Origin of the sequence: Catenulispora yoronensis, from assembly GCF_039531695.1 — a bacterium.
Lineage (GTDB): Bacteria > Actinomycetota > Actinomycetes > Streptomycetales > Catenulisporaceae > Catenulispora > Catenulispora yoronensis.
In genome coordinates this window covers 115,525-173,195 of sequence record NZ_BAAAQN010000003.1, presented here as the reverse complement: position 1 = coordinate 173,195, position 57,671 = coordinate 115,525, and the positions used below count along the sequence as shown (strand labels likewise).

At 70.6% G+C, this 57,671-nt stretch carries 40 protein-coding genes (1 of these 40 running past the window's edge); 20 read left to right on the top strand and 20 right to left on the bottom strand.

The genetic code is table 11. The features are described from left to right. A protein-coding gene (locus tag ABD481_RS03575; protein WP_344664037.1) for a DUF2264 domain-containing protein crosses the window boundary here: on the top strand, nt 1-548 show its final stretch. The gene continues 1,339 nt to the left of window position 1, outside the view; 548 of the gene's 1,887 nt are visible here — the last part of the coding sequence; its start codon lies beyond the left edge, outside the window; the stop codon is at nt 546-548. On the opposite strand, the gene ABD481_RS03570 is transcribed toward ABD481_RS03575, so the two are convergent. Further along, a complete protein-coding gene (locus ABD481_RS03570; protein ID WP_344664036.1) occupies nt 535-1,614 on the bottom strand; it encodes a LacI family DNA-binding transcriptional regulator in 1,080 nt (359 codons plus the stop codon). The two genes, ABD481_RS03575 and ABD481_RS03570, sit on opposite strands and share 14 nt — an antisense overlap. Nucleotides 1,615-1,887: 273 nt before the next feature. Here ABD481_RS03570 and ABD481_RS03565 point away from each other — a divergent pair, with 273 nt between their 5' ends. Beyond that, nucleotides 1,888-2,838 (top strand): AfsR/SARP family transcriptional regulator, encoded by a 951-nt coding sequence (locus ABD481_RS03565; RefSeq protein WP_344664035.1) that lies wholly within the window; start codon nt 1,888-1,890, stop codon nt 2,836-2,838. A 23-nt stretch (nt 2,839-2,861) separates the two neighbouring features. Here ABD481_RS03565 and ABD481_RS03560 read toward each other — a convergent pair whose 3' ends face one another. Beyond that, on the bottom strand, nt 2,862-3,062 hold the full coding sequence (locus ABD481_RS03560; protein WP_344664034.1) for a hypothetical protein: 201 nt from the start codon (nt 3,060-3,062) through the stop codon (nt 2,862-2,864). Nucleotides 3,063-3,351: 289 nt separating this feature from the next. Between ABD481_RS03560 and ABD481_RS03555 the strand changes: the two genes are divergently transcribed. Genes ABD481_RS03555 through ABD481_RS03535 form a run of 5 tightly spaced genes read left to right on the top strand, consistent with a single transcriptional unit; the run spans nt 3,352 to nt 9,841 of the window. Beyond that, nucleotides 3,352-3,906: a TlpA disulfide reductase family protein gene (locus ABD481_RS03555; protein WP_344664033.1), complete on the top strand. Its 555-nt coding sequence runs from the start codon at nt 3,352-3,354 to the stop codon at nt 3,904-3,906. Continuing rightward, the gene (locus tag ABD481_RS03550; protein ID WP_344664032.1) at nt 3,906-4,409 is read left to right on the top strand and encodes a S26 family signal peptidase; all 504 of its coding nucleotides are present in this window, start codon (nt 3,906-3,908) and stop codon (nt 4,407-4,409) included. The genes ABD481_RS03555 and ABD481_RS03550 overlap by 1 nt, the downstream gene beginning before the upstream one ends. Beyond that, entirely contained in the window at nt 4,406-6,247 is a 1,842-nt protein-coding gene (locus ABD481_RS03545) for an ABC transporter ATP-binding protein (RefSeq protein WP_344664031.1), read from the top strand. Before ABD481_RS03550 ends, ABD481_RS03545 begins: the two co-directional genes overlap by 4 nt. After that, nucleotides 6,244-9,111: an FtsX-like permease family protein gene (locus ABD481_RS03540; RefSeq protein WP_344664030.1), complete on the top strand. Its 2,868-nt coding sequence runs from the start codon at nt 6,244-6,246 to the stop codon at nt 9,109-9,111. The genes ABD481_RS03545 and ABD481_RS03540 overlap by 4 nt, the downstream gene beginning before the upstream one ends. 10 nt (nt 9,112-9,121) lie before the next feature. Continuing rightward, on the top strand, nt 9,122-9,841 hold the full coding sequence (locus ABD481_RS03535) for an ABC transporter ATP-binding protein (protein WP_344664029.1): 720 nt from the start codon (nt 9,122-9,124) through the stop codon (nt 9,839-9,841). 48 nt (nt 9,842-9,889) lie between these two features. On the opposite strand, the gene ABD481_RS03530 is transcribed toward ABD481_RS03535, so the two are convergent. After that, on the bottom strand, nt 9,890-11,251 hold the full coding sequence (locus tag ABD481_RS03530; RefSeq protein WP_344664028.1) for a hypothetical protein: 1,362 nt from the start codon (nt 11,249-11,251) through the stop codon (nt 9,890-9,892). A 226-nt stretch (nt 11,252-11,477) separates the two neighbouring features. On the opposite strand from ABD481_RS03530, the gene ABD481_RS03525 reads away from it, so the two are divergent. From ABD481_RS03525 to ABD481_RS03495, 7 genes are all read left to right on the top strand, one after another. Then, the gene (locus ABD481_RS03525; RefSeq protein ID WP_344664027.1) at nt 11,478-12,692 is read left to right on the top strand and encodes an ROK family protein; all 1,215 of its coding nucleotides are present in this window, start codon (nt 11,478-11,480) and stop codon (nt 12,690-12,692) included. A gap of 180 nt (nt 12,693-12,872) precedes the next feature. After that, nucleotides 12,873-13,571 carry a ThuA domain-containing protein gene (locus ABD481_RS03520; protein WP_344664026.1) on the top strand — a complete coding sequence of 233 codons (699 nt, stop codon included), beginning with the start codon at nt 12,873-12,875 and terminating at the stop codon, nt 13,569-13,571. A 311-nt stretch (nt 13,572-13,882) separates the two neighbouring features. Further along, nucleotides 13,883-15,316: an aldehyde dehydrogenase family protein gene (locus ABD481_RS03515; protein WP_344664025.1), complete on the top strand. Its 1,434-nt coding sequence runs from the start codon at nt 13,883-13,885 to the stop codon at nt 15,314-15,316. A 30-nt stretch (nt 15,317-15,346) separates the two neighbouring features. Next, a complete protein-coding gene (locus ABD481_RS03510) occupies nt 15,347-16,708 on the top strand; it encodes an ABC transporter substrate-binding protein (RefSeq protein WP_344664024.1) in 1,362 nt (453 codons plus the stop codon). Nucleotides 16,709-16,719: 11 nt separating this feature from the next. Further along, entirely contained in the window at nt 16,720-17,712 is a 993-nt protein-coding gene (locus ABD481_RS03505; protein ID WP_344664023.1) for a carbohydrate ABC transporter permease, read from the top strand. Further along, the gene (locus ABD481_RS03500) at nt 17,709-18,599 is read left to right on the top strand and encodes a carbohydrate ABC transporter permease (protein ID WP_344664022.1); all 891 of its coding nucleotides are present in this window, start codon (nt 17,709-17,711) and stop codon (nt 18,597-18,599) included. The genes ABD481_RS03505 and ABD481_RS03500 overlap by 4 nt, the downstream gene beginning before the upstream one ends. Continuing rightward, entirely contained in the window at nt 18,596-19,534 is a 939-nt protein-coding gene (locus ABD481_RS03495) for an aldo/keto reductase (protein ID WP_344664021.1), read from the top strand. The genes ABD481_RS03500 and ABD481_RS03495 overlap by 4 nt, the downstream gene beginning before the upstream one ends. Nucleotides 19,535-19,536: 2 nt before the next feature. On the opposite strand, the gene ABD481_RS03490 is transcribed toward ABD481_RS03495, so the two are convergent. Continuing rightward, nucleotides 19,537-20,286, bottom strand: a complete 750-nt coding sequence (locus tag ABD481_RS03490) for an SDR family NAD(P)-dependent oxidoreductase (RefSeq protein ID WP_344664020.1) — start codon at nt 20,284-20,286, stop codon at nt 19,537-19,539. A 113-nt stretch (nt 20,287-20,399) separates the two neighbouring features. Between ABD481_RS03490 and ABD481_RS03485 the strand changes: the two genes are divergently transcribed. After that, nucleotides 20,400-21,212 (top strand): DUF1684 domain-containing protein, encoded by an 813-nt coding sequence (locus ABD481_RS03485; RefSeq protein ID WP_344664019.1) that lies wholly within the window; start codon nt 20,400-20,402, stop codon nt 21,210-21,212. 927 nt (nt 21,213-22,139) lie between these two features. Here the strand turns inward: ABD481_RS03485 and ABD481_RS03480 are convergent. From ABD481_RS03480 to ABD481_RS03465, 4 genes are all read right to left on the bottom strand, one after another. Further along, nucleotides 22,140-23,006: a GH25 family lysozyme gene (locus tag ABD481_RS03480; protein ID WP_344664147.1), complete on the bottom strand. Its 867-nt coding sequence runs from the start codon at nt 23,004-23,006 to the stop codon at nt 22,140-22,142. Nucleotides 23,007-23,288: 282 nt separating this feature from the next. Beyond that, nucleotides 23,289-24,017: an SDR family NAD(P)-dependent oxidoreductase gene (locus ABD481_RS03475; RefSeq protein ID WP_344664018.1), complete on the bottom strand. Its 729-nt coding sequence runs from the start codon at nt 24,015-24,017 to the stop codon at nt 23,289-23,291. 3 nt (nt 24,018-24,020) lie between these two features. After that, a complete protein-coding gene (locus tag ABD481_RS03470; RefSeq protein ID WP_344664017.1) occupies nt 24,021-24,818 on the bottom strand; it encodes a MoaF C-terminal domain-containing protein in 798 nt (265 codons plus the stop codon). Nucleotides 24,819-24,966: 148 nt separating this feature from the next. Continuing rightward, nucleotides 24,967-25,563 carry a hypothetical protein gene (locus ABD481_RS03465; RefSeq protein ID WP_344664016.1) on the bottom strand — a complete coding sequence of 199 codons (597 nt, stop codon included), beginning with the start codon at nt 25,561-25,563 and terminating at the stop codon, nt 24,967-24,969. A gap of 110 nt (nt 25,564-25,673) precedes the next feature. On the opposite strand from ABD481_RS03465, the gene ABD481_RS03460 reads away from it, so the two are divergent. From ABD481_RS03460 to ABD481_RS03450, 3 genes are read left to right on the top strand one after another with little or no spacing between them, the layout of a single operon-like run. After that, nucleotides 25,674-26,282, top strand: a complete 609-nt coding sequence (locus tag ABD481_RS03460; protein ID WP_344664015.1) for a hypothetical protein — start codon at nt 25,674-25,676, stop codon at nt 26,280-26,282. 8 nt (nt 26,283-26,290) lie between these two features. Further along, entirely contained in the window at nt 26,291-27,115 is an 825-nt protein-coding gene (locus ABD481_RS03455) for a hypothetical protein (RefSeq protein ID WP_344664014.1), read from the top strand. Nucleotides 27,116-27,145: 30 nt separating this feature from the next. Then, nucleotides 27,146-27,448, top strand: a complete 303-nt coding sequence (locus ABD481_RS03450) for a hypothetical protein (RefSeq protein WP_344664013.1) — start codon at nt 27,146-27,148, stop codon at nt 27,446-27,448. A gap of 88 nt (nt 27,449-27,536) precedes the next feature. On the opposite strand, the gene ABD481_RS03445 is transcribed toward ABD481_RS03450, so the two are convergent. Then, nucleotides 27,537-28,256 (bottom strand): TetR/AcrR family transcriptional regulator, encoded by a 720-nt coding sequence (locus ABD481_RS03445; RefSeq protein ID WP_344664012.1) that lies wholly within the window; start codon nt 28,254-28,256, stop codon nt 27,537-27,539. Nucleotides 28,257-28,416: 160 nt separating this feature from the next. On the opposite strand from ABD481_RS03445, the gene ABD481_RS03440 reads away from it, so the two are divergent. Continuing rightward, nucleotides 28,417-29,223: an SDR family NAD(P)-dependent oxidoreductase gene (locus ABD481_RS03440; protein WP_344664011.1), complete on the top strand. Its 807-nt coding sequence runs from the start codon at nt 28,417-28,419 to the stop codon at nt 29,221-29,223. A 131-nt stretch (nt 29,224-29,354) separates the two neighbouring features. Further along, a complete protein-coding gene (locus tag ABD481_RS03435; RefSeq protein ID WP_344664010.1) occupies nt 29,355-30,740 on the top strand; it encodes an MFS transporter in 1,386 nt (461 codons plus the stop codon). 83 nt (nt 30,741-30,823) lie between these two features. Here ABD481_RS03435 and ABD481_RS03430 read toward each other — a convergent pair whose 3' ends face one another. From ABD481_RS03430 to ABD481_RS03380, 11 genes are all read right to left on the bottom strand, one after another. Then, nucleotides 30,824-36,802, bottom strand: a complete 5,979-nt coding sequence (locus tag ABD481_RS03430; RefSeq protein ID WP_344664009.1) for a LamG-like jellyroll fold domain-containing protein — start codon at nt 36,800-36,802, stop codon at nt 30,824-30,826. Between the two features lie 102 nt (nt 36,803-36,904). Further along, a complete protein-coding gene (locus ABD481_RS03425) occupies nt 36,905-43,363 on the bottom strand; it encodes an RHS repeat domain-containing protein (RefSeq protein WP_344664008.1) in 6,459 nt (2,152 codons plus the stop codon). A gap of 205 nt (nt 43,364-43,568) precedes the next feature. Beyond that, nucleotides 43,569-45,044, bottom strand: coding sequence for a nitronate monooxygenase (locus tag ABD481_RS03420; RefSeq protein WP_344664007.1), 1,476 nt, complete (start codon nt 45,042-45,044; stop codon nt 43,569-43,571). Between the two features lie 139 nt (nt 45,045-45,183). Then, complete coding sequence (locus ABD481_RS03415) at nt 45,184-45,843, bottom strand: polysaccharide deacetylase family protein (RefSeq protein ID WP_344664006.1); 660 nt, start codon at nt 45,841-45,843, stop codon at nt 45,184-45,186. Nucleotides 45,844-45,919: 76 nt separating this feature from the next. After that, nucleotides 45,920-48,220, bottom strand: coding sequence for an Hsp70 family protein (locus ABD481_RS03410; protein ID WP_344664005.1), 2,301 nt, complete (start codon nt 48,218-48,220; stop codon nt 45,920-45,922). Beyond that, nucleotides 48,217-49,827: a dynamin family protein gene (locus ABD481_RS03405; protein WP_344664004.1), complete on the bottom strand. Its 1,611-nt coding sequence runs from the start codon at nt 49,825-49,827 to the stop codon at nt 48,217-48,219. Before ABD481_RS03405 ends, ABD481_RS03410 begins: the two co-directional genes overlap by 4 nt. Then, on the bottom strand, nt 49,824-51,869 hold the full coding sequence (locus tag ABD481_RS03400; protein ID WP_344664003.1) for a dynamin family protein: 2,046 nt from the start codon (nt 51,867-51,869) through the stop codon (nt 49,824-49,826). Before ABD481_RS03400 ends, ABD481_RS03405 begins: the two co-directional genes overlap by 4 nt. Then, nucleotides 51,853-53,001 (bottom strand): patatin-like phospholipase family protein, encoded by a 1,149-nt coding sequence (locus tag ABD481_RS03395; RefSeq protein WP_344664002.1) that lies wholly within the window; start codon nt 52,999-53,001, stop codon nt 51,853-51,855. The genes ABD481_RS03400 and ABD481_RS03395 overlap by 17 nt, the downstream gene beginning before the upstream one ends. A gap of 99 nt (nt 53,002-53,100) precedes the next feature. Beyond that, entirely contained in the window at nt 53,101-54,456 is a 1,356-nt protein-coding gene (locus ABD481_RS03390; RefSeq protein WP_344664001.1) for a hypothetical protein, read from the bottom strand. Further along, nucleotides 54,453-56,048: an Hsp70 family protein gene (locus ABD481_RS03385; protein ID WP_344664000.1), complete on the bottom strand. Its 1,596-nt coding sequence runs from the start codon at nt 56,046-56,048 to the stop codon at nt 54,453-54,455. Before ABD481_RS03385 ends, ABD481_RS03390 begins: the two co-directional genes overlap by 4 nt. A gap of 212 nt (nt 56,049-56,260) precedes the next feature. Then, nucleotides 56,261-57,556, bottom strand: a complete 1,296-nt coding sequence (locus ABD481_RS03380) for a cytochrome P450 family protein (protein WP_344663999.1) — start codon at nt 57,554-57,556, stop codon at nt 56,261-56,263. Nucleotides 57,557-57,671: the final 115 nt, after the last annotated feature.

Below are 57,671 nucleotides of genomic sequence, written 5' to 3'. Positions count from 1 at the left end.
GGGTGGGGAACCATGTCGCGCTGATCAGTCCGGACGGGGCAGTGACCTCGCGCGGGGCGATCCGGCCGCTCGGCGCCGGGGACGGCTGGGCCGGGTCGACGCACCGGCCGGGATTCCCGACCGGCTCCGGGGGAACGCTGGAGCACCTGCCCGAGACCTCCATCGAGACACAGTCCTTCATCACGAGCCGCGGCGTGGAGATCCGGGTCCACCGGGTGACCGCGCCCGCCGGATGGACCGTCCGCGAGGGCGGATATCCGGTGGCCGACGACGAGCCCCTGACCTGTGGGAAGTCGCTGCTGGACGATGCACCCCGGGCATTCGCCGTCCGCCGCGACAACCTGACGTCACGCATCGATGGCCTCAACGGCTGGACCGGCGCCGGCACCTGCGACGAGACCGAGGCCAACGCTCTGGGGACCTTCTCCTCCACGCCCTACCTCACCGCCGAACATCCCGGAGGCACGGTCCACTACCGTTCGCGGGTCACATTGCACCGCGCTGCCGGGGCTGGGGCCGACCCCTCGGAACCCGCTACCGAGGGATGAGCGGCCGCACCGAATCGCGCAGCACGATGTGCGTGCCCAGCGTTATGTGCTGGTTGCGGGCCGACGCCGGGTCGGCGCGGTGCAGCGCCAGCCGCACGGCTTCGCGCCCCAGCTCGTTGTAGGGAATGGAGACGGTCGTCAGCGCCGGGGTCACGTCCTCGGCGATGGCGTCGTCGTTGAACCCGACGACGGAGACGTCCTCGGGCACCGCGACGCCGGCCTTGCGCAGCGCGACCAGCGCCTTGGCGGCGGTCAGGTCGTCCCACGCCACGATGGCGGTGAAGTCCGGCGGCCCGGCTGCGAGGCGCTCGCGCAGCTTGTCGGAGGCGTAGTACACCTCGCTGCTGCCGGTGAGGCAGAGGCGCTCGTCCACGTCCAGGCCGTAGGCGGCCAGCGCCTTGCTGTAGCCGGCGTACCGGTCGACGGTCGTGGTGCTGGCGGCCTCGCCGCCGAGGAACAGGATCCTGCGATGCCCCAGGGACAGCAGGTGGCTGGTCGCCGCGAAGGCGCCGCCGACGTTGTCGTACTCGACCACCGTCACCGGCAGGTTCTCCCCCGGCGAGGGCCGCCCGCACAGCACCAGCCGCGAGCCGGCGCTGTCCAGCAGCTGCGCCAGGCGTGCCATCCGCTGCCGGTACTCCGGGGCGTCGACCACCCCGCCGACCAGCACCACCGCGTCCACGTTCTGCTCGCGCAGCACCTCGACCAGCCGGACCTCCCGCTCCGGGTCGCCCTGCGTGGTCCCGATCATGACCAGCAGGTCCTCGGCGGCCGCCTGCTGCTCCACGCCGGAGACGACGCGGTTGAAGAACGGCGAGTTGATCGAGGACAGCAGCACCGAGATGATCTTCGCGCGGGTGCCGGACAGCGCCCGGGCGTGCGCGTTGACGACGTAGTCCAGCTCCTCCACCGTCCGCAGGACCTTCTCCCGCGTCGCGGCGGCCACCGGGTAGTTGCCGGTCAACACCCGCGAGACGGTCGCCATCGAGACCCCGGCCTGCGCGGCGACGTCCCGGATCGTCGCGGCGCGAGGGGTCTGCTGGGGTTCCGGAAGTCGTCTCGCCACCGTTACAGAATACGTTTGCTAGATCTTTTCCACTAGTCCGGGGGCACCGGTATCGCCATGATGCTCCCTATAACCCGGGAATGACCTCATCGTCGAACTTCGCCCGGCAATGCACACGGCGCTACGAATCTTGCGAACCAGTGTTCAACTGTTGCAATAGATAATCAGAGAGTTGCGAAACGCACGTCCGAACGTTACGTTCCCTTCAACATCGCGGCACCTCCTGGTTCGGTCGGCGAGGTCCGTGAGGAGTCGGTTCGCCATGGGGGTGTCGTGGAATTCCAGCTTCTCGGTCCGTTGCGAGTGCTCTGTGACGGCGAGCCGGTGGCGCTCGGCGCCGCCACCCAGCGCAGCGTGCTGACCGCGCTCCTGCTCGACGCCAACAGCGTCGTGTCGGTCGAGCGCCTGATCTCGGCGGTGTGGGACGGCAGTCCCCCGGCCTCGGTCGTCGCCAACATCCGGACGTACGCCTCGCAGCTGCGGGGGCTGCTGGTCGACTCCCGGGGCACCCGGCGGCTGGCCTGGCACCAGCAGGGATACCTGCTCTCGACGCGGGAGCACGAGATCGACCTCGCCGAGTTCCGCGCGAAGGCCCGGGCCGGCCGCCAGGAGCTGGCCGCCGGCCGGGCCGGCCAGGCGGTGCGGACGCTCGGCGCGGCGCTGCGGCTGTGGCGGGGCGCCCCGGCCGGGGACGTCCGGCCCTCGCTGAGCCTGGAGCGGCGGCTGTCGGCGATCGAGGACGAGCGCCTGAGCTGCGTGGAGGACTGGGTCGAGGCGCGGCAGCGGGTGGGCGACGACGCGGGCCTGGTGGTGGAGCTGCGGGAGCTGACGGCCGCGCACCCGCTGCGCGAGCGGCTCTGGTGCCGGCTGGTGCTCGCGCTCTACCGGTCCGGCGACGTCTCCGGGGCGCTGACGGCGTTCCGGCAGGCCCGGGACACGCTGGTCCGGGAGCTGGGAGTGGATCCGGGGCCGGAGCTGACCGGGCTGCACCGGGCGGTGCTGGCCCGGGACCGGGACCTGGACCTGCCCGCGCCGCACTTGGACAGCCCGGAGGCGGCGGCCCGGCCGATCGTGGTGGCGGTGCTCGGCGACCTGTCGTCGGCCGAGGTCTCGCAGCTGATGGAGTGCCTGCAGGGGTTCGGCGCCGAGGCGGGCCGGCCGCCGAGCCCGGCGGCCGGGCTCGGCGCGGCCCCGTGGCGGGCGATCAGAACCTCAGGGTCCTGATGGCCCGCCAGGGGTTCAGGCGACTAGCTGCACCAGCTGCACCCGACGTTGTTCTGCGGGAAGCAGACGGGCGAGCCGGGCGGGTTGTAGCCGACGCAGTTCTGGGTGCCCCAGTAGGAGCCGGTCCAGCAGGACTGCGAGTAGGTGCAGTAGTTGGCGGCGGCCGTGACCTTCGGCGCGATGACGCCGAGCATCCGATCCGAGATTTTCGCGACGAGTCGCATACCGCTTTCTCCTTAGATCGACGACGATATTGCGATGCCATCGTAAGGACGCCCGATACAGATCCCACATATGCAGAGCATATGCGCCACAACATCGCAGGATACTGCGTCACCACAGCTCAGAGTCCTGTATCGGGACTGTATGGCCGACCCGTACCGTGAGCCGTCAAACGAAGAGGAGGGACCGGATGCCATATCCCACAAAGGGCTGTCGGATATCTACAGCCATTGTCTTCCCGGTCGCCCCCGGAACGGAAATCGGCCGAATCCGCAAAATCTGGGAGCTGATATGAGCCTGCTCGGTGTCGCCGTCGTGGTGGTCGGTGCGATCGGCTGCCTGAACCTGCTGTTGACCTTCGGGGTGGTCCGCCGCCTGCGGGAGCACACGACCCTCCTCGCGGAAGGGCAGGGCGGGGGGTATCCGCGCGCCCGGCCCGACGCCGGCGCCGTGATCGACGCCTTCGAAGCGACCACGACGACCGGGGAGCCGGTCTCCCCCGCCGCCCTCAAGCCGGACACGCTGGTCGGCTTCTTCTCCTCGACCTGTGAGCCGTGCGCGAAGCTGCTGCCGGAGTTCGTCAAGACGGCAGCCGGCCTTCCGGGCGGCCGCGACCAGGTCCTGGCGATCGTCGCCGGGGACGCCGTCGCCGCCGCACCGCTGGTCGAAGCGCTGAGTCCGGTCGCGCGCCTGGTCGCCGCCGACGACGCGCGCACCGTCGGCGCGGCGTTCGGGGTCGAGGCGTTCCCCTCACTGTTCGTGGTCGGACCGGACGCGAGGACCGCCGCGAGCGCCGGGGACCTGACGGCGCTGCGCCGCCAAGCGCCCAGCGGCATGTTCCGGTGATGAGGGCGCCGGGGACCGCGGGAATGTCGTTGGCCGCGACCGCCGTCTGCGCGGCGCTGGCCGCCGCGGCGGTCCGGCACGTCCGCCGCCGCACACTGGTGGTGACCGTGACCGGCCCGAGCATGGAGCCCACCCTCCACGAAGGCGACCGCCTGCTGGCGCGCCGGGTCCCGCTCGCCCGGATCCGGATCGGCGACGTGGTCGTGATCGGCTCCCCGGACCTGGCGACCGGTCCCGACTACCGCAGTGCCGGCGGGGGCCGATTCCTGGTGACCCATCCCTGGGTGGTCAAGCGGGCCGCCGCCGTCCCCGGCGACCCGGTGCCCAAGGACCGCGTCCCGGCCCTGTCCGCCGTGCCCGAGCAGCATGTGCCGCCCGGCAAACTGGTACTGCTCGGCGACGGTGCGCTGAGCATGGATTCGCGACAGCTGGGCTACTACTCCGGCGACGGGCAGCTGCTGGCGGTCATGGTGAGAAAACTGTCGAACCCGAGGTCGGCGTGAAGCGCCTGGCGGGGGCGATGGCCCTGGCGGTGCGCGCGGCGCCGGCGTCGATGGCGCTGCGGGTCGGCACCACGCTGCTGTCCGGTGCGGCGCCGGTGGGTGTGGCGTGGCTGACCAGGAATCTGATCGACGATCTGGCGCGGCCGCAGCGGTCGGGGTTCTGGCTCCCGGCGTGCGCCCTGGCCGTCGCCGGGGCGTTGCTGGCGGTGAACCAGCATGTGGCGCGGTTCGCCGATCGGGAGGTCGCGCGGCAGGTGGCTTTGTCGGCGCAGACCGAGTTGTTCGCGGCGGTGACGCGGCCGGTCGGGATCGCGGAGCTGGAGGACCCGGCCGGGCAGAACCGGTTGCGGTTGGCCCAGCAGGCCGGGCAGGAGGCGCCGCAGCAGCTGACCGCCGCCGTGCTGGCGATCGGCCAGGCCGCGGTGACGCTCGCCGGGTTCCTGGTCGCGCTGGCGGCGCTGTCCCCGCTGATCGCGGTGCTGGTCGCGGTTTCGGGCCTGCCGGTGCTCGTCGCGCAGATCGGTCTCAGTCGGCGGCGTGCGGAGACGACCGTGCGCATCACACCGGGTCTGCGGCGGCAGGCTCACTACGCGATGCTGCTGATGGATGTGCGCGCGGCCAAGGAGATCCGGTTGTTCGGGCTCGGCCCCTACTTCCGGAGCCGGTTGGCGCGCGAGCTCGCGCAGGCGCAGGATGCCGAGCGCGCGGTGGACAAGGCGACGTTGCGCGTCGACGGCCTGCTGGCGGTGCTGACGGCCGCGGTGTCCGGCGGGGCCCTGGTCGCCGCGATCGCCCGGATCGGCGGCGGTGCCGGCACGGTCGGCGACCTCAGTGTCCTGATCGCGGCGCTGGCCGGGGTGCAGAGCGGCCTGGCGACGATGGTCTCGTCGATCGCGACGGCCGATCAGATGCTCATCCTCTACAGCCACTACGCGGCGGTCGTCGAGAGCGGCGCCACTGGCAGCGCCGAGAGCGGCGACCGCTCCTCCGAGACCGGATCGGCGACCCGGCCCGCCTCCCCCCTCCCCACCGCCGGCCCACTCCGCCAGAGTCTCGAATTCCACGACGTCTGGTTCCGCTACACCCCCGACAGCGACTGGATCCTGCGCGGGATCGACCTGATCATCGAACCCGGACAGTCCGTGGGCCTGGTCGGCCTCAACGGCGCCGGCAAATCCACGGTGGCGAAACTGATCTGCCGACTCTACGAGCCGACCCGGGGCTCCATCACCTGGAACGGGACCGACCTGCGGGACCTGGACGCCGCCTCCGTGCGGTCCCGGGTCAGCGCGGTCTTCCAGGACTTCATGAGCTACGAGATGTCGGCCGCCGACAACGTGGCCGTCGGCGACCTCGAGGCCGGCGGCGGCGAGGCCGGCCTGCGGGCCGCGGCCGCGCACGCCGGCATCGACGAGACCCTGGCCGCGCTGCCCGACGGCTACCGGACCATGCTCAGCCGGGTGTTCGACGCCGACGGCCCCGGGAGCGGGGCCACGCTGTCCGGCGGCCAGTGGCAGCGGGTCGCGATCGCGCGCGCCGCGCTGCGGGCCGGGGCCGACCTGCTCATCCTGGACGAGCCGTCCTCCGGGCTGGACGCGCTGGCCGAGGCGGCGGTGCACGAGAGCCTGCGCACGCTGCGGACCGGCCAGGCCAGCCTGCTGATATCGCACCGTCTCAGTTCCCTGCGCGACGCCGACCGGATCGTGGTCCTCGGCGGCGGCAGGGTCGCCGAGGCGGGCAGCCACGACCTGCTGATGGCCCGCGGCGGCCTCTACGCGCGGCTGTTCCAGCAGCAAGCTCGCGGCTACCAGCTCCCGGCCCTGGGGCGGCCCGCATGATCCGGATGGTGCTGGCGCAGCTGCGGTTCCGCCCCGGGCGGGCCGTCGCGCTGGTGGGCGCGCTGGTCGTCGCGGTCACCTCGTTCTCGGTGCTGACGGCGACGGCGAGCACCCAGCGCCTGGCGGTGGCGGGCACGGTGAACCGGAACGCCCGGGGCGCGTACGACGTGCTGGTCCGGCCGGCCGGGTCGACGTCGGCGACCGAGGCCGGCGACGGCCTGGTGTCCTCCACAGCCTCGACCGGCCTGTCCGGCGGGATCACCGAGGACCAGTGGCGGCGGATCCTCGCGATCCCGGGCGTCGACGTGGCGGCACCGGTCGCGGTGGTGGGCTACACGCTCCAGACGGTGCGGCTCCCGGTCGACCTGTCCTCGGCCCTCGACCCGGCGGCGCGCTCCCAGGTGCTGCGAGTGCGGACGACCCAGGTCTCCGAACGCGGACTGACCCGCGTCCCGACGCTCAACCCGTACCAGAACAGCGATTACTACGCCTACATCACCGGCAACCCGCTGCACACCCTGACCAATCCGCAGGGGAGCTACTCGAACCAGACCCCGCTGGAGATCGGTCCGAACGGCGCCGCGCGGCCGGTGTGCGTGCTGGCCAACCCGGGGATCTCGTCCGCGACGAACTCCTCGCAGGCTCCTGATGTGGCGCTGACCTGCGGGTCGACCAACGCCGACGACGACTGGAACGCCTCGGGGAGCACCGACGCCCCGGCCGCCGGGACCACCGTCGTGGTGTCGTTCCCCTCGTTGATCGAGGCCGTGGACCCGGTGCAGGAGGCCAAGCTCGCCGGGCTGGACGGCGCGGTCGGCAAGGGCTCCTACTTCACTCCGGATCAGGGCCCTGTCGAGCGCAGCGGCACCCAGGGGCAGTTGTTCGGGACGACCGGGCTGCTGGCCGGCAATCCGGTGAGCGCGACCGAGATCCCGATGCTGATCGCCTCCGGCACGGCGGTGGACGAACAGCTCGAACTCGCGGTGTCCCGGCTGCCGGCCGACGCGGCCGCGCAGGTGGCCGGCGGCGCCACGAACCTGGCGCTGGCCAAGACCCTGCCGTCGATGCCGGAGACGCCGGTCACGACCTTCTCCGTCGACGCCCAGCAGGCCTACCGCAAGCTGGTGGACGTCCTGGAGCACCCGGCCGGGCCCTACGACGCCGGGCTGACCGAATACCTGACGGCTCACCCGCTGGCCTTGACGCCGACCGCCGACGGACTGGCCCCCTCGGTGCTCACGCCCGGATCGAACAAGCTGCTGCCGACCACGGATCTGAGCTACCAGGTCGGGACCGGCGACCTGTCCCGGTCCGGCGACCTGGTCGAGCCGGCGCTGCGGGGGCTGGAGCAGCACACTGCCAAACGCGACCTCCAGAACCGCGGCAGCGTCGCGCCGCAGATCCAGATCGTCGGCGAGTTCGACCCGGCGAAGCTGCGGGCGAACCAGGCCGGGCTGGGCGCGGTCCCGATGGAGACCTACTTCCCCGCGCAGGCCACCGGCGCCGACGCGCTGTCGAAGACCGCGCTCGACGGCCGGACCCTGCTGCCGAACGGCAACATCAGGGGCCTGCTGTCGGTGCCGCCGACGATGATCACCACGCTCAGTGCGCTGGCCGTCCTCGACGATCCGACGCGGTTCGAGAACGCGAAGCCGGAGCTGGGCGTCGACCGGGCCGCGCCGATCAGCGCGGTCCGGGTCCGGCTGTCCGGGGCGCTGGGCGTCGATCCGCTCTCGCGCGAGCGGGTCCGCCTGGTCGCGCAGGAGATCAAGACCCGGACCGGGCTCGACGTCGACATCACGGTCGGCTCCTCCCCCGCGCCGGTGACCGTCCTGGACCCGGCCGGCGCGCACGGTCGGCCCGCGTTGCGGCTCGCCGAACTGTGGTCGCGCAAAGGCGTCGCCGCGGTGATCGTCGCCGCCATCGATCGCAAGTCCCTGATCCTGTTCGTACTCGTGCTCTGCGTCTGCGCACTGTTCACGGCCGGCGCCACCGGCGCCGCCGTCCGGTCCCGCCGCCCGGAGCTCGGGGTGCTGGCGTGCCTGGGCTGGCCGGCCCGGCGGCTGTTCGCCCTGCTGCTGGGCGAGGTCGCGGCCGAGGGGCTGGTGGCCGGGCTGGCCGGGGCGGCGCTGGCGATACCGGCCGGGTCGGTTGCCGGCGTCCATGTCAGTGTGCTGCGAGCGGTGACGGCGGTCCCGGCGGCCGTCATGCTGGCCCTGGCGGCGGCCTCGTGGCCGGCGTTCCGGGCGGCGCGCGCCGATCCCGGCGCCGCCGTCGCCGTCGCGGTGTCCGGGCCGCGGCGGGCGGTGCGGCTGGCCGGGATCACCCGCCTGGCGCTGGCGAACCTGCGGCGCACGCCGGGCCGCACGGTGCTCGGGGCCTCGGCACTGGCGCTGGGGGTCGGGGCGCTGGTGGCGCTGGCCGGGATCGCGACGGCGTTCAGCGGCACGGTCACCGGAACGCTGATGGGGGACGCGGTCAGCGTGCAGGTCCGGGGCACCGATGTCGCGGCGGCGGTGATCGCGCTGCTGCTGGGCATGGTCACGGTCGCGGACGTCGTGTACCTCAACATCCGGGAGCGGTCGGGCGAGCTGGCGCTGCTGCGCGCGGTCGGCTGGCGGGACCGGGCCCTGAACCGCCTGGTGCTGACCGAGGCCGCGGTGATGGCGGCGGTCGGGGCCGGCGGCGGCGCGGGCGCGGCGGTCCTGGCCGAGGCGGCGTTCGCGGGGCGGTTCACGCCGGGGCTGATCGTGACGGGCGCCGTCACCGCGGTCGGGGCGGTGGTGTTCGCGGTGGCGGCCGCGGCCGTGCCGACGGTGGCGATCCATCGGGCGCCGGCGGCGCCTTTGCTGGCCGAGGGATAGGAGATGGCTTGTGGCCGACGCGAGCGCTGACAGGGGTGACGGGGTGGCCGTGGTGCTGGAGGACGTCCGCAAGACGTTCGGCACCCGCGACGCGCGGATCAGCGCCGTCGACGGTGTCGGCCTGGTCCACGAGGCCGGCTCGGTCGTGGCCCTGACCGGCCGGTCCGGCTCGGGCAAGTCGACGCTGCTGCACCTGATCGGCGCCATCGAGCGGGCCGACGCCGGCACGATCCGGGTCGGCGGCACCGTGGTCACCGCCGCGCGCCGGGCCGAGCTCGCCGCCTACCGCCGCACGATCGGGTTCGTCTTCCAGCGGTTCCATCTGCTGCCGGCCCTGACCGCGCGGGACAACGTCATGGTGCCGCTGGTCCCGGACCGGCGCCGGGCCCGGGCGGCGGCGGCCCGCGCCGACGAGCTGCTGGCCGCGGTCGGCCTGGCGGACCGGGCCGGCGCGCTGCCCTCCCAGTTGTCCGGGGGCCAGCAGCAGCGGGTGGCGATCGCCCGCGCGCTGGTGGCCGACCCGGGCCTGCTGCTGGCCGACGAGCCGACCGGGAACCTCGACTCGTCGACCGGCACGCAGATCATCGATCTGCTGTTGGAGCTCAACGCGGTCTATGGCACGACACTGATGATCGCGACGCACGATCCGGCGCTGGCGGCCCGGTGCGGCGCGTCGATCGTGATGCGGGACGGACGGATCGCGCAGCGGATCGAGGGGGACGGCGGCTGACGCGCTGTGGGCCGCTGTGAACCGGTGTGACCGCTGTGACCGCCGTGCTCAGCGAGTGGCGTGCAGGCAGGCGACGGCCATCGCCCCGGTGGCCATGCTGATCACGCCGGTCGTGCTCCCGGTGTTGCGGGTGGCCCGGCCGAACATGCCGCCGTACCCGCGCGTCACGGTGAACACGCCCCACATCACCGTGTAGGGATCGAGCTCGCCGTCCTCGGTCGGGAAGTAGTCGGGTTCGGGGCGGATCAGGCGCTGGACTGTGAAGGTGCCGTCGAGGCTCTGGCGGATCTGCTGCTCCCAGTACTCCTGGGTGACGTGCGGGTCCGATCCGAGGACCACGCCGATGCCGCCGTGCATCAGCGTCGGCTTGAGCACCAGGTCGCCGCGGTTCTTCAGGGCGTATTCGACGAGGTCGACCGTCTCCCCGGTCTCCAGGGTGGCCTCGCCGTCGGCGAGGATCCGGGTCCAGGGCAGCAGGCGGCCGAGGCTGACCTGCTCCTCCGGGGTGAACAGCGCGCGGTTGGCGCCGTCGGCGACCATGGCCAGGGCGTTCTTGCTGGCGAAGGCCTCGGCGTCCAGCGGCGTGAAGACCCGCACCTCCCCGCGCTCCGCGGCCGCCATCAGGGGCGCCATCACCTCGATCTCGTGCGGCCGCGTGACCAGGTTCTCCAGGATGAAGGTGCGGTAGACCACGTCGACGCGCTGTCCCCGCAGCCAGACCGCGCCATCGCGGTACTCCAGATCGCCGAGGTGGCAGGCGCCGGCGCGGATCCCGTACTTCTCGTCCCAGGTCTCGGCGGCGCGCTGGAGGTATTCGCCGAGGCCGGCGAAGCTCCCGGGCGAGTCCACGATCGCGACGAACGGGTCAGTGTCCTGGGCGACGCCGGTCTCGGCGAACATGGTGTGCAGGACCTCGACCCGGGTGTCGGTGAACTCCAGCCCGTGGTCGGCGGCGAACCCGGCCAGCGTCGGGTGCCGGACCATCGCCCGGGCGAGTTCGGCGATGTCCAGTCCGCCCAGGGCGCTGCCCATGTTGAACTCGACGACCTTGAAGCCGCCGGGCACGGCCAGGACGTCGGCCCGGGCGAACCGGGTCACCTCGGCGGCGCGGCCGCGCGCGGCCATGTCGGCCTGGGGCTCGGTCATCCCCACCGCGCGGGCGAAGGCGGCCAGGTCGCCGCCGAACAGCCGGTCCGGGAGGCTGACCAGCGCGGAGCGGAGGTTGGTCAGGTCCTGGGTGAGCTGCGCGTGCTCCGGCGCGGTGAGGAACATCGGGCACGGCAGGTAGCGGCCTTTGAAGAAGGCCTCCAGTTCCTTCACCTCGGCGATCGGGCCGAGCAGTGCGGACGGCCGGTCCCCGTTGCGCCGTACCAGGTCGAGATAGGCGGTGGCCAATTCGTTCCCTGTCATGGATCAGCGATCCTCTCTGGTCGAGACCGTTGACGGGGCGTGACGTTAGCAGGGCCCTTAATTAGCGGGCCACAGGCGATGCCTAGGTGATTACGTGTATTGCTAAGGACCTTGCACCTGGGAACGCCCCGGATCCGCAGGGGATAAAAGCTGACAAATCACGCACCCGGTCGGGCCCGCGCCGCTCGTCGGGCCGCCCGGGCGGGGGTCTGGCACAATTCCTCGTGTGATCCCGGCCGGCGCGCAGACGACGCGCGATCTCCGTCGCCGCAGCCGTGCTGCCCTCTTGTCGTCGGTGTACCTCGGGCAGGCGGCGAGCCGCCCGGACCTGGTGCGGCTGACCGGGATGAGCTCGGCGGCCGTCAGCAACGTGGTCTCCGGGCTGATCGCCGACGGGCTGGTGGCCGAGGCCGGGTCGGTGGACTCCAACGGCGGGCGGCCGCGGACCGTGCTGGAGGCCCGGCCCGGGTACGGCTACGTCGTCGGGGTGGACATCGGCGAGACCCACATCCAGGTGGTGCTGTTCGACTGGACGCTGTCCACGCTGGCGACCACGACGCACGAGATCCGGGTCGGCCGCCTCGATCCGGACGTGGTGGTCCGGCTGGTGGTCTCCGGCGTCGGCTCGCTGCTGGACAGCACCGGGGTGGCGCTGGAGGCGCTGCTCGGCATCGGGGTCGGCGTGCCCGGCTCGGCGCAGAACGACGAGCGCGGCACCGTCCACGCCCCGACGCTCGGCTGGTCCGGCGTGCCGTTGGGCGACGCGCTGCGCGCCGAGATCGGCGTGCCGATCTTCATCGACAACTGCGCGCGGACGCTGGGGCAGGCCGAGGCCTGGCGCGGCGCCGGACGCGAGGCGCGGCGCGCGGTCGTCGCGCTGTGGGGCGTCGGGGTCGGGGCCGCGATCGCGGAGGGCTCCTCGCTCGCCGAGAGCGGATCGAGCTCGACCAGCGAGTGGGGCCACACGGTGATCGAGGCCCGCGGCCGGGCCTGCCGGTGCGGGTCGCGCGGGTGCCTGGAGGCGTACGTCGGGGCCACGGCGATCCTCGACGCGTATCTCGCGCATCCGGCGGGCCGGCCGTTCGCCCACGAGGGCACCGAGGCGCGGATGGCCGAGCTGGTCCGGCGGGCCGCCCGCGGCGACGACGAGGCAACCGCGGCGACGCTGGACGAGGTCGCCGAGTATCTGGGCATCGGCGTCGCCAATCTCATCAACCTGATCAATCCGGACCAGGTGATCCTCGCCGGCTGGGTCGGCGAACTGCTCGGACCGCTGCTGCTGCCCGCGATCCGCGCCGTCGCGCAGCGCTACGCGCTGTCGTACCTGTTCGAGCAGACCCGGATCGGGCTCGGCGAGCTGGGGTCCGGCGCGGTCGCGCTGGGCGCGGCGACACTGCCGGTGGCGCGGCTGCTGGCGGCGGGCGGCCAGCTCGCGGCCTGACGCCGTTTCCCGCCGCACCGCCGTCACGCCGCTTCCCCGCCGCACCGCCGTCCCCATAGCAGGCCGCCCGCTCAACATCCTCCCCACCCCGCCGTTGTCAGCTGTCGATCACTTCGCTTACGTTGTAGACAAAGTGACGGGCGCCGGAATCGGCGCCTTTCGACGTGCCCGGGAGGCCTCATGCCGGTCCAGTCCCCCACTACGCAGCCGGAGCCGCGGGTCGCCGCGCGGCGGCGCGCGCTGATCGTCCGCGGTGGTTGGGAGGGTCATTCGCCGGTCGCGACCACGGATTTGTTCCTGCCCGCACTCCGCGCCGCCGGATTCGCCGTGGACGTGGCCGACGACCTCGACGTGTATTGCGACGCCGCCCGGCTGGCCGGCACGGACCTCGTGGTCCAGTGCTGGTCGGAGGGGGAGTTGACCAAGGAGCAGGGCGCCGGGCTGGTGGCCGCGGTGGCGGCCGGCACCGGCTTCGCCGGCTGGCACGGCGGAGTGCTGGCGGCCTTCCGCGACCCCGAGTATCTGCGCATGGTGGGTGGTTTGTTCCTGTTCCATCCGCCGGAGTTCCTGACCTACCGGGTGCGGATCGCGGCCGAGCACGCCGGCCATCCGATCCTGGCCGGGCTCGCGGACTTCGACGTCCACAGCGAGCAGTACTGGATGCTCACCGACGACCGCAACACCGTACTGGCGACCACGGACGTGGCGCCGCGCGACGGCGGCCAGGGCGCGGGCCCGGTGTCCATGCCCGTGGTGTGGACGCGCCGGTGGGGCGCCGGGAAGGTGTTCGTCTCGGCCGTCGGGCACCGGCTCGCGGACCTGCGGGAGCCCACTGTCAGGACCCTGACGGAGCGCGGTCTGGTCTGGGCCGCGCGGTAGCCCGGCCGCGCGGCACCCGCGCGCCGGAGGCGTTGACAACGATTTCCCCGACCCTTAGCTTTCATCGTGAACAAAGCCCGGTGCGGCTTCGGGAACATCCGGAAACCGCGCGGAATCGGCGCCCACCCGCGCCGTTCCCGCGGCTCGGCCGCCGCCGTCGCCGACGTCGCGACCCGCGGCGGGCGACCCGTCCGGAAAAGCAGCACCGCGACGCCACGCCGCACCCGCCGGCGGATCTCCACCGTCGGACCCCCGCCGTCAGGGGGCGGACACGCAAGCGACACATACGCAACACACGCAGAGGATCATCGATGAGTTCTGCCAGCACCGAAGCAGTGGAGTACACCGCCTCCGTCTTCATCGACGGCCGGTTCGAAGCCCCCGCCTCCGACTGGCGGCCGGTCCTGGACAAGGCGGCCGGCACGGCCTTCGCCCGCTACGGCGACGCGTCGGCCGAGCAGGTCAACCGCGCCGTCGCCACGGCGCGCAGCGCGCAGCCGGCCTGGGCCGACACCGACGCGAACACCCGCTGCGACATCCTGCGCGCCTTCGCCGCGCAGCTGGAGCAGCGGCGCGACGAACTGATCACCCTGATCGTCCGGGAGACCGGCGGCACCACGGCCAAGGCCGAGGAGGAGCTCGGGCAGGCGGTCAACCAGCTGCTGAACTCCGCGACGCAGCTCACGGAGAACGCCGGCGCTATCCTGCCGCCGTACAAGCCGGGCAAGATCTCGCTGTCCCGGGCCGTCCCGCTCGGCGTCATCGGGCTGATCGTGCCCTGGAACTACCCGATGAGCCTGGCGATGCGCGCACTGGCCCCGGGCCTGGCCTACGGCAACGCCGTGGTGCTCAAGCCCGCCGAGCTGACGCCGATCGCCGGCGGCCAGGTGCTGGCCGAGGCCGCGGCGGCGGCCGGGGTCCCGGACGGCGTGTTCGCGGTGCTGCCCGGCGACGGCGTGGCCACCGGCGCCGCACTGTCCCGGCATCCCGGCCTGGACCTGATCCACTTCACCGGGTCGTTCGAGGTCGGGGCGGCGATCACCGCCTACGGCGCGGCGGCCGGGCAGGCCGTGGTCACCGAGCTCGGCGGCGACAACGCCTTCGTCGTGCTCGACGACGCCGACGTGGACCGGGCCGCCGCCTGCGCGGTCTGGACCTCGCTGTGGTACCAGGGCCAGACCTGCATCAGCGCCGGACGGCACCTGGTGCACCGGTCGGTCGCCGCGGAGTTCACCGAGGCGGTCGTGGAGCGGGTCCGCAAGCTGCGGGTCGGCGACCCGCTGCGCGAGGACGTGGACCTGGGGCCGGTGATCAGCGCCGGCCAGCTGGCCCGCTTCCACCAGGGCCTGGTGCTGCCCTCGATCGCGGCCGGCGCGCGGGTCGCCGTCGGCGCCGAGCACGACGGCCTGTTCTACCGGCCCACGGTGCTCACCGACGTGACGCCGGACATGCCGGTCTTCCAGGACGAGACGTTCGGGCCGGTCCTGCCGATCACCGTCGTGGACTCCGAGGACGAGGCCGTGGAGCTGGTGAACCGGCACCGGACGCTGATGAACTCGGTGTTCACCGGCGACCCGCTGCGCGGCTACGCGTTCGCCGCGCGCCTGCACAGCAACGAGGTGCACGTCAACGACGGCTACGCCCGCCACGGCGGCGAGGGCCAGCAGGCCGGGTTCACCCGGCGGCAGTGGATCGGCGTGCAGACCGCGCCGACGTCCTACCCGGCCTGGGCCGAAGGCTTCTGACACACCCATCACCCACAAGGAGGCAACGGATTGCGTACCAACCTCAGCAGGGGCACGACCGCCCTGGCGGTGGCCGCGACGGCGCTGGTGCTGGCCGGTTGCGGCTCGTCCGGCTCGTCGGCGGCCAAGTCCGGAAGCACCGGCGGCTCGGGCGGTTCGAGCAGCTCCGGCAGCTCCGGCGGATCCGGCGGCAAGGTGACGCTGACCTACGTGAACTGGGACGGCGGCATGCAGGCCGCGGTGGACCAGTGGAACAAGGAGAACCCTGACATCCAGGTGCAGCTGAGCAAGCCGGCCGGCACCGGGTACACCCTCTACAACAAGCTGATCACCAACAACGCCGCGGGCACCAACCCGGACGTCACCGAGGTCGAGTACCAGGCGCTGCCGGCGCTGATCGCGAACAAGGTGATCGTGCCGATCGACAAGTACGTCGGCGACATCTCCGCCGACTTCGACAAGGCCTCGCTTTCCCAGGTGCAGTTCGAGGGCAAGACCTACGGCGTCCCGCAGAACACCTGCCCGATGGTGTTCTTCTACCGCAAGGACATCTTCGACCAGCTGGGGCTGAAGCCGCCGACGACCTGGGACGAGTACGCGGCCGACGCCGCGGCCGTCCACGCCAAGAACCCCAAGCAGTACATCGGCAACTTCTCCGCGGTCGACTCCGGCTGGTTCGCCGGGCTGGCGCAGCAGGCCGGGGCCAACTGGTGGACGACCTCGGGCACCACCTGGAAGGTCGCCATCGACGACGCGCCGACCCAGAAGGTCGCGAACTACTGGAGCGACCTGATCACCAAGGGCCTGGTCTCCCCCGAGCCCAACTGGTCGCCGCAGTGGAACACCGAGATGAACGACGGCACCATCATCGGCTGGGTGAGCGCGCAGTGGGCGCCGAACCAGCTGCCCTCGATCGCCAAGGACACGGCCGGCAAGTGGGTCGCCGCGCCGCTCCCGGCCTGGAGCGCCGGCGACCCGACGGTCGGGATCTGGGGCGGGGAGACCGAGGCGGTGACCGCGAACTCCAAGCACCCGGCCGAGGCCGCGAAGTTCGTGAAGTGGCTGAACTCCTCCCCCGAGGGCGTCAAGATCCTGATCGAGCAGGCGGCGGCGTTCCCGGCCTCGCTGGCCAACCAGTCGCAGGAGGCGCTGAAGACCCCGCCGCCGTTCATGAGCAACCAGGCGGACTACAACACGCTGATCGCGGCGCAGGCGAAGAACACCCGGACCTTCCAGGTCTGGGGCCCCAACGCCAACGTCACGTTCGACGCCTACTCCAACGGCTTCGCCGCCGCCCTGCAGAACAAGACGCCCCTGAGCGCCGCGCTGACCCAGATGCAGCAGGCCACCGTCGACGACCTGAAGAAGCGCGGCTTCTCCGTCGCGGGCTGAGGAAGGAAACGATGAGTGTCACCGGAGACCGGTCCGGCACGCCGTCGGCACCGCGCACCATGAAGACCGGCGCGAGCGTCCACGGGGTACGCGACGTTCCCGAGTCGGCGTCGCGGCCGCCCCGCGGACGGCGGCACACCCTGCTGCCGCAGACCCTGCTCGTCCCGGCCGTGGTGCTGTTCCTGCTGTTCACGGTCGCGCCGGGCGGCTACGCGATCTACCTGAGCCTGATGAAGGACAAGGTCGGGGGCGGCCTGTTCGGCGACCAGAACCCGACCACGGTGTTCGCCGGCCTGGAGAACTACCGCTCGGCCTTCGGCGACGCCGAGTTCTGGCACAGCATCGGCCGGATGCTGCTGGTCGCGGTGATCGGCGTGCCCGCGACCATCGCCCTGGCCACCCTGTTCGCCCTGTGCCTGGACGCCAAGCGGGCCCGGCTGGTCGGCTTCGCCCGGCTGGCGATCTTCCTGCCGTACGCGGTGCCGGGCGTGGTCGCGACCTTGCTGTGGGGCTTCCTGTACCTGCCGGCGACCAGCCCGATCGGCGGCGGGACGGTGGACTACTTCGGGTCCAAGATGGTGTTCTTCGCCGTGGCGAACGTCGCGGTGTGGGGCGTCCTGGGCTTCAACATGGTGGTCGTCTACACCTCGCTGCGCGGCCTGCCGCGCGAGCTGTTCCAGGCCGCCGAACTGGACGGGGCCAGCGAGTTGCAGATCGCCCTGCGCATCAAGCTGCCGATGCTGGCCCCGACCCTGACGCTGATCTCGGTGTTCTCGCTGATCGGCGCCCTGCAGCTGTTCAACGAGCCGACCACGCTCAAGCCCATCACCAACGCGATCAGCTCCACCTGGGTGCCGCTGATGCGGGTCTACACCGACGCCTTCGTCGACAACGACATCCACCGCGGGGCCGCCGCCTCGTTCCTGCTCATCGTGCTGACCGTCACGGCCACCGTGGCCGCCAACGCGGTGCTGCGGCTGATAGCGCGAAGGAGTGAACGATGACAGCAGTGACGACGGCCGCCCGAACGGCCGGCGCGGCCGCCCCCGCGAAGCGTCCGCGCACCAACTGGATCCCGACGGTCATCCTGCTGATCGGCGCCGTGTACTGCGTGCTGCCGGTGGTGTGGATCGTGATCGCGTCCACCAAGACCAACAGCGAGCTGTTCTCGACCGCCCCCTTCGCCCCGTCCTTCCACGGCGGGTTCTTCTCGAACCTGCGGGCGCTGTTCGCCTACGACCACGGCATCTTCGCCCGCTGGGCGCTCAACTCCGTGATCTACGCGGTCGGCGGAGCCACGCTGTCCACGATCGTCTGCGGCTGCGCCGGCTACGCCCTGGGCAAATACCGCTTCCTCGGCAGCGTCTGGCTGTTCCGGATGATCGTGGCCGCGGTCCTGCTGCCGCAGATCATGCTCGCCATCCCGCAGTTCCTGCTGCTGGCGAAGTTCGGGATGACGAACAACTACGCCGCGGTGATCCTGCCGCAGCTGGTCAGCCCGTTCGCGATCTACCTGTGCAAGATCTACGCGGAGGCCTCGGTCAGCGACCAGCTGCTGGAGGCGGCGCGCGTCGACGGGGCCTCCGAGTGGCGGATGTTCGCCTCCATCGGCTCCCGCCTGATGGCGCCGGCCCTGGTCACCGTGTTCCTGTTGCAGTTCATCGGCATCTGGAACAACTTCATGCTGCCGTTCGTGATGCTCAACCGCGACCGGCTGTTCCCCCTGACCGAGGGTCTCTACGGCCTGCTCATCATCACCGGCGGCCAGGCCGCGCAGTACACCATCGTCATCGTCGGCGTCCTGGTGTCCGTGATCCCGCTGGCGACGATTTTCCTGCTCCTGCAACGCTACTGGCGCGTCGACCTGGTTTCCGGAGGAATCAAGGCATGACCGGCGGCACCCGACCCACCCTCCCCCGCCTGGCCTTCGGCGCCGCCGCGATAGCCCAGCCGGAGGTCAGCCCCGATCAGGCCCTGGACTGCTTCGAGGCCGCATGGGACAGCGGCATGCGCTACTTCGACACCGCGCCGATGTACGGAGGCGGCCACTCCGAGCGCCTGCTCGGCGTGGCCCTGCGCGGCCGCCCCCGAGCGGACTACCTGCTCAGCACCAAGGTGGGACGCCTGGTCCGGCCCGACCACCCGGACACCGCACAGACCCAGGCCGAGTGGATCTACGACTTCAGCCGGGAAGGCGTCCTCACGTCCCTGGAGGAGAGCCTGCACCGGCTGGGCGTCGACAGCGTGGACATGGTCTACATCCACGACCCCGACGACCACTGGCAGCAGGCCCTGGACGGCGCCTGGCCGACCCTGGCCCGACTCCGCGACGAAGGAGTGGTCCGCGCCATCGGCGCCGGGATGATCCAGGCCCCGATGCTGGCCCGCTTCATCCGCGAGACCGATGTGGACCTGGTCCTGGCAGCGGGCGTCTACACCTTGCTGGACACCCAGGCGATGGACGAGCTGCTGCCGGAGGCCGAGAAACGCGGCGTGGCCGTGGTAGCAGCCCAATCACTGCACGGCGGACTGATCGACGGCGTCACCAACGCCACCTTCCGCTACCGACCCATGGATGACGAGACCCGGGCGAAAACGACCCGCATCGCAAAGGTCTGCCACGAGTTCGGCATCCCGACCGCCGCCGCCGCGCTCCAGTTCCCGCTCGGGCACCCCGCAGTCCAGTGCGTCCTCACCGGCCCCGCATCCCGCGACCAGCTGATGGAAAACCTCGCCTGGGCAGCCCTGCCGATCCCATCCGGCCTATGGGAGCAGCTCCGACATGAGGGACTGCTCCCACCAGATGTGCCAGTACCAAAAGCCTGACATCACCGCCGCGCAGGCAGAATCGCATTGTCAGCACTCAGCCCGCCATCCACCGGAACCGTGACGCCGGTGACGTAGGACGCAGCCGAGGAGGTCAGAAACCAGACCACCTCGGCTTGTTCGCGCGGCTCGGACCACCGCCCCATCGGAATCCGCGCCGCGATGGCCGGGCCCAACCACGGATCAGCAACCTGCGCCGCGGTCATCGCCGTGACCGTGCCACCCGGCGCTATCGCATTGATGCGAATGCCCTCCGACGCATAATCCACCGCAAGGCCGCGAACAAGGTTGACGATCGCGGCCTTCGACGCGTTGTACGCCCACGTATGGGCATCGCCCCGCAACCCCGACACCGACGACGTGGCGACAATCGCCCCTCCCCCCACCGCGCGCATAGCCGGCACCACAGCACGCACCCCCGACGCCACACCCCCGACATTGACGGCAAGAATGCGCGCGAACCGCTCCAACGCACCATCCGACTCCAGCGGCCCCGCACCCCCGATCCCGGCATTCAACACAGCCGCGTCAAGCCGCCCGAACCGCTCCTGCGCCAGCTCCACCGCAGCCGCATTGGTCGCGTCGTCAGCAACATCCCCCGCCAGCGTCGCCACACCCCCCAACCCGGCCAGCCGCTCCGCATCACGGTCAACAGCCACCACGCCATATCCGCGCTCCGCATAAAGCCGCGCGGCAGCCAACCCGATCCCCGAACCGGCTCCGGTGATCAGAACAACCTTCTGAACGCTCATAGTCCATCCAAGCTGTGAGACAGGGGTAACCATCCCGGCACCGCCGTAGGCATGATGAGAGTATCCACTATCTCTACCGATTCAGTAGAGATTCTCGACCACAGGAGCACCGCATGACCGTCCAGGACGTCGAAACAGACACCTTCGCCCACGACTGGCAGGAATGGCACAACGGCCACGAGGCCAGACTGGCCGACCCCCACGGCTTCCTGGCGATCACCAACCTGCACTGGCTCCAAGAGACCCCCGAGCGCTTCCCCGACGCCCCCGGCGCCTGGTCCACCGGCCCCGACGGCGTCCACGTAACCCTGGCCGAAGGCGAGGAACTCATCCTCGACGGCACCCCCCTCCACGGCGACCACACCTTCGGCCCCATCCCCGAACGCGCCAGCCTCTACCCCAAAGCAGGCAACGCCTCCATCGAGATAGCCAAGCGCGGCGGCCACGACATCCTCCGCCCCCGCCACCCCGAAAACCCCCTCCGCGTCGCCTTCACCGGCACCCCCACCTACACCCCCGACCCCCGCTGGTCAGTAACCGGCCGCTACATCCCCTTCCCCGAACCCCGCCCCACCACAGTCGGCGCCGCAGTAGAAGGCCTCCACCACGTCTACGACGCCCCCGGCCGCATAGAGTTCGACCTCGCCGGCGAACACCTCACCCTCACAGTCTTCAACGGCCACGAACCCGGCACCCTCACCGCCCTGTTCACCGACACCACCTCCGGCCACACCACCTACGCCGCCAACCGCTCCCTCCACATCCCCACCCCCACCCCCGACGGCACAGTCCACCTGGACTTCAACCGCGCCGCCAACCTCCCCTGCGCCTACACCGACCTGGCCACCTGCCCCCTCCCCCCAACGGAGAACCACCTCCCGGTAGCCATAGAAGCAGGCCAAAAGACCCCCCTCGAACGCGCCTGACCCAAACCACCAGCGGCCGCAGGCACCCAACCGGCGGCCGCGCCAACCAACAGCAACTCGCGACCCGAGCAGCCAAGCAGCCGAGAGTCCGCCAACGGCAGCCACACACCCAACGCACCAACGCCGCAAGGGTTTCCAAGCAGGCACTCACAGACGGAACGCACCAGCCGGACAGCGACCCGCTCGCTCAGCACACCACGACCGCGAAGGTTCCCAAGCCAGCAGCCCCCCGCGAGACGCGCCAGCTCCGCAGGGTCTCGAACCAGGCGAGTCAGCCCAGCGAGGTACTCCCGCCCGGCAGCCCCACGCCCAGCACGCCTCGACTACGAAAGCCTTCCACCAGGCGAATCAGCCCTGCGAAGGTCTCCCAACCGGCGGCCGGATTGCCCAACGCATCATCCCTCAGACCAAAGGTCTCTCATCCGGCGGCCGGCATGCGCAACGCATCAGCCCCCACCGCCGTGATTGTCAGTCCCCTGCCTGGGTTTTCGGTTCGTTCCCCTCGGTCACGTCGGCAGGGCTTTGCCTACAGTGCCGCCGACCGGGTGTCCAGTCCATGCACGCGCAACCGCAGCCCAACAGCGCTCACCGCAGCGGCATGGACTTGACACCCGGGCGGCGGCACTGTACCCGTAGGGCTGCCGACGTGACCGAGGGGAACGAACCCCCACCTCACCAACTGCCAGCGCAGGGACTGACCAGACCCCCCTATGGAGCCGGCGCCAGTTCCCCGAGGGATCCGAGGCCCCCGCCGGAGGCGCCTGCTTTTCGCTTTTCACAGCTTTTGACTGGCTTTTGACTTTGATCTTGCCCAACCGCAAGCTGCGGCCGACTGCTCACAGAACCCGCAGCCCGCCGCAGCTCGCACCACCTACTTCAGCCTCAGCCTCAGCCTCAGATTCAGATTCAGCCTCAGCCCTCTCCCCCTCAGCTGTTGTTCGCCAAAGCCAACAACCGCGCAGCAGTACCGTTGAACCGATCCCGGTCCACAGCCCCCGAGATCCCACTCACCGAACCCGAATCCGTGTACTGCCAGATCGTCGCGTACGGGAAGCCGGCCGGAATGGTCGGGTTCGCCGCCGTGGTCCAGTTCGCCACGTACAGCGGACTCTTCGCCGACATCCCGCTCCAGCTCCCAGTGCAGGTGTTCCACCAACTGGGGCTGGTGTAGATCACCACATCCCGCGTCGTCTTAGCCTTGTACGTGTTGTAGAACGCAAGAATCCAGTTCCGCATCGACGTGGTCGACAGCCCGGCGCAGCCACCCTCCAGGTCGAGCATCCCGGGCAGCGTCAGGTTGTCCGCCGACCACGCACCGCCATGCGTGGCAAAGTACGTAGCCTGCGCCGAACCGCTGGAGAGCCCCGGCTGCGCGAAGTGGTAGGCGCCGCGAATCACCTTGGCGTTGTACGCATGCAGGTAGTTGGCGCTGAACTGCGGGTCCGTGTACGTCGTGCCCTCAGTCGCCTTGATGTACGCGAACGAGATCCCCGCACTCTTCACCGACGACCAGTTGATCGTTCCCTGATAGTGCGAAACGTCCACACCAGCCGGCCCCCAAGAGGCCAGCGGCGTCACCACCGAGGCACCGGCCGGGACGCGAGCGGTATCCGGCGTGGCGCTCTTGCCATCGGCCAGGTAGCCGATACCGGCGTAACCGGACCCGAGCGGCACCGCCAGCGCCGAGGAGCCCGTGGCGGACGTGGCGGACGTGGAGTCAGTGGCGGACAAGACGGACGCCGACGCCGACGCAGTCGCCGGAGCAGCAACAGCAAGCGCGCCCCCAACAACCATCGCAGCACCCAACGCCACCAAACGCGGCCGAACAGTCTTGAACGTACGGATTCGAGTCGACAAAGCTTCTCCTGGCACTTCGTGGGGACACGGGACTAGAGCCGGGCGCTGATCCGTAGTACATCAGGACAGTACATCAGGACTTTGAGTCAACTCATTTGTAGCAGCCGGAGCAGGCTTGTCAACATACGCAAGGTTAAGCGGAACGCATGACCCGAGGACAGCTTCTCCACACCCTGCAAGACCCTGCGAAACCCCGCGAAACTCTGCGGACTCTCCCGATCAGTCCATCGGAAACCCAGACCTGGCCGCCATCCCGAAGTCCGAAAGCAGCTGCGTCCCGTTCACCGCCCGCGCCACTGGCGACGCCAAGAACACCACCAACGCCGCCACCTCATCAGCACTCTGCACCGGATACCCAACCCCCTCAAACCCCTCACCCATCCCCATATCAGCCCTCGACATCGGAGTGTCCACAATAGACGGGCAAACACAATTAACCCGGACACCATCCGGCCCCAAATCAACCGCCAACGCCTTACCAAGCATCACCACCGCGCCCTTCGAAGCGCAGTACGGCGCCATCCCCTCCGAAGCCACCAGCGCCGAATCTGACGCAAGAAGCACCACACTCCCCGCCCCACCCCCAGCCCCAGCCCGCCGCAAATACGGAACCGCATGCTTGACCGCCAGAAACGCACCCCTCACATTGACCGCCATCACCGCATCCCAGTCCCGCACACCCACATCAGAAGCCAGCGTGCCAACCGGCCCGGAGATCCCCGCACAGCACACAACCACATCGATACCACCATATTCACCGGCAATAGCGTCAATCACCGCCCGCGTCTGAGCCTCATCGCTGACATCGGCGCACCACGCCGCCCCCGGATCCCGATCAACGACCGCAACCCGCGCACCCTCAGCCCGAAACGCCTCAGCACACGCCGCACCAATACCGGACGCCCCACCAGTAACAACCACCACCCGACCCGCCAGCCGCAAATCCACGACTCACACCGCCCAACTAGCAGGGTCGTGCGCAGTGTGGTTCAGGAAAACCGACCGCGCACCCATGGCAATAGCGTTCGTCGTCTTGGCATCGGTGTCATAACCCCAAATGCGCCCCGTGGACTGATGCGCCCGAAAATTGAGGATGACCACCCCATCACACGGCACAACCTTCTCCTGCCACGCCAACAGGTAGATATCCTCGCGAATCTTCCACACCCGCGCACGATCCACGTCGGCCAAGCCCTTCTCAGCGCCGGCCAGACAGTGCCACGCGTACGCGTTCTCGTGCAGATAGATGTGCTCGTAGGCGTTGTCCGGCCCATACACATACTGAACCCGACGCCCAACCAGCTCCGACGTACGCAAGTGCCGCTCAAGAGTGTCGCCATCAACAGCACCCCCATCCACATGCTCCTGCGCGAACAACCCACCCTTCGCCGGACCAGGCACGATCGAGCTACCCACCACAGTCACAACACCCGCGACCAGATCCAAAACGAGCACAACCGCAGCCAACTCATTATCAGACCGCCCAAAGTGCACCAGAAACAGCCCACCATCGACTTCCTTCACCGAAGCAACGTGAGAAGTGACATCCAACCCCTCCCGCAGCTCCAACCGCCCCCCACCGACAAACCGCACCCCGACCTCGCCCGCCCCATCCAGGCGAAGCGTAAGGGTGCGGCCGTCAAGCGCCCCGCTCTCGGGGACGTTGTACGCGGAGAACCCGCTGTTATCGAGAATGTTCAGCGTCGGCCACAGATCCGACGCGGCGTAGTCCTGGTCATACGAGGTCATGTAGCCGAGTCTGGCCACCCACCGGGCCACGCTCTTGTCAGGCGACGCACTCCCGTTGTCGGAGCGCGAACGCTGAGCGCATCACCCGGCCTCACCCGGCCTCACCCGGCCTATTTCACTCCCCAGCAAATTTCGCTCCCCAGCAATTTCACTCCCCAGCAAACGGCGGCAGCGCACCGAACCGCGGATCGACCCGCAGCGTCGGAAAGATCCGCGACAACTCCCGGCGCAGCAACGACAACGGATGGTCCGGGAACTCGGCGTCGAACTCCGGCCGATCCGCGGCGTGGTACGGCAACCCGGTGTTGATCTCCGGCGCATAGGGATGCTGCTGGAAGTACTGCTGCGGCCCGACCCGATCCAGAATGATCGCCTCCCGCATCCCCGTCATCTCGCCCTCCGACGCCTGCGCCTTGATGACAGCGCTGCACGTGTCCTTCGGAATCGTGTAGGACCCGATGAAAGCCTGCCCCTGCCCGTTCGGACGCGGCACCTTCACCAGCTGGAACAGCGAGGGCACCCCATCAAGGTTGCCGACCTCGGCCTGGATCAGGCCGGCACCGGCCTCCGCGGTCCTGCGAGCCAGCTCCGCGCGGAGCCGGTCGACATCGCGCAGCGGCGCCGGCAGGTTCGGCACCAGATCGAAGTAATGCAGGGAGACGACAATCCCCCGGTCGTCGATCCAGACCTGTTCACCCTCCCGCTGGGTGTAGCCCGTCAGGTCTATGGACGTGAAAACGCTCATGGTCGGCAACAGTACCGAGAATTGGATCTCTGGGTCGTGACGCCCGATCTTCGATCGGTTGTTTGAGTCGCGCGCGCCGGGTAACCCGGTAGCCGACCCAGGGAGGCGTCATGATCATCGGTGCAATCATAGCGATAGCCGTCGTCGTGGCCATCGCCGTCATCGGAGCCGTCGAATACGACCGCCGCAGGAAGCGGGCGCTGTTCGGACCCGAATACGACGTCGTCGTCGAGCAGGAGGGCGGCCGGCGGGCCGCCGACCGCGAGCTGGGACGGCGCCGCCGCGCCTACTCGAAGCTCGAACTGCGGCCGCTGGCCGGCGAGGAGCAGACCCGGCACGCCGAGGACTGGCGGCGGGTGCAGGAGTCGTTCGTCGACGACCCGGTCGCGGCGTTGAACGACGCCGAGGCGCTGGTCGTCCGGCTGGCCCGGTCCACCGGCTACCCGAGCGGGGACGAGGAAGGGCTGCTCGGGCTGCTCTCCGTCCCGCACGCCGAGGCGGTCAGCGGCTACCGCGAGGCGACGAAGGCCCGGCAGGCGACGGACGAGGATCCGGAGCAGCTGTCGACGGAGGAGCTGCGCCAGGCGTTCCGGAAGTACGCCGCGCTGTTCAACGAAATGCTCTCCGAGTCGGGCGGCGACAGCCGTGACGGCGACGGTGACGACCGGACGCAGAGTTCGGATTCGCAGGAAGCACTCAGTCTGGAGGGACGTCGATGAGCAGCACGATGCCTGACGATCACAAGCATGCCGGTGTCGATACGCACGAGGGCGTCGAGGAGCGGTTCGACGACGACGTCCACACCGACCGCCGCGACACGGACTTCGACACCGAGCGCGACACGGACCTCGACACCGACCGCCGCGACACGGACCTCGACTCCGAGCGCGACACGGACCTCGACACCGACCGCCGCGACACGGACCTCGACACCGACCGCGACGCGGGCCTCGACACCGATCGCGACACGGATTTCGACACCGACCGCGAAACACACCGCGACACCGACACCGACTTCGGGACCGGCACCGACTCCGACCGCGAAGCCGAACTCAACACGGACTTCGACAAGGACTTCGACAAGGACTTCGCAGACTTCGACGACGAACACGACGCCGCCGAGACCCCGGAGACCGAAGACCCCGCCGCCGCCGATGCCTTCGCCACCGGTGCCACCGATGCCGCCGCTGTCGCCGCCGATCCCGCCGACACCACCGCCACCGCGGATCTCGCCGTCGACACCCCCACGGCATCAGCCACCGCGGAGCCCCTCCAGCCCCTCCTGACCGCCGACTCGGCCGAGGCCTTCCTCGCCCGCTGGTCCGACGTCCAGGCCGCCTTCATCGAGGACCCGCGCGGCTCCGTCACCGGGGCGGACTCGCTCCTCACCGAAGTCCTCACCGCGTATCAGGAGGCTGTCGAGCAGCGCCGCTCGCAGATCTCCACCGCCGGGACGGACAGCGCGCCGGACACCGAGGGTCTGCGCCTGGCCCTCCTGGAATACCGGGACCTCATCACCACGATGCTCCCGTCGCACAGCGACCATTCCTGACACCACGACCATCCCTGAAGGGAATCAGCCATGACCACAGAGGCGCGGCAACGCTTCTATCATAGACGGGCCCCTGGCGACTTCATCTTCCTCGCCGCGGTCATCATCGCGATCATCATCATCGCGCACATCATCTTCGTCCTGCTCAACGCCAACGCCGGCAACGACATCGTCAGCACCGACGGGGACTGGGCGTCCTGGTTCGCGACCTGGTTCCTGAACCTCTTCACGCCCGACAGCCACGATCTCAACATCGTACTGAACTACGGCACGGCGGCTGTCTTCTACCTCGCCGTGGGCGCCATCCTGCGACGTCTGGTCAATGACCTGTAGGCCGCGATCACACCAGCACCTGCACCAGTACCAGAACCAGAACCAGAACCAGCGACCACAACCTCGGCCCCGACCCGAAGACCGGCCGTCAACCGATCCGACCGGCCAGCGCGTCCCACGCCGCGAGCGCCCCGTCGACCGTAGCCAACAGCTGCGGCGCCGGGGCGCCGTCGCGTGCCTGGATCGACATTCCATTGAGCACAGTGTTGTAGAACGCCGCGATGGCCTCGGCGTCAGCCGTCGGGCGGACGTCGCCCTCGACAATGCCCTGATTCACTCGATCGCGGATCAAGTCCCGGGTCGCCGCGCGCATCTTCGCCAGGGCGTCCGGGACAGCGGAGTTCTCGGGTACTGACACGGGTGCCGCAAGGACGACCAAGCAGCCGGTCGGGGTGGCGGGATCGGCATAAGACGTCGCGTTGTCGCGCAGCATCGCCTCGATCGCGGCGCGGGCCGTCGGCTGCCCGGTCAGAGCACGACGCGTGTAGCCGCCCTCGGTGGCGACATAGAGAGCCACGGCTTCGTGGAACAGCGCTTCTTTCGAGCCGTAGGCCGCGTAGATGCTGGGCGAATTGATCCCCATGGCAGCGGTCAGGTCGCTCATCGAGGTCGCCTGGAACCCGCGCTCCCAGAACACCCGCAGGGCCCTGCGAAGTGCTTCGTCACGGTCGAAGGCGCGGGGCCGGCCCCGGGACGCGCGCGGCGCTTGGGCCGCCACAGCCGCCGAACCAGCATCAGCCGCTTCAGCTGCTTCAACCGCTTCGGCTGCTTCGGCCGCTTCAGCCGCCCGGCTCGCCCGAGTCGCCATGATCCGCTCCCTCCCGAGCCCACGACCTGGGCCCTCGATTTCTGTGCCGCCCGACAAAGATATCACTTGACCCCGCCGCCGCACTCTGCGCATAGTTTTCTGTGTCGGTCGGCACAGAAATAGCCGGGCGACTTCCCTTGAACGCACCCGGGAGACACCCATGCCCGAAACGCCTAAAACCGCCGAAGCACATGGCACCGCCTTCCACGGCCCCTCCTTCCACGGCAAGGTCGCCGTGGTCACCGGCGCCGGCACCGGCATCGGCCGCACCAGCGCCCGCGCCTTCGCAGCGCGCGGAGCCACAGTCGTGGTCGCCGACGTGGACGCCGGCAGCGCCGCGGAGACCGTCGAGCTCATCGAGAAGGACGGCGGCACCGCCAGCGCCGTGACCGTGGACGTCACCGACTCCGCATCGGTCGCGGCGATGGTCGACACGGCCGTCGCGCGGCACGGCGGACTGCACATCGCCCACAACAACGCGGGGATCCTCGCCGCGCTCGGGCCCCTGGGCGACGTGGACGAGGGCCAGTGGCACGCGCAGCTGGCGGTCAACGTGACCGGCGTCATGCTCGCCATGAAGTACGAGATCCGGCACATGCGCGAGCACGGCGGCGGCGTCATCGTCAACGCGGCCTCGAACATCGGCGGCCACATCCGCTACCCCGGCATGGGCGCCTACGCCGCGACCAAGGCCGCGGTCTCGGCGCTGACCCGGGTCGCGGCGCTGGACCACATCAAGGACGGCATCCGCATCAACGCTGTCAGCCCCGGCGCCGCCAACACCAGGATGAGCCTCATGCCGGGCGAGACCGAGGCCGACCGCGCCGCGCGCTTCAGCGACGTCATACCGCTCGGGCGGATCGCCGAGACGCACGAGATCGTCGGATCGGTGCTGTGGCTCGCGTCCGACGCGTCCAGCTTCGTGGTCGGCCACGACCTGGTCACGGACGGCGGGGCCAGTGCCTGATCATGGCCGCCGCCACCTCAGAGGCCTTATCCGGACCACCTGGCACCGCCGCCCCGATGACCACCGCCACCTCCACGACCACCCCCGCCGCCCGACCCCGAGCAGCCTTCGCCCTGATCGCCGCCGTCCAAGTGGCGCTGATCCTCGCCATCACGATGCTGTCGGTCGCGTTGCCCGGGATCCAGGCGGATCTGCACCTGTCCGCCACCGGTCTGGTCCTGGTCGGCGCGGCCTACGGGCTGTCGTTCAGCGGTCTGCTCCTGCTCGGCGGACGAATCGTGGACCTGGCCGGCCCTCGTCGCGTCTTCACCCTCGCGACCGCCGGCTTCGCGCTGGCCTCCGTCGGCTCGGGCTTCGCCCCGAACGCCGGAGCACTGCTGGCAGGACGCTTCGCACAGGGCGTCGCAGCCGCCTTCGCGGCACCCGCCGCGATGGCGCTGGCCGGGGTGGTGTTCGCGGAGCCGCAGCGCAGAAAGCGCGCGATGGCCATCTGGGGCCTGCTGGCACCGCTCGGCGCGACAGCGGGCACGCTGGCTTCCGGTGCGGTAACGGACTGGGTCAGCTGGCGCTGGACGTTCGTCGTGCCGACGGCCGTCGGTACGGTTGCCCCTCTGCTCAGTCCGCGGTTGCTCCCTGACCGGACGCCATCCGAAGACAACGGCCACGGTCACGGTCACGGTCACATCGACGTCCTAGGGGCTGTCCTGGCAACAACCGGCCTATCAGCCCTGAGCTACGGTCTCGTCCGCGCAGCGGACGCCCCATGGACATCCGGCATCGTCGTAGGGCCGGGTGTGGTCGGCGCAATCCTCCTCGGAGCATTCGGCGTGGTCGAGCATCGTGCCGCAGAACCCCTTTTGCCGCTGAGGTTTCTAGCCTCACGTCGTCGAATGGGCGCCTTGTGGGCCGTCCTCGTCGGATCAGCTGGAACCTCGACCATGTTCTTCCTGCTGTCGCTCTACTTCCAGCAGGTCGATCGGATGTCGCCAATACGGACGTCGGCAGCGTTCCTACCCTTCAGCGCCGCGCTACTGGGAGCTGGAATGCTGGCGCCACGAGCAATAGAGGCCTTCGGCGCTCGCGTCGTCACAATCGCGGGACTGGCGATAGGGGCAGTGGGACTGTTCCTTCTCAGCTCGCTTACAGTCAACAGCTCCTACACCGGAGCACTGCTGGGTGGCCTGGTGCTGTTCCCCGCGGGCGTCTCAGTGGTCTTCTCCGCCGCAACGGTCCTCGCGCTGGAAGGGGTCCCCAGCAACCAGGTGGGTACGGCAGGCGGAGTCGTCAACACGGCTTTGGAGACCGGTCCCACCGTCGGATTGGCAGTCCTCGTCTCCCTCGCAGCCTCACACACGAACTCGCTGGCCGAAGGCAGTATCAGCGTCGGCAAAGCCGCCGCGCAGGCAGGAGGCTACGGCTTCGCGTTCAAGGTGGCGGCAGCGATGTATGCGTTCACTGCAATAGCAATGGGGACAGCACTGCTGCTTCGACGCGGCGCGATGCGAAGAACAAGGTAGCCCCGGCCAGCCGCAGCCAGCCACAACCAAACAAAAGTGAGGGGCGGGCCGAAGCCCGCCCCTCACTCACTCACTCAACCTCCTCAGATAGCGATGGCGTAATTCGCGACATCGTTCGCGAACCGCGTAGCGACCGCAGTCGCGATCGCCGCCGCCGTCGCACCACTCCCCGCCGATGCCACGGCCGCCGCCATGTCCTCGACACCGTCGACCCCGCCGACCTTGAACGCCAGCAGGTCATTGTTCAGCGCCACTCGCGCCTGCTCCCGCGGATCCGAGGCAGCCCAGCCCTGGGACGGCACCGTCGCGATGACCACGTTGACCGTGTAGCTGCCGTTCGGGCCCTTGTACTGCTTCAGGCCGCTCTTGAGGTCGGTGGCCAAGGCCTGGAGGTTGGCCTCGATCACCGCCGGAGTGTCGCCGTGCGCCAGGTCGTTCGCGCCGAGCGCCAGCACCACGGCGCGGGTGTTCGGCTCGTCGAGCGCCGAGGCGTTGAGCAGGTTCGCGGCCTGCAGATCAGCCCCGCCTCCAGCGGCCAGGACAGCCACGTCGGAAGCCGGAAGGACCTGCTGGAAGGCCTGCACGTCGGCGACGTTGCCCGGCCAGTAGTCGGTCTGGGTGCCGTTCCAGATGGAGCGGCCCAGGGTCAGGGCGCCGGTGGCCTTGAAGCCGGTGACGCCGGTGGTGGTGGCCGCCAGGGAGCCGTTGACGTACAGCTTCAGGCTGCGCGTCGAGGCGTCGTAGACGGCCGTCAGGTGCGTCCAGGTGCCGACCTGGGCGCTGTTCGCCGGAGCCGTCGCCGAGGCCATGCCCGGGTTGGTGGTGTCGGCGGTCGGCATGGAGGCCCACCAGGTCTTGCTGCCGGCGGCGTAGCCGACCATCAGCGAGGAGGTGGTGCCGCCCTCGGCGGCCACGACTTCGGCGTTGCCGGAAGGCAGCCGGCTGAGCTTGGCCCAGGCCGACACCGTGAAGCCGGCGCTGGTGTCGATCGCCGAGCCGGCCGCCGCGCCGTAGGCCGAGGTGCCGTTGAGGGCGACGGATCCGGTGGTGGTCGACGGGTGGTCGGTGGACCAGGTGCTGCCGGACAGTGTCAGGGGGCTGCCGCCGAGCAGGTCGGCGGCGGTGCCGCCGGTGCCGTCGGACAGGCGCCACCAGTCCTGCATCCGCTGCCCGAGCGAGTTGGCGACGCCGGCCGCCGTCACGCCGCCGGCGGACAGGTTGACGACGCCGCCGGGCGAGGCCACGCCGGCCGTGCCCAGGGCCCCGGGCACCTTGTCGACCCAGCTCGGGACCGCCGCCGAGGCGCTCGCCGAGTTCTGGTCGCCGAGCACGGCCACGGTGCCCTGGGTGGTGTCGGTGCTGGTGACGTCGACGCCGCTGACGAAGTACCAGCCGGTGGACCCGGCCGCCAGCGGCGTCCAGGTGGCGGCCGCGCCGGCGGTGTCGGCGGTCTTGTCGCCGGTGGCGACGTACCCGACGGCGGACGCCTGCGGCGACTCGGGCGCGGCGGCCGCGCCGTTGGCCAGGTAGAGGCTGACGGTCAGGTCGCCGGTCCCGCCCAGGGCGGACAGCGGGACCGGGTCGCTGTAGACCTCGGCGCCGGGCTGGATCGTCACCGCGCGGTTGGCCGAGCCGCCGAAGGTCAGCGGGACGGCGGTCTTCGCGGCCGCGCCGGTGCCGGCCAGGGCGACGGTGGCCGTGGTGACGGTCGCCGCGGTGGCGTCGAACCGGTTGCCCAGCCGGACCCGTACCTTGGTGTCGCTGCCCGAACCCAGGGTGCTGGGGTGGACGGTCTGCCGGATGGTCTGGCCCGCGAAGATGTTGCCGCTGCCGGCCTTGGCCCCGGTGTTGGGGGCCGAGGCCCAGGCGCCGACCCAGGAGCGGCCGAAGTCGGACAGCGGCCACAGGCCGGCCGGCGGGGTCGGGGTGTTGACCGCCGCCGGGGCCTCGGCCGTCGCCAGGGTGCTGACGTCGGTGGCGCTCAGGGCCCGCTGGTAGAGCTGGACGTCGGAGATCGAGCCCAGGAACGGGTTGCACGCCGCGCCGTTGTACCAGCCGCGCCCGACGACGAGCGGCCCCGAGGAGGGCATCGCCGCGGTGTAGGCGGCGGTGTTCTGGAGGACGCCGTTGACGTACAGCGCGATGGTGCCCGCGGTGCTGTCGTAGACGCCCGCCAGGTGGGTCCACTGCCCGAGGGCCGGCGACGAGGCCGAGAGCGCCCCGGATCCGGGGGCGTTCGCGGTGTCGGTGTTGGCCCGGGAGAACGCCCAGCGGTCGGCCGTCGGGTTGTAGTCCAGGACGAAGCCCTCGACGGTCGTGCCCTGCTGCACGATCGTGGTCTGCCACTTCCCGGCGGGAGTGGCGGTGATCTTGACCCACTCGGCGACCGAGAAGCTCTTGGTGGTGTCCACGACCGGCGCGCCGGCGCTCAGGTACCCGCCGGTGCCGTCGAACACCGCCGAGCCGCCGGTGGCGGCCGGGCTGCCGTGGTCCGGGGAGAACCCGACGGCGCCGGTGGCGGTCAGGGGGTGGGTGCCCGCGGTGTCGGCGGTGGTGCCGGCGTTCGCGCTTCCGGCCGGACGCACACCCACCGCGAGCACGTGCAACGCGGTCGGGCAGGTGCCCGGGATCAGGCTGGTGCCGTAGTTGGGCAGGGTGATGCTCTGCAGGGTGGCGCCGGGGTTGGCCGGCAGCACCATCAGGTAGATCCGGGCCGGACGCTGCACGGCGCCGCCGGCGGTGTTGATGGAGGCCGGGCTGTAGGCGGCCGTCTGGGCCGGGCCGGTGATCCAGTCCTGGATCGGCGAGGTGACCGGATGGTCGGCGACCGGTCCGGTGGGGGTGTAGGTGACGGTGGCGCTGGACTGCGGTGTCACGCCGCAGGTGCTGGCCACCAGCAGGCCCACCGCGCTGGCGGGGATCTGCTGCGCCGGGTCCAGGGTGATCGTCTGGCCCATCGCGACCACGTTGTCGTTGCCCGCGCTGTTCGCGCTCGGCATCTTGAAGTTCAGCCCGCTGAGGGTGAACGAGGTCCCGGCACCCAGGCCGGCGGCGGCGAGCGCCTGCTTCGACAGCGAGGCGCCGCTGCCGGTGGCGGCGCCGAGGTCGCCGTCAGGGTTGCGGTTGCCGTAGTCGAGGTTCGCGGCGGCCGGTGCGGAGTCGTCGCTGATCCCGTGGTTGTCCATGGCCGCCGAGAAGCTGGCGAACGAGACGCTGCTGACCGGCACGGCCTTGATGTAGTCGACGCCGGCCTGGTACTGGAGTTTGGAGGCGCTGTTCGCGGTGGCCGGGTTGGTGCCGACGACGGTGAGCGTCACGGTGTGCTCCCCGGCGGTCAGGCGCATGCCGCTGCCGAACAGTCCGGAGGCGGTGGTGGCGGAGTAGCCGTCGAACGGCGTGGTGTCGGTGCCGTTCAGCACGGTGCCGTCGATGTCGATCCGCAGCTTGCCGTAGTCGGTGGCCTTGGTCAGGCCGAGGCCGACGGCGTAGTCGGCGTCCTGGGTGGTGGTGAACTTCAGCGTGTACTTGTCGCCGGCCTCGTGGCCGGTGAACACGACCTGGGTGCCGCCGGACCACAGCGCGGTGCCGGCCCAGTTCTGGCTCTGGGTGGTCGGCGCGGTGGCGCCGACCGGGGCGGAGGCCGCGATCTTCACCGAGGCGGTGTCCTCGGCCTCGAACTTGGTCTGGGTGACGGTGGTGCTCGGCGCGATGAAGAACTCGTACCGGGTCGCGGTGGGCGACATGTTGTGCGCGGCGTCGAAGCTCTTGACGTAGAGCGTGTGGTGGCCGGGCGCCATGTTCGCGGGCAGGTTCAGGGTCGCCAGGCCGCTCTTGTCGGAGATCAGGCCGTAGGTGGCGCCGCCGGAGGTGGTCTGCGAGTCGTAGGAGCAGGTGCCGTTGTCGACGGCGTTGATCGCGCCGCCGGAGTCGAAGGCGTAGGAGTAGCCGACGGTGTTGGCGTTGCCGCTGTTGCCGAGGACGAACTGGCCGACCGGGCTGGCGTTCTGGGGCCAGCCCCAGGTCGGGTTGCCGTTCTGGTCGGTCTGGTAGTCGTAGCTGCGCACCGAGGGCTGCGGCATGGTCTCGCTGAGCACGGTGAAGTTGTGCCAGGGCGAGTTGGCGATGGAGTTGTTGTAGTTGGAGTCGTTCTCGCCGCTGGCGCCGGTGTAGGCCCACGAGGGTGGTGCGGGGTCGTTCTGGGGGACGTTCTCGACCGTGGCGCGGAAGCTGTAGTTCCCGTTGGGGAAGGTCCCGTAGTTGGTCTGCCAGGACGCCCACATCGCGGGCGAGCTCTGCACCGGGGCGTAGTTCCAGTTCCAGGACATCCGGGAGCCGCCGGCCTGCCAGACCTCGTACCAGTACTTCAGGGGCAGCTGGTTGGCGTTGCCGTCCTGGGCCCAGGCGTTCACCACGAAGTTGGTGGGGTTGTTGATGTAGTTGACGCCGTTGCAGGCGAACTCGCCGGAGACGTAGAGGCCGTTGGAGCTCGGCCCGAGCGGCGGGAAGTCGAAGTCGATGTCCAGGTGCGGGTTGTTCCAGAACCGCTTCCACTGGTAGGGGTCGGACTCGTTGTCCGCGTGCAGCCCCACGGTGAAGGTGGTCCAGCCGTAGTTGATGGCGTCCTGGATGCCGCTGGCGACGTTGAAGGCGACCACGCCGGCGCTCTTGGGACAGGCCGAGTTGCCGCCGGCGTCGGACCACTGGGTGTCCAGCTGGCGCTGGAGCGGCCCGGGCCACTTGGTGTTGCCGTCGACCCAGCCGGACTCGTTGATGTCGGTGGGCTCGCTGGAGCAGGACGCGTCGTGGTCCTGGGTGATGTAGAAGTACGCGCTGGTGAGGTTGGCGTGGAAGCCGTTGCGGGCGGCGATGCCCGAGACGTCCATGTCGAAGTAGGAGCGCATCACGTCGTAGTTGCAGCCGGTCCAGCCGCAGTAGCCGAGGCGGGCGTCCATCGAGCTGTTGTTGTAGGTGTTGTAGCCCTTGTTCGACACCGTGACCCAGTACATGCTGCCGCCGCTGAACCAGGGGTCGATGACCACCGGGTAGGTGACGCCGGGGCCGTGCAGGGCGGTGTCGGGGACGTCCAGCGCGACGTCGAGGCTGTCGGCGGCCTGGGTGCCGGCGCTCTGGGAGTTCTGGCTGGCCTTACCGTGCGCCGTCGCGGCCAGGTGCACCTTGCTGACGTGGCCGGAGCCGGGGTCGGTGGTCGTGGGGACGTCGCCGGCCTTGGGGTCGACGCTGGAGTCCCACATGATCGCCGGCGAGGAGCGGTAGACCTCCTTGCCGGCCGGGTCGAGCGCCGACATGGTGTCGTCGTCGTTGGCCCGGACCTTGAGCCCGGTCCCGGTGACCGAGAGTTTCAGGGTCTTGAGAGCGGGGTTCTGGGCGGCCGTCGCGTCGCGCACCACCAGGACCTCGGTGTAGGCGGTGGCGGTGGCCGTCAGCTTCAGGTCGACGCCGGGCAGCACGTCCGGATAGGTCGCGCTGGAGCCGTCGAGCACCGGCGCGGGCAGCGCGGTGGGCCAGGTCAGGTCCAGGCGCTGGCTGCCGTGCGCCAGGCTGACCGCCGGGGCCCGGCCGCCGCCGGAGAACACGGCGGTGCCGACCGTCGCCTTGGGCGCGATCGTGCCGTCGGCGCGCTTGACCAGCGTGGTGTCGACCGGGGTCCAGGCGTTGTTCTGCTTGACCCGCACCGGCTGGGCGTAGCTCTCCAGATGAAGCGTGCCGTCGGGCTTGACGAGGGTGCGGGTGTTCTCGGTGGTCAGCGACGGGATCTCGGCCGGCGCCTTGGTGGCCTTCGCCTTGGCCGTCGCGGCCGCGGCGTCGGGGGCTATGGACGTGGCCGCGGGGTCGGCGTGCGGCTTGGTGTCGGTCTTGTCGGTCTTACCGTTCTTATCGGTCTTGTCCGCCTGCCCGGCGGCGGCCGAAGCCGTGGCCGCCGACGCGGGGGGCGTCGGCGGGGGCGCGGCGGCCAGGGCCGCCGGGGTGGCAACGGCGAGCGCGGTGATCGCCGCGGCCAGGCCGACATGGGTCCGGAGGACCGCCCGTTGGGGGTATCTCATTGTTCTCAGCTGTTCCTGTTCCTCGCGAATCGGGGGACTCGCCCGATGAGGCGCCTCGATGCGGAAGGCGCCTCATCGGACGGACAATTCAGGGGACGGCGATCAGTTCATGGCATGCGTAGGCGGATTGTTGGGGTCGTACTTGACCATGACCCACGATGTGATGTTGAAGGACGTCCAGGTCTTGTAGGTGATCTTTCCGTCGTCGTGCACATAGGTGGTCCGGTAGAGAGTGACGATCCCGTACGGGGACCTCCCGAAAGGCTCGCCGGCCTTCACCGGGAAGTGCTGGGTGGTGGTCGCGGTGTCGGTGGTCGACTTCAGTAGGCCATCTATATTCTGATATTCGCCGTTCACCCCCACCGCGGCCTCGAAGGTCTGCTCGCTGTCGCCGCCCAGGCCGAATATCTCGGCGCTCTCCTTGACAGACAACGTGAACTTGACCTGAGCGTTCCAGCCAAATGAACTGACGTAGGTGTGCGAATTCGTCTCGTTGATCGATCGCGACGCCACATAGGTGTATCCGGCGTCGTCCTGGCTAAGGGTTGTGAGGCCCTGCACTGTCGACATGTCGATGTATGTGTGCGCCTCGATCGCGTCGGTCCGGGTGTAGAGAACCCCGCTGCCATCGGACGGCACCTTCTTCTCCAGACCCGCAGGCGGGTCCTTGGGCAGCGGCTGGCAGCCGTCGCAGTAGTGGTGTCCGGACGTGCTCGGCGGCGGGTCGTCCCACCACCGGTCGGCGGGGTAGTTCTGGACGCCGCTGTCCGGCGAGTCCGGGTACCAGTGCACGGTCGGCACCGGCTTGTTCATGGTGGGGTCGTTCCACCAGTCGTCGCAGCTGCAGCTGCCGGTATCGCTGCCCCAGCTGCTGCCGTCCGACGCCGAGTTCAGCATCAAGCCGGACGGGTCGCTGGCGGAGGTGGGCGCGTTGTCCGCGTACGCGTACCCGGTCATCGACTGCGGGTCAGTCTCCGCGAGCACCGGGTCGACGCTGATGAACCGGCCGATGGTCGGGTCGTACTCGCGCGCGCCGACGTCCACCAGTCCGGTGCCGGGGCTGGTCGGCATGTTCAGGAACCCGTGGCTGTCCGGCCAGGCGCCGCCGGTGGCGGTGCCGCGCTGGTTGCCGTAGGGGTCCAGCGGGCGCCGGGTCAGCGCCAGCGTGGTGGTGTTGACCGCGAGCTGCTGGCTGTTGTGCTGGTCGCCGACGAGGTAGTCGGTGCCGACGGCGGTGCCGTCGGAGACGGCGACGGTCTGGGTGCCCAGGCTGTAGTACCGCTTGGCGGAGACCGTGCCGTTCGAGCTCCGGGTCACGTCCTGCCCCGGGAGGTAGACCGTGGTCGAGCCCGGGTCGCGGCGGACGAGTTCGGTGTTGTCGGCGTTGTAGACCCAGGTGGTGGTGCCGGCCGGGGTGGTCGCGGTGGCGGGTTTGCCGTACGTGTTCCAGGTGAAGGTCTGGTTGCCGCCCGGCAGGCTCCGGGTCAGGGTGTTGCCGGAGGCGTCGTAGGTGTAGCCGGTCGCGCCGCCGGTGCCGCCGGTGGTCCCGGTGAGGGTGTGGGCGCCGGAGGCGGTGTTGTAGGTGTAGGCGGTCGTCTTGTCCGGTCCGGTGCCGCCGGCCGGGGTGTGCGAAGTCTGCGACAGGCGGTCGCCCGCGTTGTCGAAGGTCCAGGTGGTCCAGTACGGGTTGGGGCCGCCGACCGCCGCGGCGCCGGCGGTCGCCGGGTTGCGGGTGCAGTCGTTGGCGCTGCTGGTCCAGGCCTGGTTCAGCCGCCCCAGCGCGTCGTAGGTGTAGCACTGGTCGTCGACCGGGGAGCCCTTCGGCCCCTGGGTGTCCACGACCGAGGTCACGTGTCCGGAAGGGTCGTAGAGGTACTGGGTGTCGTCCAGCTGCGGCGTGGTGAGCTGGGCGCTGAGGTTGGTGTCGATCGCCTTCAGCGTCTGCGGATCATAGGTGTAGCTCAGCCAGGCGTTGTTGGTCGAGCCGCCGAAGGTGATCTGGCTCGGCTGGTTGTAGCCGGACAGCGCCTGCGAGGCGGTGACCGAGGTGCCGTTCACGGCAACCGGGTTGCCGAGCTTGTCGTAGGTGGTGGTGACGGTCTCTCCCGGCAGGCCGGGAACCGGGGCCGGGGTGGTGGTCAGCATCAGTCCGGTGCTGCTGTAGCCGTAGGTCGTGGTGTAGCGGCCGGACAGGCCGGTCTCGGCGGACGGGATCACGGTCAGCTGGCTGATCGGGTTGCCCTGGCCGTCGTAGCCGGTGGTCCCGGTGACGTAGTTCCCGGCCGGGGTGTAGCGGGTCTCGTTGGTGAGGTGGCCGGCCTGGAGCGTGTCGTACAGCCAGGAGGCGAGCTTGGTGCCGGTGGCCGATCCGGCGTACTCGGCGGTCTTGCGGCCGAGCGGGTCGTAGGTGGTGGCCAGGGTCTGGCCGCGGGCGTCGGTGCTGGAGGTCACCTGTCCGGCGTTGTCGTAGACGGTGGTGACCTTGCCGCTGTCCGGGCTCTGGCTGGCGACCTTACGGCCCAGGGTGTCCAGGGTGAAGGTCCAGGTGGAGCCGTTGGACCGGACGGAGGTGGTGCGGCCCAGGGAGTCCAGGCCGTAGGTCGTCGGCTGGAACGTCCCGCCGCTCACCGTGGTCCCGCTGACGGTCGGCGGAACGGTGTACTGGTCGCTCTCCACGGTCTGGCCGCGCGCGTTGAACAAGCTGGTCACGGCGGTTCCGCCCTGCGGCGGGATGGTGGTGACCCGGTCGCCGCCGTAGACGGTGCGCGTCGACTTGGTCGCGGCGCCGTCCTTGTAGACGGTGGCCAGGGTGGTCCGGCCGCTGCTGTCCAGGGTGTTCACCGTCCGGTCGTCAACCGAGCCGGCGGCGACCTGCTGGACCGTGGTCCCGGGCGCGGCGGCGATCAGGTAGTGGTTGTTGGTGGCCACGACCCAGCCGTGGCCGTCGTAGAAGGTGTCCGAGACCTGCGAGCCGCCGTTCTCCGCGGCGGTCTGGGTCTGGACCAGGCGGCCCATGGTGTCGTAGAGCTTGGTCGAGGTGACGTAGTTGCTGCCGGTGCCGTAGTCGACGAGGTCGTTCTCGGTGACGACGTCGGGGCCGGTGGCCTGCACCAGGTAGGAGTAGGTGGCGTTCGGGGTGTTCTGGCCCTGGGTGCGGCCCGGCTTCCAGACCTGGGTGATCCGGCCCAGCGGGTCGTAGGTCGCGCTCTCGACGTGTCCTGCGACGTCGGTGTAGGAGGCCTTGGTGCCGCGGTCGGGGTTGTAGACCGAGGTCACGGCCTGGCCCAGGGCGTTGGTGACGGTCTGCTTGGTGAGCGGGCCGCCGTCGGCCGGGGTGTAGGCGGTGGAGGTGGTGCGGCCGAGGGCGTCGGCGGCGGTCAGGACCCGGCCGGAGGCGTCGTAGGTCGAGGTGCTGTCGGTGAAGAACGCCCCGTTGTTCAGCGCGTCGACCCGGGTCGGGTCGCCGGCGCCGGGCATCGCGCCGAGCGTGGTCGAGCCGTCGTAGTAGGTGCGGGTGTCGGACAGGATGTTCGTCTGCGCGGTGCCGGCCGGCGGGCAGGCCTGCGCGCTGCGGATGATCTCGGCCGGACGGTTCCGGACCCAGGTCGTCAGGTTGTCGGCGAAGGCGGTGGTGCTGCACGTCTCCGGGACGCCGTCGCCGGTCTCGTCCAGCCGGACGGTGCGGCCGGAGGAGTCGTAGGCGTCGGTCGCGGTGACCGTGCGGACCGCGCCGCCGCCCAGGTCCGTCAGCGTCCGGCTCTTGGCCGGCTTCACGATGGTGGCGACCAGCGGCTGCAGGCCGGTCCGGGTGCGGGTGCCGGTGGTCGCGACCACCGTCGGGGTGTTGATCGTGCGGCTCAGCCGGGCGCCGCCGTCGCCGTCGTAGGCGGTCTGCTCGAACTCCTGCCCGGACAGCGCGTCGTCGTCGTTGAACGTCTCGCCGAGGGAGTCGGTGAGCACGACCTTGCGGGTGCCGTTGTTCGGCAGGGTGTCGCCGTTCATGCCGCGGAAGTAGGTCATCGCCTGGTTGGTGACCAGCTCGCCGTTCGAGGCGTTGCCGGTCTTGACGTCCACCTCGCCGTAGCCGCGGAACTGGCCCCAGGTCCGGTTGGCGGGCTTGACGACCTCGTTGTCGTCGTAGTGCCAGGCCGGGTCGCCGCGGTAGGCGTACATCGTCTTCAGCATCGGGGTCAGGGCACTGGGATCCTGCTTGTCGACCTCGGTGACCACGTACTTGGTGAAGTAGTCCAGGATCGGGTCGGTGTAGAGCTGCGGGGTCCAGTACGCGGGCATGCACTGCGAGGTGTTCTGCGACGGGTCCGACGGGATCGTCGCGGCCGAGCAGCTGGTGCTGTAGGTGACGCCGACGACCGATCCGGTGTCGGTGTTCACGGAGGTCACCCGCCAGTGCGGCATGCCGGGCAGGCTGTTGTGGTTCGGCACCCGGTTGGTCATCGCCTGCCCGTAGAACGTGGTGGGCAGCATGGGCAGCGTGGCGCCGGTGCTGTCGTAGCCGGTGCGGGTGATGCCGGTCAGCCACAGCTCGGCGTCGGCGTCGGTCGGGAAGCTCTGGCCGAGGTCGTAGCTGTCGGCGACGTTGTAGCCGCCGCCCGGCTTCGCGTACTGCGTCGTGATGGTGGTCAGGCGCTTGGTGGACCAGAACGTCGGGGCGTGGACGTTGCAGACGGCGCCGGAGGCGCACTGCTGGTCGGCCGGGACGTCGGGCCACTTGGTGGCGTTGTCCTTCATCTGGGCCGCGTCGCAGGTGAAGCCGCTCGTCGGCAGGCAGCGCTCGGCGACGGTGAACACGACCTGGTCGGGGGCGGCCGAGCCGTAGACCGTGCCGTTCTCGTCGCGCAGGCCGTAGTCGATGCGGTTCAGGTAGCCGCCGCGGGTGTAGCTGGTGCCGCTCGTGGCGTTGTTCTTGCCGTAGTAGTTCGTCTCCGGCGTGTAGTAGTACATCGTGGCGTTGCCGTGGACGTCCTCGACGAAGTCCAGGTTCCAGCGCCAGGCCTGGGTGCAGGAGGAGGAGCCGAAGCCGGAGTTGGAGTGGCAGGGGTCGCCGGCGTGGGCGCCGAAGACCGGGACGGTCCAGGTGGAGTTCGTCGCGCTCGCGCCCGGGCCGCCGTTGCGGCCGAAGAAGTACTGCGTGCCGTCCGGCGTGGTGACCTTGAAGTACTCGCCGTTCTGCGCGCCGTTCGAGGCGCCGGTGAGCAGTTCGACGCGGTCGCCGGAGTCGGTCTGCTCGTGCAGGGTGTGCGTGGCGTCGTCGTAGACCAGCGCGGTCGACTTGCCCTGCAGGTCCAGCATCAGGATCTGGCCGGACCAGCAGTCGTCGCCGGTCTGGGACGCCTTCGGCAGGTCGGTGAACGACGAGCAGGGGCGGTAGACGCGCTCCACGTGGCCCGGGTCGTAGTCCCAGCCCTCGCCGACCCAGGACGGCTGGTTGTTGGTCACGGCGGTGAGGCCGTCGACGCGGTCGGAGGAGTAGTCGAGCGAGACCGCCGGGGCCGCTCCGGCCGCCGCCGGGGGCAGGGTGATCGGGTAGGACCAGGTGAAGCCGCCGGTCACCCCGCCGGCCGACCAGGTGCCGGAGGGGTTCAGCGAGCTGGCGGTGAAGTCGCCGCCGGCGCCCGAGCTGCCCGCGGTGGCGGCGAGGACCGTCGCGGGGGCGGCGGCGCGGGAGGCGGCGGAGGCGGCGGCAGTGGCCTGAGCAGCGGTGGCGGGGGCCGGCGCCGAGGCGGTGCCCGAACCCTGGTTCGCGGACGCGAGGTCGACGCGGGCGGTCAAGGTGTGGTGCGCGGTGTCGTTGCTCGCCCCGGCCACCGGCGTCTGCACCTGGCAGGCCGGGACCTCCGGCGTCGTCAGCGCGCAGGCGGGGAGGCTGACCAGGCGGAGCCGGTCGCCGAAGTCGGCACCGCCGGCGTTGCGGAAGGCGGAGTAGTCGATGGTGGCCTCGACGGAGGCGGGAGAGGTGGCCTTCGCGGCCGTCGCGGTGGGGCTGGCGGCGGTGCTGGCTGCGGGGTCGGCGGCTGGGTCGGCGGCGGAGCTCGCGGCGGCGGGGGTCAGGGTGAATATCACTCCTGCGACTCCCGCCTTGGCCGCCGCGCTGTGGTCGAGGAGCTGGACCCGGACGGGGCCGGCGGGCGCGGGGGCACCCGATACAGCCGCGTTGGCGGGCGCGTTGGTCGGCGCACTGGCAGGCGCGGTGGTGGAGGCTGCCGCCGCGCGCAACGTGAGCGGCACGGCCGCCCCCGGCCCGGCCACGGCGGCCGGGCTCAGCGCGACATCGGCACTCGCCCCGGCCGGCCAGGTCGAGCCGGGCAGCGGGCCCGGATGCGGAACGCCGCCCTTGGTCGCGGCGGCTCTGCGGTCCGCGGCGACGAAGGGCGTGGTGGGAATGCGGTGGTCCGGCTGGACCGCGGGGCGGGCGCCGTGGACCGCCGCCGCTTGGACGGCGTACTGCGGCCCGACGGCGACCAGGAGCGCGGCGGCGATGGCGGGGGCCGCCAGGCTCGCGCCCCGGCGGATCCCCGCGGGCCTTCTTCCTGATGACTTCACAAGGGTTCCCGATCATTCGCATAAATGGAGGCATTCGCCGGATCGGCGAGACGGATCATATGCAGGGTGATCGGTGCGGGCAATCCTGTGAAGTTGGATGTTTCAGCAGGTCAGCGCGGTGATATTGGTTAGCCGTTGGCCTTATGTTGGCGAAATTTGTGCGATATTTGTTCCTGTTAGTTCGGTGTCGGACAAACGACAGGGTTCACGGCCGGAGCAGATGGGCGACGACGTCCTCGGCGCGGTACCCGGCGGCGTCCGCCGACAGCAGGCCGGGCAGGAAGTCAAGGCTCTGACCCAGCGTTGCCAGCGCCGGTTCCTGATAGCCGTCCCGGCGGTGCTGGCCCAGGCCGACGGTGGCCATCAGGGCGTTGCACAAGCACTTGCGGCCCACGGTGTCCTCGGCCGCGCCGCCCTTGGCGAGGTAGTCGTCGACCGGCTCGGCCGGGCAGCGGTAGCCGACGCGGCCGTTGTCACCGAGATACGGGGTCCGGAGGTATCCGAGGTCGCAGAGGCGGGGACGCGCGGCGTACACGGACTCGTCGGTCAAGGTGTCGGGGAGCCGGGCCGTCTTGAACGGGAACCCGGTCGGCGAGGCGGCGGGATCGTTGCGGATGGTGAGCGTGCCCGCCTGCGCGCGGGCGAGCAACTGCTGCTTGAGGTCGGGGTCGATCCCTGATTCCTCGCACAGGGCGAACGCGCTGCCGACCTGGATGCCCGCCGCGCCCGCGGCGCGCGCCGCCGCCAGGCCCTCGGCCGTCGCGAACCCGCCGGCCAGCCAGAACGGCAGCCCGAGCGCGGCGACCTTCGCGACGTCGATCTCGTCGCGCGGGCCGTAGACGGGTTCGCCGGTCGGCGACAACGGCGGTTTCCCGCGCGGGGGCGCGCTGTGGCCGCCGGCAGCGGCGGTCTCCAGGACGAAGCCGTCGGGCCTGGTGAGCGGGTCGCGGGCCAGGCGGACGGCGAGGATCGCGGAGGAGATGATGGCCAGGAGCTGGGGGCGGCGCAGTGGTTCGTCGGTCTCCGCGGTCGCGGAGGGGCCGAGGATGGCGGCCGGGTCGAAAGCGACAGTACTGGTGGTGGCGGTGGCAGGGGTGGCCGGAGCCAGGGTGGCCGGGGCCGAACCGGAAACGGCGATCGGCAGCTCGACAGCGCTGTGTCGGCTCAGTGCGTCGAGCAGGCGCGGGTACTCGCTCGGGATGCCGGCGCCGACCAGCACGTAGTCGACGCCGGCGAGCATCGCACCGTAGAGCGCAGCCGGAGCGGCCATCTGGATCTTCTCCAGATAGTTGACGCCGATCGGCCCCTGGTGTCCCTGCTTGGCGAGGAAGACCTCGACGAAGTTGCCCGCGACGATCAGCTCGACGGCCGCGCGGTTCGCGCCCAGCCGGAGCCGCGGCACCGGCCGGTAGGGACGGTCCGCGCCGATGCCGCCGGGGACGTAATAGCGGTCAAGGATCCGCCGGGCGACGTCGGGGGCGGGAAACCGCGCGAGAGCTTCGCGCAGGTGGCCGCCGGGGTCGCCGCGTTGCAGGCGCCGGGCCAGCAGCCCGTCCAGGGCCACCCCGGAGACCACGCCGAGCTGGCCGGTCCGGCCGACCGCGCGGGCCAGCGGCCACTGCGAGACGCCGACCCCCATGCCGCCTTGAATGATCGCCAGCAAGGCACTCGAACGGTGCATCGGCGCCTCCTGTCCTGAGTCGTGGTGCGCCGGGGCCGGGCTCTGGCCTCGGCGGTCCAGAGCCACAGGCTCACAGGCGGGAGCACGATCGGTGAAGGGCCGAAAGTCCCGAGAAAGGCGGTTTCCTAGGCGGCGCCGCTCATCGCGCCCACGTCGCGAACGTGTACCCGCGCGCCTTCAGCGTTTTGAGGATCCCGCTCAGCGCCGCGACGGTCTGGCTGCGGTCGCCCCCGCCGTCGTGCAGCAGCACCACCGATCCCGGGCGGACGTGGCTGAGCACGCGGTAGCTGATCGCCGCGGCGCCGGGACGGGACCAGTCGCGAGGGTCGACGGTCCACAGGGCGAGCTTCTTGCCGAGGGCGGCCGCTCGCGCGCGCACGGTGGCGTTCACCGCGCCGTACGGCGGCCGGAGGCAGCAGGTGCGGTAGCCGGTGCGGGCGCGGATCTGCCGGTCGGTCGCGGTCACCTGGTACGTGAACTGCGACGACGACAGATTCCGCAGGTCGGGGTGCGACCAGGTGTGGTTCTGCACGCTGTGGCCCGCGTGGTACACCTGTGAGGTCAGCGACGGGTGCGCGGCGATCTGCTGGCCCACCTCGAAGAACGTCGCGTGCACCCCGTACTGCGACAGCACTTTGAGCACCTTCGGTGTGTAGACGGCGCTGGGGCCGTCGTCGAAGGTGATGTAGACGACCTTGCCCGCCGCCGCGGCCGGTGTCGCCGAGAACCCGACGGCGAGCAGCGCGAGGGCGGCCGCCACCAGGAGGGCGGCGAGTCTTCGGAAAGTTCCTATGATCATTGCAGTCGGATTCCCGGAGGTGCGCCGGGGATGCCCGATTGATGAGGAATTCCCCCATAAGGCCCTGCGAGTCGGCCTACCTGCGCGCCGGGGCGGGGACCAGGTCGGTCAGGCTCCACAACGACAACGAACCGGCCGTGCCGGTGACGAGCATCGAACCGTGATCGATGAACTGGAGGAATCCGCACACTCCTACGCGGCGGCGGACAAGCGGCTGCAGCGTGATGACGCCGTCGTCGACGCGGCGGAGCTCGACGTAGCCGTCACGCAGCCCGACCGCCGCCACGGGGGAATCAGGACTGCACGCGATGGCCGCCACCCCCGCCCCGACGGAGGAGAGGACCGACGTTCGCTGCCCGGTCTCCACGCTGCGCATCGTTATCTGGCCGGCGTCGTCACCGAAGAGAGCGAACCTGCCGGTTCCGTCGAAGGCCGCGGTGGTGGCATAGGTGTGCCAAAGGACAGCGGGCAGGCCGTCGGTGTCGGGCTCCTGCCTCGTCAAGTTGTCCTGACGGGACGCCGGTATCAGCGTTTTGCCATCGGCGCTGAAAAGCGAGGCCTGGCAGACATTGCTGTAGCCCAGCGCGGATTTGCTCTCGCCGATCTTCTCCATGCTGTCGCCTCGGAGAAACACCACCTGGGCCTCGGTACGCGACGACACCGCGACGACCTCGCCATCCGGCCGCACCGCCACCCGAGGATGATCCCGTTTGACGATCAGCTTGGGTGCCGCTCCCTGCTCCGGGTCCCAGCCATGTACCCCGGTATCCGTCACGATCAACAGCCCGCCGCGCCGGTCGAACACGATCTGGACCACCGGCGCGCCGACCGTGGCGGAGCCGACCACGGCCCACTCCTCAAGGTCGTACAACCGCACGGTCTTGCCGTCGGCGCGCGCCACGTACCGCTCGTCACCGCTCACCGCCGCCACGACCGCGGTGCCCGCGATCGTCCGCCACAGCCGCGGCATGATGCTCGCACCGTTCTCGCTGTCCTCCCCGGGACGCAGAGGCCGCATCGTCGCGAGCCAGTCCTGCGCCGTGACCACGGCGGCCTCGCGGTAGTGCTGGGCCTCCAGGGTTCCGGGGCGGTCCGCCCGCAGGTCCCACAGCGCGCCGCCGGGGACCGCGACGCGCAGGATCGGGTCGCCCTTGCGCAGCCGGTCGCCGGGGCCGGCGAGCCAGGTGCTGACGGTGACCCGGCCGGGCGGCAGCGGCCAGCGCAGCGGGATGTGGGTGGGGAGCGTCTGTTCGACGTCGAGGACCCGGTCGGTCCCGCGCCGGGCCCATTCCACCGCGCCGTCGGCCACGGCGGTGCCGATGTCGATCGGGCGGCGGATCGGGCGGCCCAGATGGCTCAGGTGCTGCTCGACCAGGGGGATGCGGCTGCTTCCGCCGACGGCGAGGATCGCTTCGAGGTCGGTCAGGGTGTTGATTCCGGCGTCGGCGCACAGGCCCACGGCCGCCTCGACGGTCTGCTTGATCTTGCCCCACTCGGTGACCAACTCCTCCAGGCGGGCCCGGGTGATCACGACGTCGTCGAGGGTGGGCAGCACGGAGACGGTGTCCTCCCGGGTCAGCGACAGCCGCTGTTTGACGTCCCGGGCCGTGGTCTTCAGCAGAGCGTCGACCCGGCCGTTGCCGGAGTCGGGGCCGATGCCGGTGACGTCGCGCAGCTCCTCCATCAGCAGCGCGTCGATGTCCGCTCCGCCGCAGAACGGGATCGAGGTGGCGGCCAGGACGTCGTGCCGGCGCGGTCCGATCCGGACCAGCGCGGCGTCGAAGGTGCCGCCGCCGAGGTCGTAGACCAGCACCAGCGCGTCGTCGGGGAGGGCGCCCTCGGCGACCGGGGCGTAGGCGGCGGCGACCGGTTCGGGCAGGTATTCGACGTCGAGGAAGCCGGCGGCGCGGCAGGCGGCGTCCAGGTCGGCCCAGCGCCGGTCGGCCGGCACGCCGATCTTGAAATCGCCGGGGCAGGTGATGAGCAGCCGGTCCACCGGCTCGTGGACCTTGCCCTGGGCCTCGGCCCGGATCGCGGCCAGCAGCGCGCTCGTCACCTGCGCCGCCGTGAGGTCCAGGCCCCAGTGCGGGATCGGCTCGGCGGAGCCCAGGTACCGTTTGAACTCCGCGACGAAGGCCAGCGGCGTACTGCTCCGGTAGCCCTCGGCCAGGTCGCCGACCGTGAGGCCGTCGGCGCCCAGGTGCGCGCTGCTGGGCCAGGACCGGGCGCCGGCGACCGGGTCGCCGACCGGTTTGGCCACCCCGCCGGACAGCAGGGTCGCGGTGGTCAGCGAGGTCCCGAAGTCGACGACGAGCACCGTGTCCCGGCGCGGGTACGACGGTTCGGACGGGGTCCGGGTCCGCGGCTTGGATGTCATCGCAGTCTTCTCCTACTGTCCGCGGAATCAGGGTCCTCCAACAGCGCCCGCGCCGCCGCGACCGCGCGCAGCAGGTTGGCGCAGCGGGCCACGACGACGTGCGCCGACCCGCGGTACCGCCCGGCGTTCAGGTGGCCGAGCCACCGGTCGTGCAGGTCGCGGGCCCGGGCCGCGAGGTCGGCCGGGGCGGCGGTGTCGGCCAGCCGCAGCCGGGCCGCCGCCGAGCGGCCGTACTCCCCCACCAGGTGCAGCACGTCTTCGCGGTCGTCGGGGCCGAGCCGCAGCTCGCCGCTGACCAGGCGCTGGAGCAGGTCCAGCTCGTCCAGGCCGGGCTCGTCGCGCAACGCGGTCTCCACCGTTTCCAGCGCGGTGTCCAGCGCCTCGGCGTCGGGCGCGGTCAGTCCGGCCCGGAGGCCGCGGGCCTGGCGCCGGAGCGCCTCGCCGGTGATCCGGGCTTTGATGAGGTGCGAGCGGTGGGCGAAGTGGTCGGTAAGCCGGTCGCGCAGGACCCTGATCCCGCTCACCTCCTCCAGCCGGGTCCGCAGTTCGTCGACGGTGCCCACGCCGTCGCGGATCAGGCAGCAGGCCGTCATCAGGCCGAACGGCGTGAAGCGGCCGCGCAGGGCGTCGCGGCGGGCCGGGTCCAGCGGGAGTCCGCGGTCGGTGCGCTGGAAGACGGCGGCGCTCTTGACCGAGCGTTCCAGGTCCTCGGCGGACACCTTGGCCAGGGTCCTGATGTCCTCCAGGTCCGCCTCGTCCAGGCCGGCGGCGGTCTCCGCGAGCCGGCCGCACACCGGCTGGATCTCGAACAGCACCGCCCGGACCGCCGGGGAGCGGAACATGTCGTCGCGGAGCATGCGGGCCCCGACGAACGGGTCCGGGTGGTCCCGCCACATCTCCTCGACCTTGGTCAGGACGCCGATCGTGGTCACCGGGGAGGCCGCCCCGGTCCGCGGGCCGAGGAACGCGCGCAGCATCTCGTCGTCGGTCTGCGACTGGCCGCCACGGCCCATGACGACCAGCAGGGCGTCGGCCGAGGTGGTGGCCTCCAGCGTCGCGGCGGCCACCTGGTCGCGCGACTTCTTCAGGAAGTCCAGGGTCTTGGCGGAGTCCTCGATCCAGGGCGAGTCCAGGCCGGCGGTGTCGATCAGGTCGAAGCCGGCGAGGTAGGGGCGGTCGGAGACCACGTCCAGGTACTCGATCGAGCGCAGCAGGTCGGCGTTGTCCTCGCGGCGCGCGGCGAACTTCTCCAGGTCCGCGAGGCTGGTCGGCAGCGGCGGCCGGGTCGGGTCGGTGAAGTGGACGGTCAGGCCCGGGTCGGTGCCGTATCGGAGGTGGTTGACGCTGAACGACAGCTCCAGGGTGCCGGTCGGGGTGAGCCGCTCGCCGATCAGGGCATTGACCAGGGTCGATTTCCCTTGGCAGACGCGGCCGACGACCGCCACGCGCAGCCGGGCGTCGAGGCGTTCGAGGCGGGCTTGGAGCAGGGCGCGCATTGGTTCCAGGTCGGGGGCGGATCCCAGCAGGCGCGATGCTTCTTCGAGGGGTGCGGCGAATCGTGCGGGCTTTCCGGGTCGTTCGGGTGTGCCGGGGCCCGGCGCGGTCACGACGCGGCCTTCGTCAGCTCGTCGACCTCGCGGGCCAGTTGTTCGGCACGGTGGCGGTGGGCACGCAGCGGCCGCGTCAGTGCTTCCAGTTCGGCAAGCCGCGCCTGGGCGCTCTCTCTGGTCCGGACCGCGGCCGCCTCCAGCTCCGGCAGCACGCGCCCCAGCGTCTCGGTCTCCAGCGCGATCTCCTGCTCCATCTCCAGGGCGACGGCGGCGGCGAGGACGTTCACGTGCTCGGTGACGGATTCCTCGATCAGCTGCGCCGATCGGGCTCGGGCCTTCGACACCGCTTCTTGCAGCTGCGCCCGGCGCTCGGCCAACTCGGTCGCGGAGTAGCCGTCGTTCACCGCGACCTTGTACTTCTCGCCGCCGATCTCCTCGTAGTCCTGCACGATCCGCACGCCGGTGGCTTTGGCAGCGCTCGCTCTCGCGGATTCTCCGAACAGGCCGGCGCCTTTCACCAGTGCCCTTCTGATCAGGCCCGGCTTCGCCCCGGTCGTGGTCTCGTAGTGCTCCCCGGTCCGGATCCGCTTGACCTTGGTGCGGTGGGTCTCGTAGCGGATCCGCTCCTCCAGCACCGAGAATCGCGGGAGGTCGACGACGGAGATGCCGGTGAGCCGGCCGAGCTCCGGAGCCTGCATGCTGAGCTGCCATTTCTTGGCGCAGTCACGCTGGATGGCGGTGGCCTTGCGGCCGGCCCAGTCGTCGACGCCGGACAGGACCAGGCCGAGCTCGCTGTTGAGCTGGCTGGTGAGCCGGGACGGATCGATCTGGTAGTACTGCTGGTCGACCATGTCCTCCAGCGCCCGGCGCCAGATCTCGCCGAACAGCCGGGTGCATCGTTCGACCATCCGTTCGCGCAGCTCGGCCAACCGGTCGCGGACCTCCTCGCGCCACGCGGCCCCCTCGCTGCCGAGCGCCTCCAGCCGCGCGCGCTTCTCCTCGCACTCGGCGGCGAGCCGCTTCAGCTCCCGGCCGGTGTCGTCGCGCAGGGCGCGGTCCTCGGTGACCAGCGGCTCCAGCAAGACGCCGACGGTCCGCTCCGCGACGAAGACCGCTTCGCCCAGCAGGACCCTGATGCGCCGTCGAAGGAGCCGGTCCCACAGCACCGCTTCCAGCTCCGGGAAGCGGCCGGCGGCAAGGTAGGCGTCGTCGCCGGTCTCCAGGTAGGTGAGGTGGTCGCGGGCGGAGACCGGGATCACGGGGATGTCGTCGAACAGCCCGGTGCGCTCCTGGGCCAGGCTGCGGGCGCGGGCCAGTTCGGCGGCGTGGTCGGCGTCAAGGTCGATCATGTTGAACAGCATGAGCAGGGCGTCGCCGGTGTCCTTGGCTACGAGCGAGGCCCCGGCGCGGGCCAGGAACTCCAGCTCCGGCTCGTTGAGCGGGTCCTTCAGGGACGCCACGAACACGATGGCGTCGGCGGTGGCCAGCTCGGCGGTGGCGATGCGGGAGTGGGCGCGGTTCCGGCCGCCGACGCCGGGGGTGTCGATGAGGACGAAGCCGGGGCGGAGGCGCTCGTCGGGGAGGCGGATCAGGACGCGGCGGGAGTCGGGGGGTGGTGGGTTGGTGGCGGTGGTGCTGGTGCTGGCGGTGGTTCTGGCGGTGGTTCTGGCGGTGGTTCTGGCGCTGGTGCTGCTGGTGGCGGCGTCCGTATCCGGGTCGGCTTCGGCGGCGTAGCGCTCGATGTCCTCGCGGTCGATGCGGCGGAGGCGCCGCTCCCCGGTCGTGGGGTCCGGATCCTCCTCCACCACGAAGCACTCCTGCACCGGGCCGTATTCGATCTCTGTCATCTGCTTCGTCTTCGGGATGACGGACACCGGCAGCAGCGGCGGGATCTGCTTGAGCAGGGCATTGAGAAGCGTCGACTTGCCACGCTTGTACTCGCCACAGAACAACACCCGCAGCCGGCCCTCGGCCAGCCGCCGTACGGCCTGGTTCAGGGCCTCGGCGGCGAGCGGCGCGGCAAGGAGGCGGGCCTGCTCGACGATCTCCTCGCCCAGGAGCAGGGCTTCCTCGCGCAGGTCGTCAAATCTCGGGGTCATCGGTGATCCCTTCGGGGCCGGAGCCGGAGCCGGGGCCGGGGTTGCGGAGCGGTTCGTCGAGTTCGGCCACGGCGTCGTGCCGGAACCCGGCCACGGCCTCGGCCAGCTGACGCGCCGCGTCCTCGGTCCAGACCCGGCCCAGCTGGTCCTTGGCGTCGTCGTATCCGAGCTCGTACAACGCCTCGACCCGGGCCGGCGACAGATCCAGGGAGCCGCTGGCGGTGCCGAGCGGGCCGGAGGGCCGCAGCGAGCGGCTGGGGTGGATCTGGACGACGTCCGACCCGGGGAAGGCGCCGCCGTGGAACAGCGGCTGGTCCTGGAGGTGCACCGCGACGACGCGCTCGCACGGGATCCGCCCGGCCAGCGCCCCGACCGGCATGTTGCCGCGGCCGAGCACGTCGCCGTCCCGGACCGGCACGCCGTTGACGTTGCGCGGCGCCATGAGGAACGGGATGCCGGCGCTGCCGAGGATCACGTTGTGCATGCGGACCGGCGGCATGTCGTTCACGTACACCCAGTCCGAGCTCCGGCCGGCCTTGGACCGCAGCACGTCGATCATCGCCCCGAGCCGGAACCCGGCCCCGCGCACCGGCCCGTCCCACGGCTGGTTCCGGAAGTAGTCCAACGGCCGGCGGCTGCCCACCACCGGATCCACGGCCCGGAACGTCGTGACGAACAACGGCAGTCCCCGCCGCAGCGCCTCGGGATCGACATACTTGGTCAACAACGCGTCGAGATACCCGGGCTGAAGCATCGGCCCACTCATCCGGCCCGGCAGATTCCGCACCTGGTCCCCGATACCCTCATCCCACACCACGCCGACACCCGCCTTCGGCGGCCCGGTATCACGCGCCGCCTGCCACCACACCTCCCGCAACGCCACCGCGGCAGCCGCCAGATCCCGCGCCGCAGCGAGCACCGCACCGTTCAACGCCCCGATACTGGCCCCCGCGACCGCCACCACCTGCACCCCCTGCTCAGCCAGGAACCGAACAACACCGGCCTGATAAGCCCCCTTGGCCCCACCCCCGGCCAACGCCAACCCCACCGGCACCCGCCGAGGATCCACGAGCCCTGATTCGGCCACGACCTCCCGCGGATCCCGCAACCCCCGCGGCTCACCACCCGGCACCGGCGCACCCGCCCCGTACAACGGCTCGGAACGCGCCCGACCCGCAGCGTCACCGATTTGCCGCGCCCGCCGCGCGATCTCCTCCGGATCCACCACCGCTCACCTCGATCCGAAGGGGCCCAGCTCCACCGGCCATGTCGCCCGGCGCAGCCCGAAAGCCGTCTCAGCCTGCTCGGCGACGATGTGGTGCACGAAGCCCGCAGAGTCGAGGCGGAGGGGGACGCCGGGGCCGAGGTGGCGATTCCTGTTCGCTTGATCGTGGTTGCCGGAAGCTTGGCCACTCTGATTCCAGCTCGCATAATCGCGCTCGCCAGCAGCCTGCGCGCTCTGGTTCGAGCTTGCCTGATCGCGGTCGCCGAAAGCTTGGCCACTTTGGTTCCGGCTCGCACGATCGCGGTCGCCGAAAGCTTGGGTGTCCTGGTTCCAGCTTGCCTGGCCGCGTTCGCCGGAATCTTGGCCACTCTGGTTCCGGCTCGCGCGATCGCGGGTTCCGAAAGCTTGGGTGTCCTGGTTCCAGCTTGCCTGATCGCGTTCGCCGAAAGCCTGGCCACCATAGCTTTCGCGGCTCTGATTCTCGCTGGTTTGGTATTGTCTGTTGTAGTTCTCAGTGCTCGAAATCCGCTCCCGCAGCGCAAGCACCAGCGGTCCTCGAATCCCGTCCAGCGTCGCGTCCAGGCCGTCGCCGAGCCATTGCGCCACCCGGGCCGCGCGGACTCCGCCGCCCAGCTCGGCTGCCGTCTCGTCGACGATCGCCGCTGTCGGGACTCGCTGCGGCCAGGGGCCGGCGCCGTGAATCAGCAGCGCGTCGGCGAGTTCGGTGCGGTGGCGGCGCTGGTCGCCGGTCAGCCATTCGTAGTATCCGACCGGGCCGGCGAAGACCTCCTGTGCCAGCAGCGTGATCTGGCAGCCCCACGGTAGTCCGGCGTAGGTGCTGCCGCTGCGCCACGCGCCCACTGCCCGGCGCAGCGCGTGGTCGGCCAGGTCCGCCGCCTCCACCTTGGTGACTCGGGCCTCCAGGTCGGCGATCCGGGACTCCAGCTCGTCGAGCCGGCGGTCCATCCGCGTCCGCAGGCCGGCGACGTATTCCGCCAGCGCGGCCAGGACTTCGGAGAGTTCCTCGATGGCGCAGTGCGCGCGGTTGGCGAGGTCCTCGGCGTGCGCCGCGACGTATTGAGTGCGCCGCAGGTGCCCGGCGACGGCTGCCAGGTCGAGGTCCTGGACCATGCCGCGCACCAGCAGCTCGTCCACCGTGCGAATCAGGGTCCGTTGATGGTCCAGCAGATCGCGGTGCACCTTGGTGGTCCTGGCTGCGGACAGCCGCTTGTCGGCGTGCGCCTCGACGATGCGGCTGGTCTGGTCGAGTTCGGCCAGGGTCCGTTGCAGCGCGACTTTGGTCTCGCGGCCCCGCGACACGGGGAAACGGCGCGCGAAGTGGTCGAGATCGGTGCCGGTCATAGCTGGCCGCCGGTGACCGGGTTGATGCGGACGACGGCCGACGTGCCGTAGCGACCGTTTGAATAGCTGACGATCAGCTCGTTCGGGGTCCCCGCGGTAATCGCCGTCGGATGCGCGTATGCCCCTCCGTAAACCGTGGAGAAAAGCAGAGTCCCAGTAAAGACGTCGTAGGCGTTGATGTAGTTTCCCACAACCAGAAACAGCCTATTGTTCTTGACCGTTGCCACGATCGCGCGTTTTGGCCCGACGAAGTGGGATACCGACCTGTCCCAATGCGCGCCGCTGGTCCGGTGGACGGTGAGCAGCCACTGTCCGCTCCGCACCACCTCGCCCGGCCGCACATGCGTCGCGACCACCCAGCTCCCGTGCTCCGCCAGCAGCCGCGTCAGCTTCCCGTCCGGGAGCCGCACGCGAGCGACCAGCGCCCCGGCCTCGTACTCCTCCCCCGGCTCGACCTCCCAGCTCACCAACGTCCCATGGTCACCGGGTATCTCCCACCGCAACGGCTCAACAGCCGGCTCGAACGCGGCGGGAAGACACGACCGCACCTCTCCACGCGAAGCCCAATACGCCGCACCGCGCACCACCGCGACCTCCGGATCCCGCGCACTGCGCAGCGGCGCCCCGAGCTGCGCCGCGAGCGTGGCCGACACCAGCGGAATACGCGAACCGCCGCCGACGAGGAACACTGCGTCCAGTTCTTCGGGCGCGACCCCGGTCTCGTGCAGCAGCTTCGAACAGCAAGCGATGGTCTGCGCGATGGTGTTCGCGGCGACGGCCTCGAAGTCGGCGCGGCCGAGCGCGACCTCGATGCCGACGACCTCCTGGAGCGCCTGATCGCTCTCGCTGAGTTCCTTCTTGAGCCGCTCGGCGACGTCGAGCACTGCGACCCGGCCCCGGTCGCCGCTCTCATACAGCGCCCGCAGCTCCGCGTCGCGCTCGCACAGGAAGTCCGCGACGGCGACATCCACGTCGAAGCCGCCGCAGAACGGCAACCCGTCGCTCCCGATGAGTTCGTGGTCATCGACCCCGACCCGGATCAGCGCCGCGTCGAACGTCCCCCCGCCGAAGTCGTACACCAGCACCAACTGCCCCGGCACGAACGCCTCGCCCGACGGCGCGGAGAAGGCCGCCGCCACCGGCTCGGGCAGCAGCTCCGCCACGGTGAAGCCGGCCTCGTGGGCCGCCGCCAGCAGCCGGTCGTTCCGCCCGTCGCCGGGCCCGAACGCCGCCGGCTTGGTCAGCACCGCGTACCGGACCGGCCCGCCGTGCACGCGCTCGGCCTCGGCCCGCAGCACCCGCAGCACCTCGGCCACCAGCTGCTCGGGCCGGTAGTCGACGCCGCCGATCTCCGGCGACTCGCCCCGGGTCAGGTACCGCTTGATCTCCGACCGGTACTGCGTCGCCCGCACGGTCTTGCGGCCCTCGGCACGGCTGCCGACCAGGATCTCGGTGCCGTCCACCAGCACCGACGACGGCCACACCAGCTGGCTGGTCGACGGTTCGAGGATGTATTCGAGCAGCCCGTCGGCCAGCAGGGCGGCACAGGACGACGAAGTCCCGAAGTCGATGACGAGAATCGGCTCGCTCACTGACGTCCAGCTCCTCGGGCTGCGGGAACCGGACAGCCGACCACCGCGACGGCCCGCACCCGGGCGCATCCGGTGGGCGGACGAACCGGAAGCCTGATCCACCGTCGACGCTTCAAGCCTCCCACGCTGCGTCGGACCGCGTCAGCACTCGACGATCGTTCACCGGTAGAGGAAAACCCTGTGCAGGACCTCAGGCCGGCGTATCTGCACTCTTATTCCGCGCGCAGTGCGGGAAGTACCTTCCCGACCCGGACCGGGAGCGCGGCGAGCGAGCGCTGTCGGTGGCTCGACCGCCAGACCAGCTCGCCGGGCGCCACCGCCAAAGTCAGGCCGGGCAGCCTGGTGAGCAGCGTCCACAGGGCGATACGCACTTCGAGCCGGGCCAGCGGCGCGCCGAGGCAGTAGTGGACGCCGTGCCCGAAAGTGACATGACCCTGCGAATGGCCGTCCCCCAAGAACCGCGGGTCACGGTTCGCCGAGCTGACCGACAGCAGGACCGTGTCGCCCGCCGGGATCACGACGCCCTCGCCGAGCGCCACGTCCTCGGTCGGGAAGCGGCGGATCGCCGTGGTCCCCGGCTGATCCCGCCGCAGGACCTCCTCGGCGAGCGCGGTCATGCCCGGCGTGTGCGGATCCGCCTCCGCCCGCACCGCGTCGACGGCGGCCGGATCCGAGAGCAGCCGGGCCACGGCGGCGCTGATCACGTGCACCGAGTTCTCGTAGCCGGCGAACAGAATGAGGAACGCGAGCGAGAGCAGCTCGTCCTCGGACAGCCGATCGGCCCCGTCCCGCGCGGCGATCATCGCCGAGAGCAGGTCGTCGGCCGGTTCGTCCCGCTTGGCCGCGAGCAGCCCGGCCAGTAAGCCGATGATGCCGCGCATGGTCCCGGCCACCTCCGCGGGCCCGAAGTCACCGGGCGCGAGCAGTACTTGGGTGTATTCGCGCAGCGTCACGCCCTGCTCGCCGGGGACGCCCAGAAGGTCGCAGATCACTGCGATGGGCAGTGGCGCGGCGTAGGCGGCGACGAGGTCCACGACGCCGTCCGGCGTATCAGGACCAGTACCAAGACCAGTACCAAGACCAGTACCAAGCCCAATACCAGGGTGCTGACTGACGTCGGCCAACGCGTCGACAAGACCGTCCGCCCGCACCTGGATCCGCTCGCGCAGCCCGTCCACCCGCCGCGCGGTGAACCCGGACGCCACCAGCCGCCGCAGCCGCGCATGGTCCTCGCCGTCCAGGTTCAGCAGGTTCGCCTCCAGCGCCGGCGGCAGGCCGAAACCCTGGTACCCGGCCCGCGACGCCTGCTTGTTCAGCGCGAGCCGCGGATCGGCGAGCAGGTTCTTCACGTCGTCATACTGACTGACGACCCACACCCGCTCGCCACCCGCCAGCTCCGCGCGGTGCACTCCGCCGGGCTCGGCACGCAGCCGCTCGGCCACAGTCTCGTGATCGGTACCCAGGACGGCGGTGAGAGCGCGGGCGAGATCCGCGTCTTTGATGGTCACGGAAGCACTCCAGGTGCGCACGGCCGGTGAGACCGGACCAGCCTAGTGCGCGGAGACCGAACCCTGACGAAGCGGGGTTCGGCGGGGGGGGGCTCACCCCCCCCCCCCCCCCCCC

Bases quoted from the DNA above. Each gene is read 5' to 3' on its own strand.
- ABD481_RS03530 (WP_344664028.1), bottom strand. From the start codon at position 11,251: ATGACAGGGAACGAATTGGCCACCGCCTATCTCGACCTGGTACGGCGC.
- ABD481_RS03555 (WP_344664033.1), top strand. From the start codon at position 3,352: ATGAGCCTGCTCGGTGTCGCCGTCGTGGTGGTCGGTGCGATCGGCTGC.
- ABD481_RS03400 (WP_344664003.1), bottom strand. From the start codon at position 51,869: ATGACCCCGAGATTTGACGACCTGCGCGAGGAAGCCCTGCTCCTGGGC.
- ABD481_RS03505 (WP_344664023.1), top strand. From the start codon at position 16,720: ATGAGTGTCACCGGAGACCGGTCCGGCACGCCGTCGGCACCGCGCACC.
- ABD481_RS03465 (WP_344664016.1), bottom strand. From the start codon at position 25,563: ATGAGCGTTTTCACGTCCATAGACCTGACGGGCTACACCCAGCGGGAG.
- ABD481_RS03440 (WP_344664011.1), top strand. From the start codon at position 28,417: ATGCCCGAAACGCCTAAAACCGCCGAAGCACATGGCACCGCCTTCCAC.
- ABD481_RS03420 (WP_344664007.1), bottom strand. From the start codon at position 45,044: ATGCACCGTTCGAGTGCCTTGCTGGCGATCATTCAAGGCGGCATGGGG.
- ABD481_RS03430 (WP_344664009.1), bottom strand. From the start codon at position 36,802: ATGAGATACCCCCAACGGGCGGTCCTCCGGACCCATGTCGGCCTGGCC.
- ABD481_RS03480 (WP_344664147.1), bottom strand. From the start codon at position 23,006: ATGGTTGTTGGGGGCGCGCTTGCTGTTGCTGCTCCGGCGACTGCGTCG.
- ABD481_RS03490 (WP_344664020.1), bottom strand. From the start codon at position 20,286: ATGAGCGTTCAGAAGGTTGTTCTGATCACCGGAGCCGGTTCGGGGATC.
- ABD481_RS03560 (WP_344664034.1), bottom strand. From the start codon at position 3,062: ATGCGACTCGTCGCGAAAATCTCGGATCGGATGCTCGGCGTCATCGCG.
- ABD481_RS03550 (WP_344664032.1), top strand. From the start codon at position 3,906: ATGAGGGCGCCGGGGACCGCGGGAATGTCGTTGGCCGCGACCGCCGTC.
- ABD481_RS03500 (WP_344664022.1), top strand. From the start codon at position 17,709: ATGACAGCAGTGACGACGGCCGCCCGAACGGCCGGCGCGGCCGCCCCC.
- ABD481_RS03445 (WP_344664012.1), bottom strand. From the start codon at position 28,256: ATGGCGACTCGGGCGAGCCGGGCGGCTGAAGCGGCCGAAGCAGCCGAA.
- ABD481_RS03495 (WP_344664021.1), top strand. From the start codon at position 18,596: ATGACCGGCGGCACCCGACCCACCCTCCCCCGCCTGGCCTTCGGCGCC.
- ABD481_RS03470 (WP_344664017.1), bottom strand. From the start codon at position 24,818: ATGACCTCGTATGACCAGGACTACGCCGCGTCGGATCTGTGGCCGACG.
- ABD481_RS03415 (WP_344664006.1), bottom strand. From the start codon at position 45,843: ATGATCATAGGAACTTTCCGAAGACTCGCCGCCCTCCTGGTGGCGGCC.
- ABD481_RS03540 (WP_344664030.1), top strand. From the start codon at position 6,244: ATGATCCGGATGGTGCTGGCGCAGCTGCGGTTCCGCCCCGGGCGGGCC.
- ABD481_RS03515 (WP_344664025.1), top strand. From the start codon at position 13,883: ATGAGTTCTGCCAGCACCGAAGCAGTGGAGTACACCGCCTCCGTCTTC.
- ABD481_RS03390 (WP_344664001.1), bottom strand. From the start codon at position 54,456: ATGACCGGCACCGATCTCGACCACTTCGCGCGCCGTTTCCCCGTGTCG.
- ABD481_RS03450 (WP_344664013.1), top strand. From the start codon at position 27,146: ATGACCACAGAGGCGCGGCAACGCTTCTATCATAGACGGGCCCCTGGC.
- ABD481_RS03455 (WP_344664014.1), top strand. From the start codon at position 26,291: ATGCCTGACGATCACAAGCATGCCGGTGTCGATACGCACGAGGGCGTC.
- ABD481_RS03460 (WP_344664015.1), top strand. From the start codon at position 25,674: ATGATCATCGGTGCAATCATAGCGATAGCCGTCGTCGTGGCCATCGCC.
- ABD481_RS03410 (WP_344664005.1), bottom strand. From the start codon at position 48,220: ATGACATCCAAGCCGCGGACCCGGACCCCGTCCGAACCGTCGTACCCG.
- ABD481_RS03520 (WP_344664026.1), top strand. From the start codon at position 12,873: ATGCCGGTCCAGTCCCCCACTACGCAGCCGGAGCCGCGGGTCGCCGCG.
- ABD481_RS03485 (WP_344664019.1), top strand. From the start codon at position 20,400: ATGACCGTCCAGGACGTCGAAACAGACACCTTCGCCCACGACTGGCAG.